At 45.9% G+C, this 57,671-nt stretch carries 45 protein-coding genes and 1 tRNA gene (1 of these 46 running past the window's edge); 23 read left to right on the top strand and 23 right to left on the bottom strand.

Annotated elements, in window-relative coordinates; translation table 11 throughout:
• On the bottom strand, positions 1 to 597 hold the 5' portion of the coding sequence (locus NG653_RS00225) for an exodeoxyribonuclease III (protein ID WP_252739642.1). It extends 168 nt beyond the left edge of the window; 597 of the gene's 765 nt are visible here — the first part of the coding sequence; the start codon lies at positions 595 to 597; the stop codon falls past the left edge of the window.
• Between the two features lie 54 nt (positions 598 to 651).
• Positions 652 to 1,113: a pyridoxamine 5'-phosphate oxidase family protein gene (locus tag NG653_RS00220; RefSeq protein WP_252739641.1), complete on the bottom strand. Its 462-nt coding sequence runs from the start codon at positions 1,111 to 1,113 to the stop codon at positions 652 to 654.
• A 149-nt stretch (positions 1,114 to 1,262) separates the two neighbouring features.
• Between NG653_RS00220 and NG653_RS00215 the strand changes: the two genes are divergently transcribed.
• The 3 genes from NG653_RS00215 to NG653_RS00205 all read left to right on the top strand — a co-directional run bounded on the left by NG653_RS00215 (position 1,263) and on the right by NG653_RS00205 (position 3,765).
• A complete protein-coding gene (locus tag NG653_RS00215; protein WP_252739640.1) occupies positions 1,263 to 2,366 on the top strand; it encodes a site-2 protease family protein in 1,104 nt (367 codons plus the stop codon).
• A 102-nt stretch (positions 2,367 to 2,468) separates the two neighbouring features.
• On the top strand, positions 2,469 to 3,134 hold the full coding sequence (locus tag NG653_RS00210) for a dienelactone hydrolase family protein (protein WP_252739639.1): 666 nt from the start codon (positions 2,469 to 2,471) through the stop codon (positions 3,132 to 3,134).
• Positions 3,127 to 3,765: a phosphoribosyltransferase gene (locus tag NG653_RS00205; protein ID WP_252739638.1), complete on the top strand. Its 639-nt coding sequence runs from the start codon at positions 3,127 to 3,129 to the stop codon at positions 3,763 to 3,765. The genes NG653_RS00210 and NG653_RS00205 overlap by 8 nt, the downstream gene beginning before the upstream one ends.
• 15 nt (positions 3,766 to 3,780) lie before the next feature.
• Here the strand turns inward: NG653_RS00205 and NG653_RS00200 are convergent, their stop codons facing one another.
• The 4 genes from NG653_RS00200 to NG653_RS00185 form a co-directional block, all read right to left on the bottom strand.
• Positions 3,781 to 4,428 carry a class I SAM-dependent methyltransferase gene (locus NG653_RS00200; protein ID WP_252739637.1) on the bottom strand — a complete coding sequence of 216 codons (648 nt, stop codon included), beginning with the start codon at positions 4,426 to 4,428 and terminating at the stop codon, positions 3,781 to 3,783.
• Positions 4,429 to 4,536: 108 nt separating this feature from the next.
• Positions 4,537 to 4,743 carry a dodecin family protein gene (locus tag NG653_RS00195; protein ID WP_252739636.1) on the bottom strand — a complete coding sequence of 69 codons (207 nt, stop codon included), beginning with the start codon at positions 4,741 to 4,743 and terminating at the stop codon, positions 4,537 to 4,539.
• A 207-nt stretch (positions 4,744 to 4,950) separates the two neighbouring features.
• A complete protein-coding gene (locus tag NG653_RS00190) occupies positions 4,951 to 7,593 on the bottom strand; it encodes a cation-translocating P-type ATPase (protein ID WP_252739635.1) in 2,643 nt (880 codons plus the stop codon).
• Positions 7,594 to 7,679: 86 nt separating this feature from the next.
• Positions 7,680 to 8,864, bottom strand: coding sequence for a baeRF3 domain-containing protein (locus tag NG653_RS00185; RefSeq protein WP_252739634.1), 1,185 nt, complete (start codon positions 8,862 to 8,864; stop codon positions 7,680 to 7,682).
• A gap of 334 nt (positions 8,865 to 9,198) precedes the next feature.
• Between NG653_RS00185 and NG653_RS00180 the strand changes: the two genes are divergently transcribed.
• From NG653_RS00180 to NG653_RS00165, 4 genes are all read left to right on the top strand, one after another.
• Positions 9,199 to 10,152, top strand: coding sequence for a hypothetical protein (locus NG653_RS00180; protein ID WP_252739633.1), 954 nt, complete (start codon positions 9,199 to 9,201; stop codon positions 10,150 to 10,152).
• A gap of 67 nt (positions 10,153 to 10,219) precedes the next feature.
• Positions 10,220 to 11,401 carry a histidine kinase gene (locus NG653_RS00175; protein WP_252739632.1) on the top strand — a complete coding sequence of 394 codons (1,182 nt, stop codon included), beginning with the start codon at positions 10,220 to 10,222 and terminating at the stop codon, positions 11,399 to 11,401.
• Positions 11,374 to 13,245, top strand: coding sequence for a sensor histidine kinase (locus NG653_RS00170; protein WP_252739631.1), 1,872 nt, complete (start codon positions 11,374 to 11,376; stop codon positions 13,243 to 13,245). The genes NG653_RS00175 and NG653_RS00170 overlap by 28 nt, the downstream gene beginning before the upstream one ends.
• Before the next feature lie 13 nt (positions 13,246 to 13,258).
• Complete coding sequence (locus NG653_RS00165) at positions 13,259 to 14,020, top strand: LytR/AlgR family response regulator transcription factor (protein ID WP_252739630.1); 762 nt, start codon at positions 13,259 to 13,261, stop codon at positions 14,018 to 14,020.
• Between the two features lie 128 nt (positions 14,021 to 14,148).
• Here NG653_RS00165 and aqpZ read toward each other — a convergent pair whose 3' ends face one another.
• A complete protein-coding gene (gene aqpZ, locus NG653_RS00160; protein WP_252739629.1) occupies positions 14,149 to 14,832 on the bottom strand; it encodes an aquaporin Z in 684 nt (227 codons plus the stop codon).
• 267 nt (positions 14,833 to 15,099) lie between these two features.
• On the opposite strand from aqpZ, the gene NG653_RS00155 reads away from it, so the two are divergent.
• The 5 genes from NG653_RS00155 to NG653_RS00135 all read left to right on the top strand — a co-directional run bounded on the left by NG653_RS00155 (position 15,100) and on the right by NG653_RS00135 (position 21,488).
• Positions 15,100 to 15,735 (top strand): DUF4136 domain-containing protein, encoded by a 636-nt coding sequence (locus NG653_RS00155; RefSeq protein WP_252739628.1) that lies wholly within the window; start codon positions 15,100 to 15,102, stop codon positions 15,733 to 15,735.
• Positions 15,736 to 15,753: 18 nt separating this feature from the next.
• A complete protein-coding gene (locus NG653_RS00150) occupies positions 15,754 to 16,341 on the top strand; it encodes an outer membrane beta-barrel protein (protein WP_252739627.1) in 588 nt (195 codons plus the stop codon).
• 417 nt (positions 16,342 to 16,758) lie between these two features.
• Positions 16,759 to 19,224: a glycoside hydrolase family 3 C-terminal domain-containing protein gene (locus tag NG653_RS00145; RefSeq protein WP_252739626.1), complete on the top strand. Its 2,466-nt coding sequence runs from the start codon at positions 16,759 to 16,761 to the stop codon at positions 19,222 to 19,224.
• Between the two features lie 159 nt (positions 19,225 to 19,383).
• Positions 19,384 to 20,508 (top strand): lactonase family protein, encoded by a 1,125-nt coding sequence (locus NG653_RS00140; RefSeq protein ID WP_252739625.1) that lies wholly within the window; start codon positions 19,384 to 19,386, stop codon positions 20,506 to 20,508.
• 176 nt (positions 20,509 to 20,684) lie between these two features.
• A complete protein-coding gene (locus tag NG653_RS00135; RefSeq protein WP_252739624.1) occupies positions 20,685 to 21,488 on the top strand; it encodes a sulfite exporter TauE/SafE family protein in 804 nt (267 codons plus the stop codon).
• Between the two features lie 89 nt (positions 21,489 to 21,577).
• On the opposite strand, the gene NG653_RS00130 is transcribed toward NG653_RS00135, so the two are convergent.
• Positions 21,578 to 23,629: a helix-turn-helix domain-containing protein gene (locus tag NG653_RS00130; protein ID WP_252739623.1), complete on the bottom strand. Its 2,052-nt coding sequence runs from the start codon at positions 23,627 to 23,629 to the stop codon at positions 21,578 to 21,580.
• A gap of 384 nt (positions 23,630 to 24,013) precedes the next feature.
• Between NG653_RS00130 and NG653_RS00125 the strand changes: the two genes are divergently transcribed.
• Both NG653_RS00125 and NG653_RS00120 read left to right on the top strand, forming a co-directional pair.
• Positions 24,014 to 24,460: an ankyrin repeat domain-containing protein gene (locus NG653_RS00125; RefSeq protein WP_252739622.1), complete on the top strand. Its 447-nt coding sequence runs from the start codon at positions 24,014 to 24,016 to the stop codon at positions 24,458 to 24,460.
• A 23-nt stretch (positions 24,461 to 24,483) separates the two neighbouring features.
• Positions 24,484 to 25,587: an acyltransferase family protein gene (locus NG653_RS00120; protein WP_252739621.1), complete on the top strand. Its 1,104-nt coding sequence runs from the start codon at positions 24,484 to 24,486 to the stop codon at positions 25,585 to 25,587.
• A 118-nt stretch (positions 25,588 to 25,705) separates the two neighbouring features.
• Here NG653_RS00120 and NG653_RS00115 read toward each other — a convergent pair whose 3' ends face one another.
• The 3 genes from NG653_RS00115 to NG653_RS00105 all read right to left on the bottom strand — a co-directional run bounded on the left by NG653_RS00115 (position 25,706) and on the right by NG653_RS00105 (position 30,743).
• Positions 25,706 to 26,797, bottom strand: a complete 1,092-nt coding sequence (locus NG653_RS00115) for a serine hydrolase domain-containing protein (RefSeq protein WP_252739620.1) — start codon at positions 26,795 to 26,797, stop codon at positions 25,706 to 25,708.
• Between the two features lie 609 nt (positions 26,798 to 27,406).
• Positions 27,407 to 29,764, bottom strand: coding sequence for an arylsulfatase (locus tag NG653_RS00110; RefSeq protein ID WP_252739619.1), 2,358 nt, complete (start codon positions 29,762 to 29,764; stop codon positions 27,407 to 27,409).
• A gap of 214 nt (positions 29,765 to 29,978) precedes the next feature.
• The gene (locus NG653_RS00105) at positions 29,979 to 30,743 is read right to left on the bottom strand and encodes a hypothetical protein (protein WP_252739618.1); all 765 of its coding nucleotides are present in this window, start codon (positions 30,741 to 30,743) and stop codon (positions 29,979 to 29,981) included.
• A 481-nt stretch (positions 30,744 to 31,224) separates the two neighbouring features.
• On the opposite strand from NG653_RS00105, the gene NG653_RS00100 reads away from it, so the two are divergent.
• The 8 genes from NG653_RS00100 (at position 31,225) to NG653_RS00065 (ending at position 38,523) form a co-directional block, all read left to right on the top strand.
• Positions 31,225 to 31,734 carry a YMGG-like glycine zipper-containing protein gene (locus tag NG653_RS00100; protein WP_252739617.1) on the top strand — a complete coding sequence of 170 codons (510 nt, stop codon included), beginning with the start codon at positions 31,225 to 31,227 and terminating at the stop codon, positions 31,732 to 31,734.
• 18 nt (positions 31,735 to 31,752) lie between these two features.
• A complete protein-coding gene (locus NG653_RS00095) occupies positions 31,753 to 32,526 on the top strand; it encodes a hypothetical protein (RefSeq protein ID WP_252739616.1) in 774 nt (257 codons plus the stop codon).
• 25 nt (positions 32,527 to 32,551) lie between these two features.
• On the top strand, positions 32,552 to 33,031 hold the full coding sequence (locus NG653_RS00090; RefSeq protein WP_252739615.1) for a hypothetical protein: 480 nt from the start codon (positions 32,552 to 32,554) through the stop codon (positions 33,029 to 33,031).
• 277 nt (positions 33,032 to 33,308) lie between these two features.
• A complete protein-coding gene (locus NG653_RS00085) occupies positions 33,309 to 34,730 on the top strand; it encodes a DUF1254 domain-containing protein (RefSeq protein ID WP_252739614.1) in 1,422 nt (473 codons plus the stop codon).
• 76 nt (positions 34,731 to 34,806) lie between these two features.
• Complete coding sequence (locus NG653_RS00080; RefSeq protein WP_252739613.1) at positions 34,807 to 35,310, top strand: hypothetical protein; 504 nt, start codon at positions 34,807 to 34,809, stop codon at positions 35,308 to 35,310.
• Positions 35,311 to 35,643: 333 nt separating this feature from the next.
• Positions 35,644 to 36,780 (top strand): DcaP family trimeric outer membrane transporter, encoded by a 1,137-nt coding sequence (locus tag NG653_RS00075; protein WP_252739612.1) that lies wholly within the window; start codon positions 35,644 to 35,646, stop codon positions 36,778 to 36,780.
• Between the two features lie 49 nt (positions 36,781 to 36,829).
• Positions 36,830 to 37,654, top strand: a complete 825-nt coding sequence (locus NG653_RS00070) for a carbonic anhydrase (protein WP_252739611.1) — start codon at positions 36,830 to 36,832, stop codon at positions 37,652 to 37,654.
• Between the two features lie 125 nt (positions 37,655 to 37,779).
• A complete protein-coding gene (locus NG653_RS00065; RefSeq protein ID WP_252739610.1) occupies positions 37,780 to 38,523 on the top strand; it encodes a LuxR C-terminal-related transcriptional regulator in 744 nt (247 codons plus the stop codon).
• Positions 38,524 to 38,645: 122 nt separating this feature from the next.
• On the opposite strand, the gene NG653_RS00060 is transcribed toward NG653_RS00065, so the two are convergent.
• The 5 genes from NG653_RS00060 to NG653_RS00045 all read right to left on the bottom strand — a co-directional run bounded on the left by NG653_RS00060 (position 38,646) and on the right by NG653_RS00045 (position 47,734).
• Positions 38,646 to 39,728, bottom strand: coding sequence for a Fic family protein (locus NG653_RS00060; protein WP_252739609.1), 1,083 nt, complete (start codon positions 39,726 to 39,728; stop codon positions 38,646 to 38,648).
• A 666-nt stretch (positions 39,729 to 40,394) separates the two neighbouring features.
• Entirely contained in the window at positions 40,395 to 40,520 is a 126-nt protein-coding gene (locus NG653_RS14720; RefSeq protein ID WP_256470371.1) for a hypothetical protein, read from the bottom strand.
• Positions 40,521 to 40,677: 157 nt separating this feature from the next.
• On the bottom strand, positions 40,678 to 43,419 hold the full coding sequence (locus NG653_RS00055; protein WP_252739608.1) for a TrlF family AAA-like ATPase: 2,742 nt from the start codon (positions 43,417 to 43,419) through the stop codon (positions 40,678 to 40,680).
• Positions 43,420 to 43,914: 495 nt separating this feature from the next.
• Positions 43,915 to 47,049: a DEAD/DEAH box helicase family protein gene (locus tag NG653_RS00050; RefSeq protein WP_252739607.1), complete on the bottom strand. Its 3,135-nt coding sequence runs from the start codon at positions 47,047 to 47,049 to the stop codon at positions 43,915 to 43,917.
• 91 nt (positions 47,050 to 47,140) lie between these two features.
• Positions 47,141 to 47,734: a recombinase family protein gene (locus NG653_RS00045; protein WP_252739606.1), complete on the bottom strand. Its 594-nt coding sequence runs from the start codon at positions 47,732 to 47,734 to the stop codon at positions 47,141 to 47,143.
• 198 nt (positions 47,735 to 47,932) lie between these two features.
• On the opposite strand from NG653_RS00045, the gene NG653_RS00040 reads away from it, so the two are divergent.
• The gene (locus NG653_RS00040) at positions 47,933 to 48,601 is read left to right on the top strand and encodes a hypothetical protein (protein WP_252739605.1); all 669 of its coding nucleotides are present in this window, start codon (positions 47,933 to 47,935) and stop codon (positions 48,599 to 48,601) included.
• Between the two features lie 154 nt (positions 48,602 to 48,755).
• On the opposite strand, the gene NG653_RS00035 is transcribed toward NG653_RS00040, so the two are convergent.
• The 7 genes from NG653_RS00035 to NG653_RS00005 form a co-directional block, all read right to left on the bottom strand.
• Positions 48,756 to 52,202, bottom strand: coding sequence for a DEAD/DEAH box helicase family protein (locus NG653_RS00035; protein WP_252739604.1), 3,447 nt, complete (start codon positions 52,200 to 52,202; stop codon positions 48,756 to 48,758).
• Between the two features lie 3 nt (positions 52,203 to 52,205).
• Entirely contained in the window at positions 52,206 to 53,345 is a 1,140-nt protein-coding gene (locus NG653_RS00030) for a restriction endonuclease subunit S (protein WP_252739603.1), read from the bottom strand.
• Positions 53,342 to 54,790: a type I restriction-modification system subunit M gene (locus tag NG653_RS00025; RefSeq protein ID WP_252739602.1), complete on the bottom strand. Its 1,449-nt coding sequence runs from the start codon at positions 54,788 to 54,790 to the stop codon at positions 53,342 to 53,344. Before NG653_RS00025 ends, NG653_RS00030 begins: the two co-directional genes overlap by 4 nt.
• Before the next feature lie 196 nt (positions 54,791 to 54,986).
• Entirely contained in the window at positions 54,987 to 55,424 is a 438-nt protein-coding gene (locus NG653_RS00020) for a hypothetical protein (protein ID WP_252739601.1), read from the bottom strand.
• A 95-nt stretch (positions 55,425 to 55,519) separates the two neighbouring features.
• On the bottom strand, positions 55,520 to 55,918 hold the full coding sequence (locus NG653_RS00015) for a hypothetical protein (RefSeq protein ID WP_252739600.1): 399 nt from the start codon (positions 55,916 to 55,918) through the stop codon (positions 55,520 to 55,522).
• 136 nt (positions 55,919 to 56,054) lie between these two features.
• Positions 56,055 to 57,269: a phage integrase SAM-like domain-containing protein gene (locus tag NG653_RS00010; RefSeq protein WP_252739599.1), complete on the bottom strand. Its 1,215-nt coding sequence runs from the start codon at positions 57,267 to 57,269 to the stop codon at positions 56,055 to 56,057.
• Positions 57,270 to 57,529: 260 nt separating this feature from the next.
• Positions 57,530 to 57,604: transfer RNA gene (locus NG653_RS00005), tRNA-Pro, on the bottom strand.
• Positions 57,605 to 57,671: the final 67 nt, after the last annotated feature.

The following is a 57,671-nucleotide window of genomic DNA, read 5'->3' as shown; positions in this document are numbered from 1 at the left end:
CGCTTCGCGGTCGGGGTTCAGTTCCCGGAAGGTATCGAGGAAACCCGCTTGCAGCAGCCGGTCCATGCCGTCGATCTCCACCTGGGTATACCCTGCGGTTTTGTTGTAATTGGCCTTGTCGTTCTTCAGGTCAATGGGTTTGTGGGCCACATTCAAGTCCCCGCAAAGGACTACGGGTTTTTGAGCCTGTAATTCCCTGAGGTACTTTAAAAAGGCCCAATCCCAGGCCTCCCTGTAGTCGAGGCGTTTTAGGCCCTGCCCGGAATTCGGTACGTAGGCATTTACAAGGAAAAATTCGCCGTAATCCGCACATTGAATGCGCCCTTCATCCAGGAAGGGTTTCCCCTGAGGTCCGGTATCCACACGGAGCGGCTCAGGCCGGCTGAGCAGGGCAGTTCCCGAGTAGCCCTTTTTTTCAGCAGGGTTCACATAACAGCGATATCCTTCCAGTTCGGAAAGGATCCCGGCTACCGTATCGGTATCGGCTTTGATTTCCTGAAGGCAGAGGATGTCGGGGTCCAGTTCGCGTATGGCATCCAGGAATCCCTTTTTGGCTATGGCCCGTATACCGTTGATGTTCCAGGAAATTAAATTCATAGGCTGACAGGGGTTAGGTGTTTTTATGAAAAGTACGGCCTTACCACTCCCCGTTCAGGGTAGCCCTTCCCGTTCTTTTCCGGACCATTCCGTAATCCGGATCCGGTAGACCAGGGGGATGCCCGTTGTTTCCGACTTGCTTGAAAAATCATCGATGGAGTCCACATCCGCCACCCCCTGCTTTTTCAAAAGCCTCTGGATCCCTTCTGAAAACTCCCTGAGGTGGTACTTGGCATCAATCTGGTGCAATTCCTCAAAGATTCCATGGACCATCACCGAACGCCACTTTTTGAGGGCATCCATTTCATATACCATCAGGGAAACCTCCGGGAATTCGCGCATGGCATTTATTTTATGCCCTTCCATGGCGTAACTGATAATGTGGTTGTTTTTCTCGTCGTAGAAATAAGTAATGGGCAGCACATAAGGGGCCCTTTGGGCAATATACCCGAGGCTCCCGATATAGTGGCCCCCGAGCAGCTGCCGGATCTGGGTGTCGTTCAAATCTTTGATCATGGTATTTCAGGCGTTAGGTTAAACCAGCCCGGGCAGCACCCGGTTTTCTCCTTTCTGTAAATATAAATAACTTAGGCGAAGGGGAAATGATCCGGGTCATTGGCCCGGGGCTTTTGCTGCTCGATCTTTAACAGGTAAACACAATAGCTATGAAAGGTTCTTTGGTACTGGGGAAGGTATGGGGCATCAGGATTATGGTGCACTGGACTTTTTCGCTCTTGTTGGTTTGGGTGCTGTTTTCCACCTTCCAACAGGGCGGAGGGGTTTCCCTTGCCCTTTTCAATACCGCCCTGGTCCTGGTCCTTTTCTCCTGCGTGGTATTGCATGAACTGGGGCATTCCGGGATGGCGCGCCGGTTCGGGATCGAAACCCGCAGCATAACCCTGCTGCCCATTGGGGGGGTGGCCTCCCTGGAAAAAATGCCGGAAAAGCCCAAAGAAGAACTCGCCGTGGCCCTGGCGGGCCCGGCCGTGAATGTCGTGATTGCCTTCCTCCTGTTGCTGATTGTACCCCTTGCAAAATATCAGGGGTTTTCCCCGGAACAATGGGAAGCTTTTTTTACTGCCCCCACCCTGGATACCTTCCTGGTTTACCTGCTGATGGCCAACATGATGCTGGTGTTGTTCAATATGATCCCTGCCTTCCCGATGGACGGAGGAAGGGTCCTCAGGGCGTTGCTCGGTTTTTCCATGAGCCGGGCCCGTGCCACCGAGATTGCCTCCCGCCTTGGACAGGCCGTTTCCTTTATTTTCCTGCTGCTCGGCTTGTTGTTCAATCCGTTCCTGGTCATTATAGCCGTTTTCATCTTCTTTGGCGCCTATGCCGAAAACAAAATGGTCCAGCAGGACGCCCAGCTCAGTGGCCACCGGGTGGGTGAAGCCCTGTTAACCGACCTGACCCTGTTGCATCCGGAGGATCCCCTGAAAAAAGCCATAGAAATCATCCTGAAGGGAAAGGAGAAAGAATTCCTGGTGTTTCGCGACGGGACGGTTGCCGGGATCCTGCCCTACAAGGTGATCCTGGAACACGCCGAACAGCCGACCCGCCGGGTGGGTGAGCTTATGCAACCCGATTTTGCCTCGGTGCATCCGGAAACCGGGTTACAGGAAGCCATCCAGCTAATGGCTTCCAGGGGCCAGAAATTCCTCCCGGTCCTCCGCGAGGGACAGCTGGTCGGGGCAATCGACAGTGAAAACATCAGTGAATTTATTTTGCTCAAAGCGGGGTTGGGGCAGCCTTTTTCAAACCATTGACCCAGATCATTTCCATGTTCCGCGGGTCGCCTTTCCTTTGTGGTAGTCTGAAATCGGGCCTGGGGGTCACCTCCCTTTTGGCCCCTTCTAAAACCAAAGACCATGGTACTTCCGCGTTCCGTCGATTCCGAACTGCATATCCCCCTTGAAAAAGTGACCCTGAAAGGGAGGTTCCGGCTCCCGGAAAACCCGAAAGGGATTATCCTGTTCTCCCACGGCAGTGGCAGCAGCCGGAAAAGCCCCAGGAATAATTATGTCGCTGAAATCCTTTACCAGCAAGGGCTGGGCTCCCTGCTTTTCGACCTCCTGACCGAAGAAGAGGACCAGGTGTATGAAAACCGGTTCAATATCGGGTTACTCACCCGCCGCCTGATCACGGTTACCGACTGGGTGCTTGTCTATGCCTACCGACCCAACCTGCCACTGGGCTATTTCGGGGCCAGTACCGGAGCTGCGTCTGCCCTGAGGGCAGCCGCCCATTTCCGGGAAAAGATTGCGGCCGTGGTTTGCCGGGGCGGGCGTCCGGACCTCGCCATGGCCGACCTGCCAAGGGTAACGGCCCCCACCCTCTTTTTGGTTGGCAGCCTCGATCACCCGGTCATAGAGCTCAACCGGCAGGCAGTCGCGCTGATGCGGTCTGATGCCGAACTGGAACTGGTGCCCGGGGCGACCCACTTGTTCGCAGAGCCCGGGAAACTAGATCTGGTGGCTGAAAAGACAGCGGCCTGGTTCCAAACCCATTTCGAAAAAAAGCGGGCCTATGTTTAAAAATCGCAGCGAAGCCGGCCAGTTACTGGCCCATGAACTCATGAAATACAAAGATGAACCGGTGGTGGTTATCGCCATCCCAAGGGGGGGGCTGCCGCTGGGTGCGGTTGTGGCCGATGCGCTCGGGGCCCCATTGGATGTGGCCCTTACCAAAAAAATAGGCCACCCTTTTAACAGGGAATACGCCATTGGGGCCGTCAGCCTGGACCAGGTGGTGATAAACCGCCCGGGAGATATCGACCCCTACTATATTGAAAAGGAAACTGCGCGCCTGAGAGACCTCCTCCAGGAACGCCATGAACTCTTCCACAGGCATAAACCGCCGGTAGATGTGAAGGGGAAAACTGTTATCATTATTGACGATGGCATTGCAACCGGCAATACCCTACGGGTAACCGTAGCTCTTGTAGCCGCTGGAAACCCAGGAAAAATCGTCGTAGCTATACCTGTGGCACCACCCTCCGCCGTGGAACGCCTGCGCGCCATGCCTGAGGTTGCTGCGGTCACCTGCCTGGAAACCCCCTGGGATTTTCAGGCCGTGGGCCAGTTTTATGAAGATTTCCGACCGGTTTCCGATGCTGAGGCCCTCCGGATATTCGAAGGGGGCACCGTTTCCGGCGCCCCCTTGTAAGTCTAAACCCAGGGGTCAGGCCTTTTGGGCACTGACTACCACAAAGGAGCCCTCGCCAAAACCGGGCCTGGGGAACTGCTCCTCTTTGATGGAGTCGGCTTCCCCAAAAAGGACCTGGTTGAATTCCAGAGACTTGAATCCGGTTTCTTCAAGGAGTTTTTCAATATGTCCGGGGGTGTAAAAAACAGCATCCCGGTAAAAGGTGCTGAAGCGGCGACGCTCCTGGTACGCCCTGGCAATCGGGCGGTCCGACGGCAAAAAGCCGATAATTATAAAGCCGTTTTTCTTCAGTACCCGGTTGGCTTCCAGGAAGGCGTGCTTAAGGCTTTGCAGGTGGCAGACCGTCACAAACAGCACAAAATCGAATTGCAGGTCGGCATACGGCAGGTTTTCTGCCATGGCATCCATGACTTCGATGCCCTGTTCCACGGCCTTTCGGGCCATTTCCGGGGAGGGTTCCACCCCCTCCCGGATACCCAGCGGACCAGCAAAACGGCCCGTTCCCAGGCCTATCTCGATACCCCTGAGGGATTCGGGAAGGCGGTTGAAGTGTTCCCGGATCGCTCCGAGTTCTGAAGCATAGATTCCCGGGTTGTCCTCATACCAGGCTTCATAGTCAGCCACGTTCCGGTCGAAAGCTTCGGTGTTATAGGTTGTTTTCATAGGTGGAAATTTTTTTTCGGGCCTTTGGGGTGCGGACCTTACGGTAAAGGCATACAGGCAGTCCCCCAAAACCAGGGGAACTGCCTTTGCCGCGCCACGGGCGGTGATTTACGAATTTCGGACCCCAAAGGTCACTTTGGCATTGACCCGGTACTGGGCAATTTTGTTGTCCTTCACCGTAACCTGCATGTCCTTGATATACACAGACTTGATGTCTTTGACGGTTTCCGCAGCCTCTTTGATGATATTTTGCACGGCATCCTCGAAACTCACGGTGGAGTTCCCCAGGAGTTCAATTACTTTCAAAACGCTCATGATGATAGATTTTTAGGGTTATTATTCTGTTTTCACGATTCCGGGAATGCAGGCCAGAGGCCCGCTGTCGTCCGAAAGGCAGGAAAATGCACCTTTACCGGAAGTCCCTGAACCAATCCCTAAAGTACCACCCTGATCCAAGGGGGACAATGACCTGCATCAGTGCCCTTTTGCAGCGATGCCATCTGTAAGGGCCTCCTGAAAGCCCTACCCGGAATGAACCCGGGCGGCCAGGGCCCGAAAGCAAAGGATCAGCACAACGGACCCCAGGGCAAACGCCAGCGGGAGCAACAGGGAACGGACATCGATACGCTCCAGCCTCAGGACCCCCGAAACCGCCGGGATGGCATAGGCCATGGCAATGAGACCCAGGGAAAGGAGGATGGCCCCCCAAACATACGGGTTCAAAACCACCTCGTTTTTGAAAAAAGACGCTTTAGGGGCCGTCATATTGAAGACATGGAACAACTGGGCCGCCATAAGCGTATAAAAAGCCAGGTTGTTGATTTGGGAAGCGGGCAGCCCGAGGACAAACTCCCCGTACAGGACCACGGCCAGCACCGCGATACTGATTCCAAGCCCATAGGCGATAATGTCGGTCCATTGCCTTTTGTCCAGGATGGGGGCCCGGGGGTTTTCCGGGGGGCGCTCCATGATATCCGAGGGCCCGGCGCCCAATCCAAGGGCCAGGGCAGGGAACACATCGGTCACCAGGTTTAAGAACAGGATCTGCATGGGCAGCAAGGGGGCCGGGAGGTTGCCTATGGCGGCCACGGCCACGGCAAGGACCTCGGCAAGGTTGCAGGAAAGCAGGTAGACGGTGAACTGCCGGATGTTATAAAAAACCACCCGGCCCTGGCGAATGGCCAGCTCAATGGCATTGAAGGATTCGTTTTTCAGGATCACATCGGCGGCTTCCCGTGCCGCCTCGGTCCCCCGAACCCCCATTGCGATGCCGATATCGGCCATTTTCAGTGCCGGGACATCATTGATGCCGTCGCCGATCATCCCCACAATGTGGCCTTCGCTTTGAAACCCGGATACAAGGTCCATTTTCCCTTCAGGAAGTACCCTGGCAAAGACCAGCGTTTTGGCCCGGGAACCTGCCGGCGGGGGTACCATGCCGGAAACAACCACCCCGGACCCGTGATCTTCCCGGATCAGGCCTGTGTCCCGGGCTATCCTGCGGGCGGTTTCGGGATGGTCGCCGGTGGCCATGACCACGCGGATTCCCGCTTTCCTGTAAATTTCAAAAACCGGTTTGACATCGTTTCTCGGGGGGTCCATGAACCCGATGACCCCGAGGAAAACCAGGTCTTCCAGCCATGCTTCCCCTTCAGGGAGGGCGGAGCGTGGGGCATAGGCGAAGGCAAGCGTCCGCAGGCCCCTGGCCGCCATGCCCGAGATGAGCTCCTTCCAGGCTTCCTTTTCCTTAAAGGGAACAGGGCCCTCAGGGCCAAGGATGCGGGCGGTATGCTCACAAAGGGCTTCAAAGGCCCCCTTGGCGTAAACGAGGTATCCCTCCGCGGCCCTGTGGGCCGTTGCCATAAGTTTCCTCCGGGCATCAAAAGGTAATTCTGCAAGCTCCGGGAAGGCTTCCCGGGTCTGTTCCACATCCAACCCTGCTGCCCGGGCAAAATCCAACAAGGCCGATTCCAGGGAATCGCCCTGCACCAGCCCGCTGCCCCCGGCATTGTTGCATAATACCGCGGTGTGCAGGAGTTCGCGCAAAACCGGGTCTGATCCGGTTGCGATGCCCGGAAGTTCAGCAGTATCGGCTTGCAGCACTTGCTGCCCGGAGCCATAACACAACTGGCTCACCCTGAGGCTATCTTCGGTGAGCGTACCGGTCTTGTCGGTAAGGATGATGTCAGTAGCCCCAAGGGTTTGGATAGCTTCCAGGTTTTTCACGATAACCTGGCGCCGGGAAAGCCGCGACATCCCCCTGGCCAGGGCAATGGTGGCTACAATTGGGAGGCCTTCCGGGATGGTGGCTACCGCCAGGGCAACCGCTGTTTCGACCATTTGCACAATTCCCACCCCCCTGAAAAAACCGATAGCGGCAATCAGGGCCGAAATAACAAGGGTGGCCCAGATCAGGTGGATGGAAAGTGCCCTGAGCTTTTTTTCCAACGGGGTTTTGGGTTCGGATGCCCCGAGGGCCATCTGCTGGATTTTGCCCAGCTCTGTGGCGGGTCCGGTGGCCACCACAAGGCCTGTACCGCTCCCGGTAACCACTACCGTACCCTTGTATAGCATGTTGGACCGGCTGGTGAGGGGGGTGTCCGCACCCAGTACCCCGGCCTGTTTCCAGGAGGGCACACTTTCCCCGGTAAGGGCGGATTCCTTAAGGCTCAGTTGTTCTGCCGTAAGGATCCGCAGGTCGGCCGGAACCACGTCCCCCGGGCTCAATACCACCAGGTCCCCAGGCACCAGGGCAACACTGTACACCTGTTTCAGCGTTCCCGAGCGGATCACCCTGGAATGGGACTGGCCCAATTTTCGAAGGGCCTCCAGGGTCTTGTTGGCCTGGCTCTCCATAAGGTATCCGATAACAACGGATATTCCGATGACCACCGCTATCGCAGTACCTTCCCAGGCATCTTTGAAAAGGTAGGCCAATGCAGCTGCCACCCCCAGGATATAGATCACGGGATCGGCGAATTGATCCAGGAATATCCTGATCCGACTTCTCGGCTTCCTGCCGGCAATTTCATTTTTTCCAAAACGCTCCAGCCGGCTATGGGCTTCCCCAGTGTCCAGGCCCGTTTCCGGGTCGCTGGCCAGTGCCCGCGCCACTTCCCTGGCGGTGAGGCTATGGGGTTCCGGGATGGGGGTATCTAAAGCCATTACATGGGGCCGCTTTACGTGAAAAACCGGACCCCTCCTGAAGGTGGGTCCGGTATGCATTTAAATGGTCGGGGCCTGTATTTGTTTCAATAACGAAACAGGGCCATTGCCGCGCCGGCGCCCTTCGGGAGCCCTGCTTCAGGGGCTACATAAACCCTGCCCCCCTGGTTGAGGGTGAGAACTACCGCCTTGTTCAGAAGGGATGGAGAAAAGGCATCCGGGTGCTCTTCCCGCGTCAGGGTAGCAGTCTCTTCTTCATAGGTTCCCCAGGCCTCGGCTTCGGGAGCGATAAATAAGGTATCCACTTTTCCTTCAACGGCAGCCCTTAGGACGCGGTCCATCTGTGCGGAGGCCCTTCCGGTGCCAAGGAATTCCTCAAAACGCGCCCATTTTTCTTTGCCCTCCTGTTCAAAAACAGGCTCGAGGGCAGCCAGTGCCCTTTCCCAAAGTTCACTGTCGGACACCTCTGAAAGGTTGGTGATTACCGGTTCTTCCATCACCTGGTCGAAGGAAGTTACTTCCCTGTAAAGGCTTGCCAGGTATTCCTGGGATGCAAGGAGCATTGGGGCGGGGTCGGCGTCAAGGATGGGGCGCAGGCCTTTGTCAACACTCCGGAAATACCGCTCGATTTCATTTTTGCGATCGCGGTCGGCCTCTGCATGGCCGTGGTACCCTGCCCCTTCATGGGCCTGGTGGCCACTTCGAAACTGCAGGCCTTTTTGTTCATAGTCATAGCCTACCCGATCCTCCATCTGCTGCGGGACCTTTCCTTTCAGATCCACTTCTGCCAGGCCCATCCGGGACCCGCGGAAGAGCCGGATCCGTTCCAGTTCCAGGGAAAGGAGGTAAAATTCATCTTCCCCGTTAAGTTCAGGCACCAGGGGTACAATATAAAAGGAGTCGGAAATCCGATGGGAAGGTGTAAAGGCCAGCGGAAGCCTGAAGGTCTTCACCTGCGATGGGGAGGCAAAAATGGCCAGGCCCTCGGACTGTTCCCTCCAGAAGGCCCCGTCGCGCTGCAAAGCTTCCAGCGGGCTAAGGCGGCTATCTATTTCCTTAGTCGATAACCCGGCGCGCTCCAGGGCCTTTCTGATTTTGCGGAGTTCCACATCCAGGGCCTGTGCATCCAGGCCCTGAAGAACTTCTTCCCCGGTGGCGTGGGTGGGCAGGTAAATGGATATGCAATGTGTTTCACGGGTTTCGGTCAGGTAGCGGAGGTCTTTCCTGCTAATCCGGTCCCTGTTGGTCGTAGTATTCGGTGTAGTCATCATGGCGCCGGTTTTTACGGGTTTTGAAATCAGTTCATTTAAGGACCAAAAAGTAAAGAGAATCCGGGAAGGCTGAAATGACCTGAATCAGGTGGTATCCTAAATCCAGACCCACAGCCTATCAGGGGATATAGTGCGCTACCCTGCCAACGATACTCCTGAAAGATTTCTCAGGGAATTCAACAGTTTTTAAAGCTCTGGGCTGATATTCGGATAAAATCCGTTAAAATCAGCCAAAGGTCAACCGGGCCGGCCCATCCGTCAATCGGGAGGGGCCCCGTCATTTTCCATCCCCTAGTTTTGCCCCGTAAATTTCAAATCTTAAAACCTGATTCTTATGAAAACAATTAAGCTTATTTACGTATTTATGGCATTGGCCCTGGTGGGCTGCAGCAAGGACGATGATGGCACCGCAACTCCGAAAGAACCCGTGGCCCAGGCCATCCCCCCCACCATCGCGCTCAAATCCGGATCCACCGACCTCTTCCCGGGGGTGATCGGGGCACCCCAGAAAGGGAGCCTGCAGCATACGGTGGAGGCAGAAGCAAAAGATGGCTTCAAATCCCTGGAGATCCAGAAAGTGGTCGATGGCAGTGCCACTTCCTACCAGGTCATTGACGAGAATTCGGCAGAGTATGCCGGGGGAAACGTGGTGGCCTACACCCTGAACTATATTTTTAAGGAAGAGGACCTGGGAAAAGACCTGTCATTCAGGGCAATTGTTACCGACCAGAATGACGCCAAGGTTACCCTGGATTTTGCACAGGCCGAAGTAAAGCGGCCAATGATCACTGCCAATGTGATGATGAAGGCGGCGGTGCCCCTGAATCCGCTGGCGATCAACATCCCGCATTACCTGATGTTGAGAGATGATGAGTGCCTGGGGATCAGCCTGGAAGATATCGATGAGAAGCAGCTCTATGACCAGATTATCGGGGTATTCAGCCTTAACGATGGATCCGGGTTCTACCTGGCTTCCCCGAACACCCTGCTGGAAGCAGAACTGCTCAACTTGTTCCCGGAGGAGAAAGCCACTACCAAGTTCAAGGAACTGGAGCTTACCGCCGATGAATTCGAGGCCTTTACCATCTATGAAACCTTTGAGGTGGAGGATTTGTTCGCCGGTGCGGCATTCAATGCAGATCCCGAAAAGCTCGAACTGGTTAGTGAGGTAGATAAGGTTTTTACCTTCCGGACCGATGAAGGACGGATTGGACTGGGGCGAATCACCGGGTTTGATATTGTCAATGGGGAGGCAATCCTCGACCTGGAAATAATCGTTACCCAATAACGTCCTTGCACTAACCTTGGAACATCGGCAGCCTATCCTGCCGATGTTCTTTTTTAAACGCGAAACCATGGCCTTACAACTACTTGAAACGGAACCTTATGAAGACCTGCTCCTGTATTTTTCACGGGTCATCCTCCAGGCCGATACGGAGGATGAACTGCTTTGGAGGGTAGCCCGGGAGTGTATTGGGAAGCTGGGTTTTGCAGACTGCGTCCTCTATGAACTCTCGGAAGGGTATTTGATCCAAAAAGCCGCCGTGGGCCCGAAGGCATCCGGCCAGTATACGATACAGAACCCCGTTCGCATCCCCCTTGGTCAGGGGATTACCGGCGCCGTAGCTGCCAGCGGGAAGCCTGAAATCGTTGGGGACACCGCTGCAGATCCCCGGTATATCGTGGACGATATGCCCCGCCTGTCTGAAATTTGCGTCCCCATTTGTATGGACTCCGCAGTCTATGGGGTGATCGACTGCGAATTTCCCGAAAAGGATTATTTCAATGGGCAACACCTGAGGATCCTCACGGCCATTGCCAATTTTTGCGCCGTCAAAATCAAGAATATCCGTACCCAGCAGGAGCTGATGCAGGAACAAAGTCGGTTAGTGCAACTCCGCCAGGAAATGGTCGAGCTCAAATTGCGTTCCATAAGCACCCAACTGAACCCTCATTTCGTGTTCAATGCCCTGAACGCCATACAATATTTCATCACTACAGGGAATAAGAAATTGTCGATGGAATACCTGTCGCTATTTAGCCGGCTGATCCGTTTTTACCTCAAACACCTCGATCGGGAAACCGTGGAACTCGCCGAAGAAATCCAGATGCTCCACTGCTACCTCCGCCTGCAAAAGCTGCGTTACGACAACCGGTTCGATTACGAAATCCATATGAACGGGTCAACGGCCTGCAAGGGTGCGGTGATCCCCGTTTTTATCCTTCAGACCCTCTTTGAAAATACTATTGAAACCTCCCTGCCCCAACAAAAGGAGCCGTACCGCCTGCATATCCAATTCACTACCTCGGGAAAATGGGTAACCGTGGAAGTTACCTATTGTTGTAACTTTAACCTGGGGCACCACCTGAAATACCGGCCGGAGTACCGGGAGCGCCTGATGCGCTGGCAGGACCAGGTGCGCCTGTTGAACCGGGTGAAAAACTACGGCATTAAAAAGTCAATTAAGGCTGCAATGCCTTCAGATCGAAAAACCAATTTTAGTACCATTTGCCTGCAATTGCCCAACCTAAGCTGATCGCCACGGTACTCCCGTGGCTCCTTCTGATGCTGTTTCAGGGGATGGCCCGGGATGCGGAACCGAAAATCCCCGGAAAACCGGTGGATGCCTCCTTCCTGGTCATTGAAGGATCCGCAGATACCCTGGAATATATTCCCTTTATTGCAGGCTCAGAAAGTCTTCCCTTCAAAAAGCTACGCGGCCGGGTTGCTACCCGACCCGAAGAAACCTACTGGGTGAGGCTTGATTTTCAGGGATGGGAAAAGGAACTGTCTTCCCGGCCCCTGTGGATTTTACAGACCGGGGTGTTCAATGAAGCCGAAGCGTACCTGCAGCATTTAGAATTTTTTTACAGCAAGGCCTTCGGGAGTTTCCAGCAACCGCGCAGCCCGGGAAGTCACATGTTTACAGACCGCATTGAATTTGACCCATCGCACCTTATCGGCGGGCGTTACCTGATCCTCAGGCTCAGGAAACTCACCGGGCGCGGTTACATAGATCCGGGGGCCTTTAGGGTTTACGACCAGCAGGCCAACCAACTTGCCATGGCCAGGGAGGCCCTCGAACGACAACAAAAAGCCGCCGGGACCTATCTTTTTCTCGGGCTTGCCATCCCCATGCTGCTGTTTACCCTGGTGGTATACCTGCAGAACCGGCAGAAGGACTTCCTGCTGTATGCCGGATACCTGCTTTTCCTGATCCTCTTTTTCGGGAGGACTAAAATTCCCGGATATCTGAACCTTGTCGGGAATGATTCCTTTGTATCCTTTTTCGGGAGTAATTTATTCGAAATCCTTTCCAGTATTTTCTATACGGGCTTTACCATAGAATACCTTAAAACCAGGACCCATTACCCCCTCTTCCATAAATTTCTCTGGGGAATCATTGGGTTCCTGGCGGTGTTGCTGCTCGCTGACAGCAGCCTGTTGCTTGCCAGGGGATTCCAATACCATGAGTTCCTGCTGAACCTCAGGGCACTGGTGCTGTCTGCCTTCGTCCTGCTGGCCATCGCCTACCTGTATACCCGGGGTAAAAGCCGGTTGGCCTACTTCATCGCCACGGGATCGGCCTGTTATTCCCTGGGGTCGATAGGCCTTTTCGCCACCGGGGACCCCAACTATTTACTGCTGGGGGTGATCCTGGAAATTATGGTATTCGGGTATGGCCTTGCCTATAAAATTTATCATGTGCAACGCGAAAAGCAACGCCTTGAAAAAGAAGCTTCTGACCAAAAAATGAGTGCCTTACGGGCGCAGATGAACCCGCATTTCATATTCAATTCCCTTACAGCTATCCAGCACCTGATCACCCGAAACGACCGGTTGGGGGCCTTGAAATACCTCAATAAATTTTCGGTGCTGATGCGCAGGACCCTGGAACACTCGGTAACGGCAAACATTTCGCTCGCCGAGGAAATCCGATTCCTGAACCATTACCTCGAAATTGAGCACCTGCGGTTCGAAGGGGCTTTCTCCTATGAGGTAACCGTAAGCGAAGACCTCGACCCTGAGGCCACAGAGGTGCCCCTGCTACTGGTGCAGCCTTTTGTGGAAAATGCCATTATCCACGGCCTGATGCCCAAGTTGTCGGGGGCGCGGGAATTGCAGGTTGCATTTTCCACGGACCAGGGCCTCCTTAAATGCGAGGTAACCGACAATGGCATCGGCCGGGAAGCCTCCCGGAATCGACAACGCGGATTTGGAAAGCGCCATGTTTCCAGGGGGATGGAAGTCACCCAACAGCGCCTTCAGATGCTTCCTGGCCCAACCGCTGCCCCGGGACAAATGGAAATCACCGATTTAAAGGACCCGGAAGGTACCCCCCGGGGTACGCGGGTAACCCTCTGGATACCTTTGCAATAACTTTTTGACCGCTATGAAACTCAATGCCCTTATTGTAGAAGACGAAAAACACAACCAGGAAATCCTGAAAGGCCTGCTGACGGAATTCTGTGAGGGAATAGACATCGTTGGAATCACCGCTAATGTGGAAGATGCCGTTCGCCTGATCAGGGAGCGCAGGCCAGACGTGGTCTTCCTCGACATAGAATTACAAACCGGATCGGGGTTTGACGTGCTGGAACAGGTGAAAGGAATTGCCCCTGAGGTCATTTTTACCACGGCCTTTGAGCACTACGCCATTAAAGCCATAAAAATGAGTTCCCTGGACTACCTCTTAAAGCCCATTGATCTTGAAGAACTGCAGGAAGCCGTGGAAAAGGCAAAAAGGGCAAAAAACAAACCGGGTTATGGGGAGCAACTGGAATCGCTGCTTCAAAACCTCAGGATCCCGCAAAGCGACCACGTTAAGCTCTGCCTGAATACCGCCGAGGGCATGGAGTTCGTCAACAGCAGGGACCTGCGTTACCTGAAAGCGGATGGTTCCTATACCCAGTTCCATCCCATTTCCGGAGTACCGATTTTGGTGAGCAAGCATTTGAAAGAATATGAACGCTTGCTTCCCCCTTCAGATTTTATGAGGGTCCATAACAGCTACCTGATTAACCTAAGGGAAGTGAAAAGGTACGTAAAGGCCGATGGCGGGTACATCCTTATGAAAAACGAAGCGCATATTCCGGTTTCGCGGTCGAAGAAAGAGGAATTTCTGATGCGGATGCAGGGGCTTCCTCCGCAGTAATACCCTCCAACTTCGCTACAGGGCAATCCTGAAAGAATAAAGGGTGCATACCGCAGTAACCTTCCTGCATGCACCCTTTTTGTTAGCCATTCCATAAGCAGCCCTCCGGTTAAGGGCAGGCGCCTGGTTTATTTTTCAGGCGAAAGGCTTTTGTACACCAACCCGGCAATGGCCGCCCCGACCACCGGGGCCACCCAGAAGAGCCAAAGCTGGCTCAGGGCCCAGTCCCCGACAAACAAGGCCTGGCTGGTACTCCTGGCAGGGTTTACCGAGGTGTTGGTTACCGGAATGCTGATCAGGTGGATCAGCGTAAGGCCCAGGCCAATGGCGACTCCGGCAAAGCCCCTTGGCGCCTTCGGATGGGTGGCCCCCAGGATGATGATCAAAAACATAAAGGTCATCACCACTTCGGTAACCAGGGCGGATACCATGTTGTACCCGTCCGGGGAATGGGCACCATAGCCATTGGCCGCGAACCCGCCAAGTTCGAACCCGCTTTTCCCGCTGGCAATCAGGTACAGGATTCCTGCCCCTGCAATGCCGCCCAACACCTGGGCCAGGATGTAAGGGGCCAGGTTTTTGGCCTCAAAGCGCCCCCCCATCCAAAGCCCGACCGAAACGGCCGGGTTCAGGTGGCACCCGGAAATATGGCCTATGGCATAGACCATGGTCAGGACTGTTAACCCAAAGGCAATGGAAACCCCGACAAAGCCGATCCCCAGTTCCGGATACCCGGCTGCCAGCACGGCACTACCACAGCCCCCCAGGACCAGCCATAGGGTGCCGATAAATTCTGCTACCAGTTTTTTCATAATTCATTTGTATTTGGTTGAATTGATAAGTTGTTCTTAAATGTAGCAAAATATCAAATTCAAAAAGCCGGAAAAACATGTGGTTTCCGCCGGGGCCTATCCTAAATTGGCCATCCCAAACAACCCTACCTTCAAAAGGGGCCCGGGGCCCATTGTTTTGTGACACTAGGCTTTCCGGGCTAGTTTATTTAGTTACCCTGGCCTTCCTTCGACTGATTTTTAATAGATTTGAGGGAACCGCCTATTTAACTCAATATGAATTGGGATATGGAACACGGAACAGGATTCAAAAGAATGGGGGATTGGCTGAAAATGGCCCCTGCCGCCCTGGCATTTCTATTGCCGGGGTGTTATCCGGATGAGCCGGAGTTTGTGGAGGAGTACGATGTGGTATATACCAATTACGCTCCCGAGTTCAATTTTGACAACGCGTACACCTATGCCCTGCCTGACGGGGTCCTGCTGATCGATGACGACCGGGGCCCGAACGGTCCCCCGGAGTTTATAGACGACCAGTTCGGGGATGCCATCCTTGACAACATACGCCAGAACCTCAATGCGGAGGGCTGGACCGAGGTGGATGAGGCGGACGGCCCTGACCTTATCGTGCTGGCCTCTGCCTTTGATACCGAGTTCCTCTATTTCTACGACCCCGGCTACTGGTGCTGGTATTACCCCTGCTGGGGCTGGTGGTACCCGGGCTACCTGCCGGGATATGTAACCGGTTACCGAACCGGGACCGTATTGATCCAGGTTACGGATCCCAATGGGGTCCTGAATGAGGAAGTACCGGTCGTCTGGACCGGGGCCATCAACGGGCTGCTTCAGGGAAGTGACGCAAACATCATCGGCCGGATCGATCGCAACCTTGACCAGGCCTTTACCCAACCTCCGTTTGATTAATTCCAATTCGAGACACTCATGAGACGTTTCCTGATAACTGCTTCCCTGCTGGCTTTGTTCACCACCCTCTCCTTTGGACAGACCAAATTCGCCCTTACCTACAGCGTGGGCTTCCCCTCCGGGGAGACCTCCGATTATTTGGAATCCACCAGTTGGCGCGGGGTGAATATCGACTACCAGTATTTCATCCGGGAAGGGTTTGCCCTCGGATTCAGCGCCGGATGGCAGGTGTTCAATGACGACCTCGGTTTTGTAACTGAAACCACCGGGACCGAGACGCTATCCGGGTTTCGCTACAATTACCTCAATAGTTTTCCGATCCTGGTCACAGGGAGCTTTTATTTAAACCCTTCCGGGGACCTGAACCCCTATGCCGGCCTGGGTATCGGGCTGGTGTACAGTATATTTGACCAGGACACGGGCCTCTTCCGGGATGAACGTACCGGATGGCCCTTCAGCCTGCGGCCTGAAATAGGCCTGGATTACGAGGTGGGCTATAATGTGGGCATCCGTGCCTCTTTCAGGTACAACTACGTCGCCTCGGGGGATGAACTCCCCAGCCTGCCGTATTATGCCTTCAATATCGGCCTGGTCTGGAGCAATTAGAACACCCCACCATTGGTAGCCCAAGGGTACTGATCTGCTCAAGGGAAGCTGTTCAGGCCGGCCATCACCCCCGGGGCAGTGCATGTGGGTAGACCACGGCGTCAGCATAAACCTTTGGGAATTGCGGAAATACACCCTGGCAGGCGGGGCTGTATCCTGCTGAAGGTCCCGTCCCCTTCCCGTATTGCCGGTCCAGGAACAGGGAATTCCTGGCCTGAATTCAAGGGCAACCCCCGCAGCAACAAAGCCCACCTGCCATAAGGGAGCGGACTCTGTCTTTTGGGTTGGGAAGGTGGTCCTGCACGGGCACCAGGAATCCCAGGGGGGACCCATGGGTAAGGAACACTTTTCCCGACAGGTCTGGAGGCTGTAAGTTGACCTGTGTTATCTTTGCAGGACCCCTAAACCCTGCATTCTATGAAAAAACCCGTTAAAATCACCCTCATCGTCCTGGCTTCCCTCCTGCTCCTGTTGCTCCTGTCAGGGCTTATTGGCTGGCTTTACCTGAAGTCCATCCTGCTTGATTTTGAAGAGGAATATTCCGAGAACGGGAATATTCCGGAACTGATCCTGGACGGGTATGCCTTCCCGGACCGGAATGGGAACGGCAAGCTCGATATTTATGAAGACGGCAGAAGGCCGGTTGCCGAACGGGCTGCCGACCTGCTGTCGCAGATGACCCTGGAAGAAAAAATTCACCTGCTCAAAGGCTCCGGGATCGGGTCTGCCGTCGGCCGGAATGAACCGGGGCAGGGCATCCCCGGGGCTGCCGGCACCATCGTGCCGACCCCCCGCCTGGGCATCCCCACGGTCTACCTGTCGGATGGCCCGGCTGGGCTCCGGATCGAACCTACCCGTGAAGGCGAAGACCGGACGTACTATGCCACCGCCTTCCCCATCGGTACCATGCTGGCCTCCACCTGGAACACGACCCTGGTGGAACAAATAGGAGCCGCCATGGGGAATGAGGCCCTGGAATACGGGGTGGACGTTATTTTGGGGCCGGGCGCCAACATCCAGAGGCACCCCTTCTGCGGCCGGAATTTCGAATACTACTCGGAAGACCCGGTCCTGACCGGCCTCATCGGGGCGGCCATGGTCAACGGGATCGAATCCCAGGGCGTGGGGACCTCCGTCAAGCACTTCGTGGCCAACAACCAGGAAACGGATCGCTTCGTCAACGATGCGCTGGTGTCTGAAAGGGCGCTGCGGGAAGTCTATCTGAAAGGGTTCGAGATCATTGTCAGGGAGTCCCAACCCTGGACCCTCATGTCTTCCTATAACAAGGTCAACGGCACGTACGTTGCAGAAAGCCGGGAACTCCTTACCGGTATCCTGCGGGGGGAATGGGGTTTTGAAGGCCTGGTTATGTCGGACTGGTTCGGGGGCAATGATCCCGCAGCCATGATCCGCGCCGGGAACGACCTGCTGGAACCCGGCACCAAAAAGCAGTGGGATGCCCTGCTGGAAGCCTACGAAAAAGGGGAATTGACCGAAGCAGCGATCGATATGGCCGTAAGGCGGATCCTGAAACTGGTACTCGGATCCCGGAAGATGCAGGGGTATGAAAACGGGAACAACCCGGACCTGGAAGCCCATGCGGCCATCACCCGCCAATCCGCTTCCGAGGGGATGGTGCTGCTGAAAAATGAAGGGGTACTCCCCCTGAAAGAGGCGCAGACCGTGGCCCTGATCGGGGTGACCTCCTATGACTTTATCGCCGGGGGCACGGGTTCCGGGGATGTGAATGAAGCGTATACGGTCTCCCTGGAGGAGGGCCTCACCCGTACGGAACCCCAGTCCGAAATCCGGAACATGGATCCCGAGGCGATGACCCCCCGGGTGGTCTTTGAAATCGCACAAACCCCGAAAGAGGCCTTTGAAGCCCACAGGACGGCCAACCGGGAGGCCTTTGTAAAGCCCGAGGGCTTCAACGCCATGCTGCAGCCCTACAGCCCCCCTGAATTCCTGCTGACCCCAGAGCAGCTGGAGCAAACCGCTGAAGAGGCCGACATGGCCATCATCACCATAGGCCGGAACAGCGGGGAAGGCGGTGATCGGGTGGAAAAGGACGACTTCCTGCTGAGCCAAACGGAGCAGGACATGATCTCCCTTACCTGCGCAGCCTTCCACGCCGCCGGGAAAAAGGTGCTCGTGGTTTTGAACATTGGGGGCGTGATCGAAACCGCCTCCTGGAATGACCAGCCCGATGCCATCCTGCTGGCCTGGCAGGGCGGGCAGGAAGGCGGCAATTCCGTGGCAGATGTACTCAGCGGGCGGGTCAACCCCAGCGGCAAGCTCCCCATGACCTTCCCCGTGCACCTGCACGACCATGCCTCCCACGCGAATTTCCCGCTGGACGGGGAACGGATGGGGGTCATGGATTTCATTGGGGACCGGGAGGAAAAACCCGATCCCGAAAAGGTCCGCAACAAGGACTACACGGCATATGAGGAGGGCATTTATGTGGGATACCGGCACTTTGACAAAGCCGACCTAGAGGTTTCCTATCCCTTTGGCTACGGGCTTTCCTATACCCGGTTTGAATACGGGACCATAGGGGGGCAACTCGAAAACGATACCCTGAAGGTGTCGCTTTCCGTAACCAATACGGGGGCCCGGGCAGGAAAAGAAGTGGTTCAGGTCTATGCTTCCAAACCCGATACGGGGGTCGATCGCCCGGTACGGGAGCTGAAGGCATTTGCCAAAACCCCGTTGCTGCAACCCGGTGAATCGGCGGAGCTCACTTTCCGCATCCCGGTGGCAGAATTGCGGTATTGGGATGAGTCGCGCCCGGGATGGGTCCTTGAGCCGGGGACCTATTTCCTGGAAGCCGGGGCTTCCTCACGGGACCTGCGCCAGCGCATGGAGGTCGGGCTTTGACCCTGGCCTGCAGGCTGCTTTATTTGTGCCGCCGGGGTTGCGCCAAAAAAGAACAGGTCCGGAGCATTCGGGGTATTCAGACACTCGCCCGGCCGGGTCTCGGATTTGTGCGCAAATTCCCGTACTATTGCATGAAACAACCTTTTCGAAGTCCTGAACATGTCGCGTACCCTCATCTTTTTTTCCATCGCCCTGTTGCCGGTCCTGGGATGTAGTGATCCCAAAAATACCCCCCAACCCCAGCAGGTGGCTTTTTACCTAGGGACCTACACCGGGGGAGAAAGCGAGGGCATCTACAAATTTGTTCTTGGCGATGACGGCTCCCTGAAAAAAGGGGGGCTAATGGCAAGGGCGGAAAACCCTTCCTTTTTGGCGCTTTCCGCCGATGGCAGGTACCTGCTGGCCGTCAATGAGGTCAGCGACGAAAACCAAATGGGGTATGTGAGCTCCTTTAAAATCGGGCAGGATACCCTTGTACTGGTCGACCGTGAAACCTCCGGCGGGGCCCATCCCTGCCACGTAGTCACCAACCCTGAAGGCTTTGTGGTGGTAGCCAACTACAGCGGGGGGAATATGGGCCTGTTGAAAATAGGGGCCGATGGATCCCTCCCGGGACTCCTGGACGTCCAACAGCACGAAGGCAGGGGGGAACACCCGCGGCAGGAAGCGCCCCATGCGCATTCCGGCTGGTTTGCCGATGACGGCAGCGTCATTTCGGTGGATCTGGGGACCAACCAGTTGTGGTTTTCGACGATAGACCCGGGTTCAGGCAGGTTCCTTCCGGGCACCCCCCCTACCCTGTCCATGGAACCCGGGGCGGGGCCGCGCCACCTGGCGTTCCATCCGGAGCACCCCTGGATGTACATCGTCAATGAACTCTCTTCCTCGGTTTCCCTGGTGAAAAAGAACCCCTTCGGAGAGGGGTATTCCGTTGCACAGACCCTAACCACCCTGCCCGAAGGCTTTACCGGGGAGAATACCTGCGCCGACATCCATGTTTCCCCGGATGGAAACTTCCTGTACGCCTCCAACCGCGGACACCACAGCATCGCCATTTTTTCTGTGAATCCGGAAAACGGGAACCTGACCACGCTGGGCCACGAGCCCACCCGGGGGGAAACCCCCAGGAATTTCAACCTGTCCCCGGATGGCCGGTTCCTGCTGGTTGCCAACCAGACCACCAATAGCCTGGTCTCTTTCAGCCGCAACCTGCAAACGGGCCTGCTGGCCTTTGTCGACCAGGTGGACGCCCCTTCCCCGGTCTGTATCCTGTTCGCCCCCTGAGGACAGGATCCTTTTCAGGGCCAGGCCCGCACTGCTACTCTAAATACCTCCCATTGTACAGAACGCGGCGGGCGTACCTCCCCTGCCTGCGGGAATCCCATACCGGAACGGACCTTGTGTAACCCAGGTAACTGCAAGGGTCAAAGGGGTTGGCGACCTTCGTCCCCAAAAAAGATATGGAACTTTTCGAAATTCTTGGCTTTGCCGGGGCCCTTTTAATCGGTGTTGTGCTGGGATTGATCGGGGGCGGCGGTTCAATCCTCACCGTTCCGGTTTTGGTATATCTCCTGCATATCAACCCCGTTACGGCAACCGCGTATTCCCTGTTTGTCGTTGGGGTATCTTCCCTGGTAGGGGCATTGAAAAACATCCAGAAAGGCCTGGTCGATTTTAAAACGGCCATCGTATTTTCCATTCCCGCCTTTATCGCGGTATACGGAACCCGGAAATACCTGCTGCCTGCCATACCGGAAACGCTATTCCAGGTGGGGGATTTCACGGTAACCAAAGATATTGGGATCATGGTCTTTTTCGCCATCATCATGCTACTGGCTTCGGTATCCATGATCCGGGGCCGGTGCAAGAACTGTGACGATGACACGGCCAAGGTGGAATACAATTTTCCCCTGATCATCCTGGAAGGCCTGGTCGTAGGGGTGCTGACCGGGATTGTGGGTGCCGGAGGGGGGTTTTTAATTATCCCGGCCCTGGTGATGCTGGCTAAATTACCCATGAAGAAAGCGGTGGCTACCTCCCTGCTGATCATCGCGATAAAATCGCTGATCGGATTTTTGGGGGATGTGCAAAACCTGGCCATTGACTGGGATATCCTGCTTTCTTTTACCGCCCTGTCTGTTGTCGGGATCTTTGTGGGGATTTGGCTGAGCAAGTTCATCAAGGGTTCCAACCTGAAAAAATCGTTCGGCTGGTTTGTAGTGGTTATGGGCCTCTACATCCTGTACAAGGAGTTGTTGGGTTAGTTTTCCCTTTCCTGACTATGAAGAAGGGGGCTGGCTGAAGCCCGTTCTGTGAACACGTATGGCCTGGGAACAGGTGTTTTTTCAGTGATTCACAGCAGGCCCTTTTCCTCCAGGGAATTCCTCAGGCGATCATGGTTTTCCCAAAACCGGTCTTTGATTTTTTGCACAATCGCGTCGAACTCCGGATGGGATTTAAGGGGTTTAATAATGGGATCCATTTCAAGGAACAACACAATCCAGTATTGGTAATTTTGCTGCGTGGAGAAATCCCTCAGTTGTTCTATCGCTTCCTCATACTTCCCTTCATGGGCAAACTTTCCGGCCATGCTGGCGCTCTTGTAAATGGACTGGTCCGCTTCGCAATAGTCCGCATAGGCCTCGAAAAACCGGCCTGCCTCCTGCTCCAATCCCATCTTTTGGTAAACTACCCCTATTTTGAGATCCTCCTGGGGGTATATTTCCAGGCCACTGCCTTCCCTGGCCCATACAAATTTCTCATAGTAATAAAAGGCGCTATCGTAAGCTTCAAGGAAATAATGGATTTTCCCCACTTCCTGCAAGATGTCCAATCGGGTGGTGTCCTTCTCCCATTCCCTGGTCAAAAGCTTTTTGGTCTTTTCAATATCCCTGTCCCGGGCATAAAGGATGTAGCACTTCAGGAAAGGGGCATACGCATTATGCGGATCATATGCCAGCGATTTGTCAATATATTCAAGGGACTCTTCCACAAAACCTGTCTGCACCAGGGCATTGCTCAGATGCAAAAAGGTATAGCTACGGGTGGTGGAGTCATTGGCGGCAATGTCGAGTTGCAGGCCTTTGAGGGCATATTCCAGGTACTTTCCGGTATTCGGTACAATTCGGGCATAATAATCGGACAACAGTTGCACTACCGCCGACGAATTGGGATTGTATTCCAGGGCCTTTTCCAAATGGGGCAAGGCGAGCCGGTACTCCCTGGTCTCAAGGTAGTAAAGCGCTTTGGCGATAAGGCTTTCGGCCGATTTTGAGTCGTACAGCAGGGCCTTGTCCGCGTAGATATTGACACGGTCTGCATACTGTTTCTCGGCCAGGTAAATGTCGAGGAAGAAATAGGCCATCGCGATATTGGCATAGGCCAGGGAGAACTCAGGATCCTGCTCAATCGCCTTTTCAAATAGAGGTATGGCGGTTTCCAGTCCTTCCTTGGTGTTGGCGTGGAATCCATCCAGCGCCTGGAGGTAATAATCATAGGCTTCCAGGCTCTTTGTAGGCCTTTTCGCTATCTGCTCGAGTTCCGCCGGGGTCACAAACACTTTGATGGCATCGGTAATTTTCCGGGCTATTTCATTCTGCAAAGCAAAGATGTCCCCTACTTGCCGGCTGTATTGCTCTGCCCATATCTGCCGGTCGGTGGCTGCCTCGATCAGCCGGATGTTCAGCAACACCCGGTCCCCTAACCGCTGGCCGCTCCCGGTTACGAAATAGCTCACTTTTAGTTCTTCCCCAATTTCCTGGATGGCCTTGTTTGAATGCCGGTATTTTTCCGTCGAATTCCGGCTGAGCACCCTCAGGTTTTCCACTTTCTGCAGGTTGTTCAGGGTAGATTCCATAAGGCCATTAATAAAATACACGTTGGTGGCATCATTGCTTTCGTTCTTGAACGGCAGCACTGCTATGGACTTCTCCAAATCCCCGGGGGTAGCAGTTGGAAGGTTTTTCCATACCAAAAAGCCCAGTGCCAATAATATCGGTAAGGCAACTCCTATGGTTTTCCAGGGGTTCCGTCCTGAAATCGGGCGGCTGGCGGGTTCATCCGACAAATCTTTTTTGGAGGCCTCGCCAGGGGGGTAGCCATAGTGTTCGCGGAAACATTTGATGAAATACGAAGTACTCCCAAAGCCTACCTGGTACGAAATTTCAGAAACGGTCAGTGAAGTTTCCCTAAGCAGTTCCATCCCCTTTTTCAGACGCTCCTGCCGGATAAATTGGCTTGCCGAAAGTTTGGTATATTTCCGGAACTTCCTAAGCAGGTTGGAGCGGCTCATGTTCAGGGCTTCTGACAGCTCTGCCACGCCAAAAGTCTCATCGGAAAGGTGCTCCCGGATAATGGCTTCGGCCCGGTTAATAAATTCTGATGCGGTTTTGGAGGTGCCCGACATGGTATTCTGTTACTCCCCCGAAAGTAATAAAGATTATGGTAACCCCACCGGTAATTGCTGTGGTACAGGAAACAGGGAAAGCACCTGTTGCATCATAATTTATACTCCTGCCACATAATTTATACCTCCTTCCCCAAATGTTATGGAATTGGCTGCGTCCCTTATTAGCCTTGCGCCATAGCCTCCCCGAACTTTGTATCAAACAAAAAGCAAAAGTAATAACCTAAATCAAAAGAACTTATGTACGCTTTGAAAATCAATTTCCTGAACAAACCTGTTTGCGGAATTCTTTTGGCTGCTCTTTTCGCGGGCACGGTTTCCTGCAAGGACGCAAAACCCCAAACGGCCGGGGACGCCCCCGGGGAAACAGTTGAAAAACCGGAAATGGACCTGCAATCAGCCGTAATCTATGGCAACCTCGATGCCGTGAAACAACACATCCGGATAGGATCGGATCTGGACATAAAAGACGCAATGAGCGGATCCACCGCCCTGATTACTGCGGTAACTTTCGATAAGGCCGATATCGCCAACGCCCTGATCGATGCCGGAGCCGACCTGTCCCTAAAAAACAACGACGGGGCCACAGCACTGCATGTCGCGGCGTTTTTCTGCAGGGTGGAACTCGTACAGAAACTACTGGATGCAGGCGCCGACAAAACCCTGAGGAACAACTTCGGGGCCACCCCCCGGGAAAGTGTCATGGGATCCTTTGAAGAGGTCAGGCCCGTCTATGAATTCATGCAAACCCAACTCGGTCCGATTGGCCTTGATCTCAAAATGGATGAACTGGAAAAAACGCGTCCGGTGATCGCCATGATGCTGCAATAACCACCGCCTAAAACCGATTTCAAATGTCATCAGAAAGAAGATACGATATTGACTGGCTTCGGGTCATTGCCATCGGCCTGTTGCTAATCTATCACATTGCCATTGTATTCCAGCCCTGGGCTATGTTTGTGGGGTTCATCCGGAGCGAGGAACCTTTGCAGGGCCTGTGGGTCCCAATGACCATGCTCAATGTCTGGCGGATACCCTTCCTCTTCTACGTTTCGGGTATGGGGGTCTTTTTTGCCCTCCGCAAACGAAACTGGCGGGAATTGCTGCTCGAGCGCGGCCGGCGCATCCTGCTGCCCCTGGCCTTCGGCTTCCTCGCCATCGCCCCGTTGCACTTTGTCATCTTCCAGGGGTTCTACAACATGCCTCTCAGCTATTATCCACATGTTGGACACCTGTGGTTCCTCGGAAATATTTTTGCTTATGTGGTGTTGCTTTCGCCTGTATTCTTCTACCTGAAAAATCGACAGGACGGCCGGTTTATGCAGGGGGTAAGGCTTGTCCTGGGCCATCCGCTGGGGCTTCTTTTGGCCTCCCTCCCTTTCATGATTGAAGTGACGGTGTTGAAGCCCCAGATTTTTGAACTGTATGCCGAGACCTGGCATGGTTTTTTAATCGGGATGCTGGCCTTCTTTTTGGGCTTCCTATTCGTCTCGGCCGGGAAAGCCTTCTGGCAAACCGTGCTGACATGGCGGTGGTTATACATCGGCTTTGCCCTGGTCCTTTACGCCATTCGGTTTGCTGTTTTCGATTTGAAATCGCCCGGCTATCTTATGGCACTTGAATCCAATTGCTGGATATTCGGGGTTTTCGGGTTTGGACACAAATACCTCAACCGGCCCGGGGCCCTTCTGCGCTACCTCAGCCAGGCAGCCTATCCAGTGTACATCATCCACATGTTTGTACTCTATGCCGGGGCGATGCTCATCCTGCCCCTGGAACTTCCGGTGATGTTGAAGTTCATCGCAATTGTCGCGTTCACGGCTGCTGTTTGCTTCGCCCTCTTTGAATTCGTCCTTAGGCGGGTCCGGTTCCTAAGGCCGCTGTTCGGCCTGAAAACAAACAAGCGCAAAGCGCGGGAATCCGGGGTGTTTACAACTCCCGACGGAATCGGGGAGTAGGCCCTGGAAATTGGGAAGTTACAGCCTCCCCCGGAACCTACAGTGTATCGGTGTGTGGATGCCCAATTGTTCCGCGGTCGGGCAGCGGGTTGTTGCTCCTTATTAGGAAGTTCATGCTCTAATCGATAACTGCATTAATTTTCTGCCAAAGCGCATTGTCAAATCCGGAAAGCGCAAAACTCGGGTTGCCCGGATCGGATGACCTCCCCATGCGCACCACGACCATGTTTTTGCCCGGAACCACGTAAATGCGCTGGTCTTCTGCCCCCATGGCGGCATACATGTCTGCAGGGGCATTGGGGATTAAACTCCCCGGAAAGACGGTTTGCCCACCGGGAACCATGAAGCTCGGCTTGCCGTTGAGCCACCAGAAATACCCGTACGAGGGATTTATGCTTTGGGACGGGGATATGCCAGCTTCAAAGAATGACTGGTCTATGATTTGCTCCGTATCCCATTTTCCCCTGTGCAGCGCGAGTAAGCCAAACCGCGCCATGCTGCGGGTATTGCTGTGGTAAATGCGGAAAATCAGCCCATTGTTCCAAAATCCGTCCATTCCGATTTTGTCCTTCAGGGTGGCATTGAAATAGGCTTCAAAGCTTTGATTTGCTGAAGCCGCGACGACATCCATTAATTTTTGAAATACATTGCTGTAGGACCACCGGCTTCCCGCGTCGGCCACATAGGTGAGTGCCGCCGGGGTCACCAGGTTGGCGTCTTCCAGCCCGGAGGTCATGCTGAGCAGGTGGAACAACGTAATCAGGGCTTCCTTTTCGGGAGGTGCCGAGGTCCAGCCATCACCGAGGTATTGGGCGACGTGGTCGTCAATGTTGAGCAAACCGTTTTGCTGGGCAATTCCGGTGGTGGCTGAGGTGAGCGTTTTCCCGGCACTGTTCCATTGCCAGGTGGCCTCCGGCGTGTGCCCGTCAAAATATTCTTCCATTACAATCCTCCCGTTGACCAGGATCAGGAACGATTTGGTGTTTTTTTCAAGCAGGAAATCCTTTAGGGGTTGCACCGCTTCCTCATTCCACCCAAGGCTGGAGAGCTCAGTGGTTTCCCAACCGGATCCCGAGATGGGCGGAAAATACACCCCATCCTCAGGGGCGGGCGGAGTACGGTCATCCTCGTTACTGCACCCCATCAGGATGGGCAATAAAAGGATCAAAAAGCACTTGGCATACTTCATACGGGGCACGGCTATTTCCACGGTCAGGCTTTTGCTATTTGAAATAGCAATAACCTGATTTTTGGCAACTTATTGCATGAATGCGCCTTAAAACGACCACTAGCGCCCTTTATGGGTGTTTACATCCTGCATGGGCCGTTTTCCAATACGGAAGAAGCTGGGGAGAGGAGGTTGGGGGTAACCGAAACAAACCATGACTTCTGCTGGCAGAAGTCATGGTTTGTTTCGTCGGGGCGGCAGGACTTAAAACATAATCTTATCACCTGTATAACAATTACTTAAACTGCTCCTCTGAATTCATTAACCGATTAACACTTGACTGGCCAAGTCGGAACATTTTCACGCAGATCAAAAAGTCATTCCCTTAATAAATGCATGAATAATGATCTAACGAATTCTAAATTTACCCGGATTCCAAACAGCCTTTCAACATTTAGTGTAAGAGTTGTAGCCAACTGCATAGCACGTACCTGTCAATTTACAAGAAAGTTGAACAGGGCGAAGCTCTTGAAAATACAATTATCCCTGTTTTCACTTTTTATTTAATGCTACTTGCCGGTTCTATGGTTAAGTAAATTCCTAATCCGATATATCTGATCTATGTCCGCTCCAGAATACTTATCGATTCAATTAATTCGTCAAATATTTCACATTCATGTTATGGATGGTTCCATTGAACGGAAAATGCCCTTTGCCAAAATAATCTGATGAAACCGGAGCGTGTTCATCCCTACCTACTTCAAGACCTTCAGTGCTTAGTGTTAAGTTGGCCAGGTGTGGTACCGTAGCTTCACCTATGTTTTTACCATTTACTTTTATTGATACTTTTCCCGGAACCACAATAGTTCCTTCGGTAGGCTCTAACAATATTTCTATTTTAGTAGCCCCAGCAGCCAGTTTATTGCCTGACTTAATTTTTGTTTTCTCAATAATAAAACCATTATATTCATAATTGAGATAGCCATCCATCATAAAACAAGTCACTCCGGCTCCAGATCCACCCAAAGCAAACAGTACGCCATTGGCATTTTCGGGCATATCCACATCCAATGTTATGAGATTGTGTTTACGCCCAATTTTTGCCGCTGAAAATTCGGGAATAGTGATTAATCCTGGTGTATAGTTATATTCTGTTGCTGGATTACCCAATGAATATTCTGGATGTAAAAGCACCCATAATCCACCGCCAATTGGCATATTATAGTTTTTAGCGGATTCTACAAGGAATAGATCTTTCATTTCCTGAAGCTTTTTAGGGTTTTCTTCAGCAAGATCATTTGCCTGTGACCAGTCTTCATTCAAGTTATATAGTTCCCAAACGTCTTTATCAGGTGTCCATGTGGCCATTCCGGGAGAAGCTGCCCAGGGTGTTCTTGGACCCATAGTAGAAGCGAACCAACCATCGTGATAAATACCCCGACTGCCCATTATATCAAAAAACTGTGTTTTCTTCTGCGTCTCAGCCTCGGCATTATCAAAAGTATACTGCATACTAACGCCATCAATTGGATCTTGATAATACCCATTAACAACATTTGGTGGTGTAATCTCCAGGATCTCATATAAGGTTGGCGCGATATCGCTAACGTGATGAAATTGCTTGCGTAGTTTAGAATCGTGTTTTATCTTTTTGGGCCAAGATACAGCCATGGCTTGACGTGTTCCTCCAAAGTATGAAGCGGTTAATTTTGTCCCTTTGTATGGCGTAGATCCGGCCCACGCCCAACCTGCATTGTAGTGATTATCGGTTACAGAAGTTCCTAAAACCTCAATGCCACCAATTTTTTCAAGCGTTTCTAATTGTTGTTCAAGCGTATTCGGTATTTGATTTTGAGTTAGTAATTCACTCACTGTACCATGGGCGCCTTCTGAACTACTGCCATTATCACCCATGATATAAAACACCAAAGTATTTTCTTTAATACCCAAGTTCTCCAGTTCAGCAATAACACGGCCTGCGTGATAATCTGTATGTTCTGTAAAGCCAGCCCAAAGTTCCATTAACCTGCTTTGAAATGGTCTTTGGCTTTCTGGAATATCAGCCCATCTATCCATACCAGCAGGAATGGGCGTCAGTTTTGTGTTTGGAGGTAGTAATCCCCGCTCCATCATTCTCTTGTAAGTTCTTTCGCGATAAGCTTCCCAACCATCATCGAATTTACCTTTGTATTTATCAGCCCATTCTTTCATGATATGGTGTGGACCATGTACAGCTCCTGTAGCCCAATACATAAAAAACGGCTTATCAGGTGCTAAAGCTTGATGGTTTTTCATCCAATCAATCGCATTGTCAGCTAAATCTTCAGTAAGATGGTAACCTTCTTCAGCAGATTTAGGTTGGTCTACATAGGTAGTGTTTTTTACCAGATAAGGTTCGTATTGTGAAGTTTCCCCACCTAAAAATCCATAGAAATAATCAAACCCGAAACCAGTTGGCCAATTATCAAAAGGCCCGGCAGCACTAGATTCAGTAGCAGGGGTCATATGCCATTTTCCAAAAGCAGCAGTACTGTATCCATATTGTTTTAATATTTCGGCCATTGTAGCGGAGGTTTTCGGAATTAACCCGGTAAACCCATCAAAGTCGTTTGATATTTCAGAGATTTGACCGTTTCCAACGCGCGTATGGTTTCTCCCGGTTAAAAGTGAGGCCCGTGTTGGTGAACACATGGCCGTTGAGTGAAAAGCGCCGTAACTAATGCCTTCATTTGCTACTTTGGACATTGTTGGTGTATTAATCTCACCCCCATATGTACTTGCTGTAGCTGGCCCGGCATCATCAATTAATATAATAACAATATTTGGTGCACCTTCAGGAAGATGACTTTTGGGTTGAGAAGGCGCATATATAGACTCCTCCATAGTAAGGCCGGCCTTTGTTCCCGATTTTTGCTTTTTAAATGGCAATACTTCTTGAGCCATAATGGCAATAGGCATAAATACCAGCGCCATAAAATACAATACAATTGAAATTTTGTTTTTCATCATTTTAGTACTAATTCTATTTGTTCAACGCTAATTGGATTAATTGACTACCTGCAAAGGTGAATTCTTCCATGAGTCATCCAATGCACTTTCCTTTGGCCAATACAGTCTTAGCACAACCATAAATTGATTTTCTTTCTAATTCGGCCGTAAGCGGTGGTAAGCTACTAAACAACTTAAGGATAATCTTTTACTATTATAGTGTAATTCGTGTTTTTCAAAAATTAAAACCGAGTTTGATCAGGGGTCCAGAGGTGTTTAGATCATATCTAAATCGGCTTGAGCCACTTCCCTGGTCATAATCCATCCCAATAATTCTGTAGCCCAGGGTAGTCTGAAAGAGCTTTGAAAAACGATAACCTGCCGAAGCTTGAAGTTGCCATGTGAAATCGGACCCTATGCCAAAACCACCCACGTCTCCGCGGAGTTTTAATTGCCAGGTATCATTAAGGCTTTTAGAAAATTGTGCAATAAGGACCGGGTCTATCCAAAATTCAGAATTTTCGGCACTTACCAATTGGGATGAACCGCCTCCAACTATATTTCTGTTAATATTTGCAGCCATTGATATATCGTTGAGGCGAAAACCTATTCCAGTTTCAAGAAAAGGCAACAATCTATAAAGCCCCGATAATTCCCAGATCATTTGCTTTAATTCGATCTCACCAGAATTTATAAGTGCTGAGGATTCTACATCCTGCGTTAACTTCGTATAGACAAAATCCGAACCCAGTGCCCAACGATCGGTGGTTGCTTCGAAGTTGACCATAATGCCAAAGTCCAAACTGTTAAAAATATCAGATGAATTGGCGTCGACATTTATAGGCGGAAGCTCTCTTATGCCAGATTCGCCATTCATGCTCGGAAACATAAGGTAAGGCTCGGCAAGAAAGTGCCATTTCGTATCAGCCGTTTCTTCTTGGGCTAATGCCCCGAACTGGGACATGGCGAATACTAAAACAAGTAATGCCTGATATTTCATTTTTGTGGAGTACCTGTTTATTCTTTTCATTTAAAATAAATTGTGTAGAAGACTTTTGAATATTCCTGGGCAACTCACATCGGGTTCACTTAAACAGTTTCGACAAATCTTACATGGATTGCGAACCTGAAAACTCAAACTTTTTCACCCAATGCATCAAAAGTAGAAAATGTAATGTCGCAAGTCATGCGGAAAGTGAAAAATACCTAACGCTAGGTATGATATATTGAATAATAGAGCATTAGCTTTGTTATACACTTAAAAAGTGTATAACAAAATACTAAAATTGATGGGAATATTTAGCGTGAGATAAGAGGTGTAAAAATACAAAAAAAAGTAAAAGGCTCATGCTCATTTAATTATTACGAATCGTAACATATCCGCAAAGGTCATGACCATACGGTCAAGTCTTCATCACACTATTTCAACATATCAATCCGATACCGGAAGGAGTAAACAATTTTAACATCAGATAAACATTATGAATAAGCATTTAATTAAAATCGGGCTACCCCTATTATGTATAGGCTTTTCTTTTACCTCCTTTGGCCAAACCACAGGGGATGCTATAACACAAAAGGTTGGACTATATGTTTTCCCTGCCAACGATCAAACGACCGAACAACAGGAGAAGGACAAGTCCGATTGTTACACATGGGCCGTACAACAATCTAATTATGATCCAATAAACCCCACAGTGGTTCAGGCCAATCAAGTGCCAACCGGTCCTGACGGCGCGGCGATTAGAGGCGCTGCGGGCGGCGCTGCCGTCGGGGCTGCCATTGGAGCCATATCGGGCGACACCGGTAAAGGAGCTGCTTTAGGTGCAGTTAGCGGCGCGGTTTTAGGTCGCCGAAGCGGAAATATGGCAAAAGCCTCTGCACAGGGAAAGGCCAATAATGAGGCTGCGCAAACCAATAAGAATCTTGAAGACGGTTTTAAAAAGGCGTTTACCGCCTGTCTGGAGGCCAAGGGCTACACCGTTAAATAATCAACCGAAACAGAAGACATGAAAACGAAATTTTTAATTACCGCAATACTTATTGGTTTAGGGGTAAATGTCGGCATTGCTCAAATCTCTGACAGTAGTTTAAACTATTTAATGGTAAGGGAAGACATGGTTAAACCTTCGAGGGCTGCAGACTACGAAGCTTCACTTACCGACCTGGCACTATTTCTTAGCGACCAAAAGGTAGAGAGCGTAAATTACATGACACAATTACAAGATAATTTTCACTATTCGCACGTCGTTAGATTAAATAGCCTGAACGATATTGACGGGGGCCTTAGGTCGTACGTTCAAGGAGAAAAGAAATCGGCAGAATTCGACCTGATCTGGTCCGATTTAAAAGAGACCATCAACGGTTACAGGTACTACGTGGTACAATACCAACCTGAACTCTCTTATGTTCCCGATGGAAAAATCTGGTTAGAAGAAGCGCCTTATCGCAGATGGAATTATTTGCACTTCGAGCCGGGAACAGAAAAAGAAGCCGAACAAATTCTATTGGCCTGGAAAAATCTCTACAAGGACAAAGGGGTAAAAAGCGGTTTTAGAGTCTTTAAAGGGGTTATTGGACTCGATCAACCCGTCTACATGTTTACTACCTGGTCTGCAACTCCATTAGATTATCAGATAGAACTACAGGAGAGTATTGAACTATTAGACGATGAAGGCACCATATTATGGATCGCTATGATGGAATTAGTTCGAAAGGCCGAAACGGTAGAAGGATGGTATTTACCCCAATATTCTTTTAACCCCGAAACTAAGAAAAAGTAACCGCTAACTATTTAAGCAAAATCAAATGAAAACGAATTTTTTAAAGAAATTAAGCATACTGTTTATAACAGTAACCATTGTTCAGACCACCTACGCCCAGACAAATAGTGAAGAAGTCGATCTGTTCCAATCCATCTTTGGGATGCAAAAAAAGGAGATCGTAGCAGAGTTCCTGAACGCTAATAGCGATGATGCCTTTTGGGGATTGTACGACGAATACGAAAACAAACGCAAGGCAATGGGCAAAGAACGGCTGTCTGTCCTTATCGACTATGTGGAAAATTACAATTCCCTTAATAACGACAAATACGATGAGGTAGTGGCCAATATGATTAGCCTGAGAAAGGGCACAGATAAGCTAATAGATCAGTACTACAAGAAAATAAAGAAAGCTTCTGGTTCTAAAAGGGCAGCGCAGTTCTTCCAGATTGAAAACTATTTTCTGAGTGCGATAAGAACCTCCATATTTGAAGGTATACCCTATATAGGGCAGTTTGATAATTAAATTGAGAATGGGTTGTAAAAAAGCCCTGGTGGATTAGTGCCGGGATTTTTTTGTCCATTTAGTGCAATTGAACGCATAGTGAATCAGTAGGTTAAGGAAGTCTGTTTACGAATTGATACTCCGTAACATTAGCAAGCCAATTTTGTGAGAAAAGAACATGTACAAAATCGCGCTGCGATTTTTACTCTTTAGTTTGTAGCGAATTGTATCTTCACTAACCTCACTACGCCCCATTTTTGGGGGTTGTATGATACCAAATCAAGATAAATAACTAATTATGAAAAAAGCATTTTCCCTACTATTAATTGTGTTAATCTCATTCTCGTGTACTGAGAACAAGGGTAAAAAAGAAACTATGGTATCTTCTGAGTTGCCATTAGATTCAATAACAGCCATAGCGAAAGAAGCATACATTTATGCTTATCCGCTGATGGATATGTATCGAATTGAGTATGCGTATTTTGTTAATACCAGCGACCCCGAGTATAAAGCACCCTGGAACCAAATAAAAAACATTCCAAAGGTTTTTACACCAGAGGATAAAGCTGTACAAACACCAAACTCCGACACGCCTTATTCAATGGCAGGCCTTGATTTGCGTTCAGAACCTATGGTTCTTACCATACCTAAAATAGAAAAAGACCGGTATTTCAGTGTTCAACTTGTAGATTCCTATTCCTTTAATTTCGATTACATAGGTAGCCGGACAACAGGTAATAATGGTGGTGTATTTATGGTAGCAGGACCTAACTGGCAGGGGGAAACACCAGATGGTATCACCAAAGTTTTCCGTTCCGAGACCGAATTGGTATTGGCAATTTACAGGACACAGCTTTTTGACCCCAGTGATATTGACAAGGTAATAGCTGTTCAAAACGGGTATAAAATAGAACCTTTATCTTCATTTTTGGGTACCCCTGCACCGGAAGCTGCGCCTGTTATTAATTTTATAAAACCACTAGCCCCTGTAGAACAGAAAGCATCCTTAGAAGCTTTTAACATTTTAAACTTCGTTTTACAATACTGCCCTACAGATCCATCTGAAAAAGAACTCATGGCCCGATTTGCTAAAATTGGTATAGGCGCTGGTAAGACAATCGATTTCACCAAACTTTCACCTGAAGTAAAAGCGGCAATGGAAGAAGGTATTAAAGAAGTTTGGACAGTTGATTTTGCAGCATTTCTAAAAAAAATTGAGGCAGGTGAAATAACCTCTGGACAGATATTCGGGACAAGGGAATTTTTAAAAAACAATTATCTCTATCGCATGGGTGCTGCTGTTCTTGGAATATTTGGTAATTCAGCAAATGAAGCCTTTTATCCCATTTATACTGCCGATGAAAGCGGAGAATTATTAGATGCCACTACAAACAAATATACCTTACATTTTGATAAAGGTGAGTTGCCTCCAGTAAACGCCTTTTGGTCATTAACAATGTACGAGCTACCTTCCAGTTTGCTTGTGGCTAATCCAATTAACAGATACCTTCTTAACTCTCCTATGCTACCAGATTTTAAATTTGATAAAGATGGCGGGTTAACTTTCTATGTTCAGAATGAATCTCCGGGAAAAGATAAAGAATCGAATTGGCTGCCTGCACCAAAAGGTCCCTTCAGAGCTGTTCTTCGTCTATATTGGCCCAAAGAAGCTGCGTTGGATGGTTCATGGAAAAATCCACCTATGCAGTTGGTTAAATAAAAATGCTGGCATTAGTGGAGTTTTCAATTTAAGAAGATAGGGAAGTGTTTGTTAAAACACTAAGAATAACAGTACTATGAGTACCAAAGACAGATTATTAGAAGAGCTAAAGGTGATTTTATTGGTCTCGATATATTTTCTTGTATGGTTTGGAACTCTTATGATATTAAAAGTGCTCTTGTTGAGTGAGTACAGCATAGAATTCTATGGTGCTTCAAAAGTTATTGTTGGAGCACTGATAGCAGCTAAGGCTGTACTTATTTTAGAGCATGTGCCCCTGGGAGTGAACAATAAACCCGCAATTGTAAATATTCTTTTGCGCACTTTTATGTATTTGACTGGCGTAGCGGTCATTTTAATTCTGGAACATGCCCTGGAAGCCCGTCATGAATATGGAGGGTTTTTAAATGCATTGAAAAACGTAACAAAAAGTGCAGATATATACCATATTCTGGTCAATGTGATTTGTGTGTTTGGGGCATTGTTTTTTTACAACCTTGGATCTGTTATAAGGGGTCGATTGGGAAAAGGAGGATTATGGGAAATGATGATTTCTCCTGTTCAAAAGCAAAAAAAATAATTTAAAATCAAAATACTTTTATACTGAACCTAATAACATTCGAAGCACTGTTAATGATTACAATAATTGGAGTAATCACTGCATGCCTTCAACCACAGTCGAAGCATGTACCAGTAGCTAACAATGCTGTTTCACTCACCGATGCTACATGACAAGGCGATGAATTAATTAAAATCTATTATATTGACATTCAATTGAATAAAAGTTTTATCACATAAGAATCCATTATACCACTGAATGCTCAATTGCATGTACAAAGGGCTATTGAAGTGTATCAATGAAAGCCTAGAGCATTTGAATTGATGGAATAACATCATTTAACTAATTAAAACAATGAATAAAGTAACAACATTTCTATTAAGTAGTATACTGTGTACTACCATTGTTTTTTCTCAAGAACAAGAATCTATAACAAAAACAGAATTACCATCAGGATGGTGGCAAATCCCAAACTCTCCTGTAATTTTCACCTTTGGTGGCTATGTAAAAACAGACATGATACATGATTTCGATGCCATTGGGTCACCAGATTTCTTTGATGTGTCTACAATTCCAACCGATGGTAGTAAAGGGGAGGCAACACGATTTAACGTTAAAGAAACCAGAATAAAGCTGGATGTAAAGTATCCTGAAAAAGGATTAAGAGCCTACTTTGAGGGCGATTTTTACGGCTCCGGCTCTTCATTGAGAATTCGTCATGCCTATGTTGAGTATAAAGGGTTTTTGGCCGGACAAACTTGGTCTAATTTTATGGATGAAAATATTATACCGTCTACATTAGATTTTGAAAAACCAGCCGCCTATGCATTTGCGAGACATGGAATGATACGTTATAGACATGCTATTAAAGACAACATGTATTTGGGTATCGCCTTAGAAGAGTCAAATGCCACTGGTCAGGCTCCTCAGGACCCAGGAAAATTTGAAAATCCACTTCCTGATTTAACGGCACGATTTAGGGTGACTGAAAAATGGGGTCATGTGCAATTATCTGCTTTTTTAGCCAGTATAAGATACAGGTTTGATGCAGGTAATAAAGAAGATGTGACGCTATATGGGGCCAATCTATCTGGTCAATTCAACTTATTAAAAAAAGATAAAATTATTTACCAGGCAGTCTATGGTCCGGGCATCGGACGGTATCGTGGTGGCCAGTCTGTGGCGTTAGACCAAAATGGTAATTTAGAGCCCCTTACCGATTTAGGACTAACATTTGGCTATGAGCATTATTGGAATGATAAGTTTTCATCTTTAGTTGTTTATAATTATGGATTGGTTGACAATACAGATGGCCAACCAGGCTCAGCTCTAGAATCTACAAACTATTTTGCAGCTAATGTAATTTATAATATTATGAAGGGGACCTTTGTTGGTGTAGAGTATCTAAGAGGTAATAGAGCAGATTTTAATGGTGCTGATGGCACGGCTAACCGTTTACAACTGAGCGTACGATATAGCTTCAATATGTAAAACTCTATAACCTATGAATAAGTGCTATAAATAATTAAATCAAATCATAATGAAAAAACTAGTAGTATTAATGTCTGTTTTTGCCTTAACAATAAGCTTATCTTGTAAGGAAAACGAAAAGAAAACAGAAGAGGCAACAGACCTACCGACTGAAAAGGCGGTTGAAGTAAAAAAAGAAACACCAAAACATTGGAGTTATGACGGTGAGACTAGTCCGGAACATTGGGCTGAAATAGAAAAAGAGTCCGCCTGTGGCGGTAACCATCAATCACCTATTGATATTGTAACGGCAAATGCCATAACCAAGCCTTCAGGGCTAAAAGCATCAGATGTTCATTACGACGCGTCAACAATAATTCATGATGTTACTAACAATGGCCATTCATTACAATATAATTTTGCAGATAATAACAACTATGTAAATTTTGAAGGCAAACGCTATAATCTTGCTCAATTTCACTTCCATGCCGCTTCAGAACATTCGGTTAACGGAATGCACTTTCCACTAGTAATACACATGGTACATGTTAGTGAAGACAAAAAATTTGTTGTCTTCGCTGTTATGGTTACTGAAGGAGATGAGAGCAATGCCTTTGACTTTTTGGAATCGTATTTACCGGTTAAGCCAGGTGAAACTAAAGTTGTTGGGAAGTCACACCATTTTGAAAATTATATTTTAAAGGATTTTGATCATTACTATTACCAAGGTTCGTTAACAACGCCACCTTGTACAGAAGCAGTGAATTGGTTTGTGTTTAAAGACGCCATTAAAGCCTCTCCTGTACAGGTTAAAACTATCGCCGATTTGATGCCAAGAAATAATTACAGACCAACCCAGCCATTAAATGGAAGAACCGTTTACTATAGCGAATAGGTTGATTTGTTGGTACCAGTACTAGTATTACTATTAATATAAAATTATAAACCCTTCTTGTAAATGATATGCATTAAGCCGGAACTACGGTAGGAATTTTTAAATTGTATTTTATTTGAAAACAAATGAATTACGATCTTCTTACCGGTTTTTTTGATGCGCATTTGAAGAAGGGTTTTGCAGACATCAGTCCTGCTGACCCACAGGTCGTATTGTTGGAGGATGAAATGGCCAAACACGGACAATTCATCATTATGGGCGATCTGATCCAGTTTAACGCCTTGTATGCCTCGAAAGGGTATTTTGACTTTTTCGGCGACGTTAAGGTGTTAGATTATCCCCTGACAGTATATCAAAATGGCCACCCGAACATTAAAGAGAGATATAACGCTGTTCGTGGCAAGTTTTTCTCCCTGGGTCAGGACCTCTATGATGGTCCAAACGAGAGGTGGTTTTTAAGCACAAATCTTACCATTAAAAATGTACATGGAATTTATATAGACCTGTTGTTCCAGTGTTATTTGGTACATAGCCAAATTCCCTATCGTTCAGTTTTTGTACTAATGGTACATACCGACCTCACAAATATCCCAAAATCCAGCCATGGGTTTCATTTCTACAGTGCCCCCGATGATTCGTGCTTTAGGTATCCAGATGAGAAGCTGCTTAAGACTGGAAATATATTTACTGATCGCGAGTTTGAAGTAATTCACTGTATCGCGAAAGGTTTAGACAGCGAACAAATAGCTAAAAAGTTGTTCATAAGTAAGCTTACCGTAAACACCCATCGACGTAATATCCTGAAGAAGACGGGTAATCGAAATACACAGGAGCTGGTAATTTACTTACAGCAAAAAGGGATGATCTAGATTAAGGTAGGTGTAATACTCCCTATTTCCTGTATCAAAAGTCCATTTTCTTAAACTAATGGCTATGTAATTTCCTCCTATTGGCAAATTCATCTACAGATGGAGTATTGATTACCACTTACTTAAGAGGAAAGTATCTTTAAAAGATCGAAGTTTAAATAAAGCTTCTCCTTTCCCACTTGCTCACTTTTTAAATATCCTGCATGCTCCAATTCCTGAAGGTAATTCCCAACTGTTTTGAGGGTGCCTAATCCGGCTTCTTCCAAAAATTGTCGTTTGGCATAAGGCAATCGGAAGAGGATTTCCAGTAAGTCTTTGGAATAGATCTTCGGTAGTTGCGCCTGGATCTCCTGCCCCATCCGTTGCATTAAGGCTTCAATTTCAAGGATGCGTTTTCGGTCCTGTTTGGCGGATTGCTCTATCATGTCCAACATGTACAGAATCCAGCCCTGCCAGTCCTTCTTCTCGGTTACCCCCCGGAGTTTGGTATAATAAGTTCCCTTATTTTCTATGATATACCGGCTCAGGAACAAGGCGGGTAAATCCAACAATCCTGTGAGTTTGAGATAGAGCAATAGAAGAATCCGGCCTGCCCGGCCATTTCCGTCAAAAAAGGGGTGGATGGCTTCAAACTGATAGTGGATAATGGCCATTTTGACCAGGGGGTCCGTTCCGTCTTCCGCATGAATATAATCTTCAAGGTTCTTCAGCTTTTCGCGGATAACGGCTTCCCCTTCTGGAGGGGTGTAAATAACCTGGCCGGTGGAGGGATTTTTTAGTTGTGTCCCGGGTACATTGCGAATCCCTGCCTGATTCCCCTTTATGGTCTGTACCAGTCGAATAAACAGGTTCGTGTTGAGAATCGGCCGTTTTTTCAGGGCTTCCAGGCCCAACCAGAGCGCTTCTTTGTAGTGGAACACTTCCTTTACTGCCGGATTCTCAATTTTCCTGTCAGCTACCGAGGCCCTGAACAGTTCATCGTGCGTGGTTACGATGTTCTCAATAGCGGAACTGGCCTGGGCTTCTTGCAATTGAATGGTGTCCAGGAAGAGGGTCGGATTTGGCAGATTTGTAATGGCTCCCTTAAGTTCAGACAGGGCCCGGCTGGCTGAAATAGTCTTCTTTAGGATCGCCTTATTTTCGATCTCTTCCCGAGGGGGCAGTAAAGGAAGCTCATTATACGCAACTTGAGGATTATAGCCCATAAATTGACCATTTTGAACGAGGGCGTTATGTACACTCGAAATTCAAACGAGAGTAAAAATAGTAAATATTTACCCTCGTTTTATTAACGAGGGTAATTTTTACCTGTGAAAATCTCCAAAGAGACTTAACGTTGGGGGGGTGACTGAAGCAAACCCGGACCGAACGATTAAAACAGGTCCGGTGGACCTGTTTTAGTGTGGGGCCAGATGGTGCGCGGGCATTTGTTACCCCAATGTAAATTAAATGTCTGAAGTGAGGATTACGCTCCCGATAGCTATCGGGACGGCGTGATCCTGAGTTGGGGGGTGACTGAAGCAAACCCGGACCGAACGACCAAAACAGGTCCGGTGGACCTGTTTTAGTGAGGGGCCAGATGGTGCGCGGGCATTGGTTACCCCAATGTAAGTTAAATGCCTGAAATGAGGATTACGCTCGTTCCTCGCGTGATCCTGAGTTGGGGGGTGACTGAATCAAACCCGGACCGAACGACCAAAACAGGTCCGGTGGACCTGTTTTAGTGAGGGGCCAGATGGTGCGTGGGCATTGGTTACCCCAATGTAAGTTAAATGCCTGAAATGAGGATTACGCTCGTTCCTCGCGTGATCCTGAGTTGGGGGGTGACTGAAGCAAACCCTGACTTCTGCCAGCAGGCAGAAGTCGGTTTTTCATTCCTTCCGGAATTTGGAAGCAAGCTTCCATTCCTCCAGGAATGAAAAAACCCCAACGGCAATGCCGTCGGGGTTTGTTTCGTCGGGGTGGCAGGATTCGAACCTGCGGCCTCCTGCTCCCAAAGCAGTAAATTATATGCTTTATTTATTGATAATTTTCATTTATATCGCACAATATGACTTTAATATGACTATTTCTTTTTTAGAATCGAAAAGTAATTCACATGAATATGTAAAAATGTATTCGATTAGAGACTGAATATGAGAGTAATAAATAGTTTCATATTCCATACTTATTCTCTCTGTTCAAAAATGCCTCCCTACCACCTTCTAATTTTAATAGCTTTTCACGGTTTTGAATATTTTCTATTGTAGTTGAAGTCTTTTGTGTGTATATACTGTTATTTGGTATTTCAAGTATATGAATTAAGGCTGAATCACCATTAATAACAAAATTCGAGTTATGACTTGCAAATATTACTTGCCTATCAAACTGCTTTTCTTTTACCAAACCAACCAAGTAATCTGCCACAAGTTTATTATCTAAATGGGCTTCTGGCTCATCAATTATTAACGGCTTAACACCAGTCATTAAAAGGGTAACAATAACAGCTGTGCAACGCTGTCCGAAGGAACAAGATTCAAGTTCTCTACTACCATAGAAACCATTGATTTTTAAATATTTAGATAAATTGTATCTATGCTTCCTTATAAGATTTAAATAAATCAGGTAATTCCCCTTATTGCTAAATACTTCGGTAACTATCTTTACATAGTTATTATCTCTCCGATAATTGTTTTCTGTTAAGAGATTGTCAAGGCGTTGACTAAAACTTGAATATGTAGTGTCTAAGAGTTCTAAACTTGGTTCAATAAGAAACAATACTTCTTTAACTCTAGAATCCGATGTGCCAGAAATATGGTAAGAACTGAATAGATTGTAGAATTCTCTAAATAGATTGCTTTTATAATCATCTTCATCAAAACCATAAGTGAAATTGATATCTAAAACATTCTCATCATTTATTTTAAGCTTATTGTTTATTTCTGAAAGGTTAGTGCTTATTAAAGCGTTATTCCTATCGTAAAGGCTTGAAAGACCATTTATTATCTCCTCATTTTCTTTATAGGCGCTTTTAAGGCGAGCGTCTTGGGTTGCAATGTTTTGTAAGTCAGATGTAATTCTTGATAAAGTGTCAGAAGCTTTTTGAGAATCTTTAATAGTATCTTCATTAGTGCCTTTTTCTTGAAAGAAAGCACGAAGATTTTGAGCCTCTGTAACTAATGCTCCGTTTATTTCTTCAACTCTTGAATTCACAGCATCGAATTCCTTTAAAGCATAAGAAATTTGGTCATCAACGCTAGTCAATTCATCTAATCCGATAAGAGTTGAAATTATTTCTTGTATCCTTTCGTCTATTGCATTCTTTGTATCGGATTCTTTATAATTTTGAGTGATAGTGCGTAATTCTGTTAGAAGTGCATTATAGTTCCTTTTGCTATTTTCTATAGAAGTCAGTTCTTGTTTTAGAGTTTTTATTCTTCCTGTAATTGCGATATATCTCTCATCATTAATTGAATCGATAACTTTTTGAATTGTCTCCTTTTCTTTCGTTTTTTCTCTTTTAGTTTTTGAATTTGAAATTAGATTAAACAGAATCCTAATGTTCTCATCGATTTTAGAATTTATATGCTCGTACTCGGATTCAATTTGAAGAAATTCACTTTCCAATTCTTTAATTCTCTCTTCAAATATTAGCCTTGTCAACTCATTAGCTTCTGCCAATTTTTCAATTTTACCTTGACTTACAAATTCAATTTCATTAGTTCCTACAATTTCAATGTAACTGGATGGGTCATTTTCAATGACATAGTCTGAGCCATTTATTTTAAGGTTAGAACGGTCAAAAAAGACAGTTTTTTCATTTAATTTTTCTGCTAAAATGTTGATTATCGTGCTTTTTCCTGTTCCCCGCCCCCCAATAATACACGTGAAATAATCGCTAAAGTGAATAGGTTGTTTCAGGTTTTTTAAACAAAAATCTTGTTGTTCACTAGAGTTCTTTCTTTGAATAAATGTGTTTGAAGGGAAGTTAAACTTTATACTCTCTACTCTTCTGACTGGTTTTCTGGGTTCATTTTCTGATATTGATACTCTGTGAAGTGGCTCATATTTTATTTGTTTTAAACCTTCAAAAGTCAAATCGGCTTTTATCCATGTGACATCTTTGTAGATTTCAACTTTTCCTCCCGAGCTTTCTCTAGTGACGTATTTACCTAAATGATTATCAATGTCATCAAATGAATGTGCATCGCATCCGCAAATAACTGGTCTTGGTTTGGCAATTTCATCTGTTTCGTATCTATCTGTATCCAGATAGTATTCAACATTCTGTCTTCCACCAAAGAAACCATCACATATTTTATCTATCTCATCTGTAATAGCTAGCTTTCGAGGAGACTTAGTTAATGGTCTCAAACCTGAATTATTGGCAGCCGCAATTATTAAGTATGGTTTTTCTTTACCAAAATTCTCGTAAAGGCAAGTTAATAGTTGATTATGATTAATTGTGGCACTTACAAATTGGTCTTGTTCGAGATTTTTACAAGATATTTTTGCTCCGCTTGTATTTGTAAGATTCGTTTTTAAACCAGATAAAAAATCATCTATTTGATTCTTAGTTAATTGGTTTGAGAAAATGATATGAACGTTAACTTCCTCTGCATGTTGATTAACCGAAATATCTAATCTGAATTCGATATTGGGAAAAAACACCTTATTAGAGTCAGGGTAATGTTTCCCAAACTCTTCTAGAAAGGTAAAGTAGTTTTCGCAAGAAAAATAATCAGTTATCCCAAATGCAGAAACATCAGAATTTTCTATTTTGTCAGAATAAGTTTTCCAAATTTCTTCCTCTCCAACTTGACGAAAATTATCGTTTAGTTTTGTGTTTGGTGTATGAATATGTAAATCCCATTTTCTCCAAATAGAACCTTTATCAGATGTTATTTTTTTGTTCATTCCCTAATTGCTGTTTCGGGTTTATAATGTCTAAAGCTTTTATTTTGTTCAATTTATAACTATAACCCTAAATTTAGCCTTATACAGGTTAAATTGATTGATTTTTCCTACTAAATTCTAGGGAGTCCGTAATAAGTTTAAGTCACGGTCAAATCTTGATACCACACAAGGAGATAACAGAGCGATAAAGAGGGCTATTCAGCTGTATTATTTGAACCCACTCTTTTTCAAGACGTCTTTGGGGTATGTAAATCGATTTTAAGTGTCTGGTATGGGAATGTATAAATCAATAAATCATGGAAAACCCCATATATGTTAAGTATAGACAGTTTATTGATGCAGTGAAATAGGCAGTAAATGTTAACCCTATTAAGTTTCTGTTATGGGGTAACGTGCTTTACGTAGCAATCAACCTCTTTTTTTGTGTTGAAACATCACTTGAACCTCCGATATTGTTGACTTCTTGGGGGGAAAGTACTTTTAGTTGTCCTATTACTAATCAGATGTAGATTCCCCCTCAAACATAGATAATTGAACTTCATTGTGTGGCAACAGTTTGTACCATGCTTTGAAATGCCTTCTCCATATTTCAGGGTACTCCGATTTTATTCGATATATGCTCTTTTTATTATCATAGAACCATTTAGTATTAAGAGCAATAAAATGATTTAAGATATAGTCTTTGGGGTTTTCCAAACCAACATGCTTTTTCCAAAGTCTATAAACCCTGACCTTTTCGATATCATCCAGATTGTTTAGTTCTTCTAAGAAATTGTTATACCTCGATTTCAACTTCTCGTCTGTAGGAGTTTTAGGGCGGGTAAGTGCAAGTTGCATTCTGAGGAGTTCAATTTTTGATACGACTTTCTGAGGGCTTTCAATTTTCCCATCGGGCATGATTATCTTGTGGTAGTCATAATCGAGTTCCTTGATTGCCAAAATCCATTTTAATATGGTTTCAAACCTTTGGAGGTTAGCTTTGATAAACGCTTCATTCTCTCCCCTAAAACCACTATTTAGTTGAGATTTCAACCCTTTGTCTAAAGTGTACACATGAACAACAGATTCAACTTCATCTAAATGATTAAGAATTAGGTCTGAAATAATCTCTTCCCTATCATCTTTGGATTTCGAAACTTCAATTTCAGAACTTTGGTAATCCCAGTCAACATCAACTGTTAAGTTGTAATTCAGTTCCAAGTATTGATTGAACTCTTCCCTACCGAAAGATTTAAAATACCTTTCCGAAACGTGATAAGCTAAATAGAACTCATTAACAGAACCATCCGTATTTATAAAATTATCATCACTCCCTATTGCCCCATAAGTGGATTTGGATTTTTCACTTGACAACCTCTTTCTATCTGATTGAAATGTATTCTTAAATCCTTTCGGGTCATCTTCTTTAGAAATCTTCATATAATGGAAACATTTTCTTCCCTCATCCTGATTTCTAAATCTGTTCATGAATTGTTTTAACGGCTGTGGGTTTGGTCTAAATTCATTTTCAATGAAAACCACATCGGTAAAATCTTCGTCATATACACTAAGTCCCTCATCTAATAGAGCGGTTGTAAGGACAACCTTTACCTCATCACCAAATTTCTGATTCAACACTAATCCTTTGTAATTCTTTCCCAACTTGGTCTCCAATGAACTTTCAAATACAGCAATTTCTTTAGGGTCGTACCCGAATTTGACCAACTCTTCCACAACGGTTTCAATAGCCTGTTTTGAATTGACCCGATAAATAGCCCGTCCCTTAACTGTTTTTTGATGCTGCAAGATTATTTTCTCAGGCTTTCTGTTGTCTTTTCGTTGAATAAGTAAGTTTGGTTTCCTTTCTGAAATCACTTTCAAGAGTTTAAAACCCAAATCAGAAAGAATTTGAACGGGAGTACCCGTCAAACCAATTAATGTCTTTTCCTTAATCATGGAAGCGAGTTCTGAAATCACCCCATCCTTATAGCTGTTTGCAGAAATCATGCTATGCACTTCATCAATCACCACATAGTCAAATTCGCTATGCTCTAGATGTTTAATTGCTTGTTCCTGAGTAGCTATCACTACATTTGATTCTAGTGCCTTCTTATGCTCCTTTTCGGAACTATTTCCAGTTAAACACGGATACCCTGATTCTCTGAATTGGTCTACGATTACAGTCAATGGGGCTACGAAAAGAAGTCTTTTCTCAGGTCTTAGACTTTCAAATTCTTTGATGATAGCAGTGCTTTTGCCCGTACCTGTTTCTGCGCATACAACAATTCTGCCTTCTTTATCTGCATAATCAAAAATATCAGTAGAAATCTCCGAAACATGGCGTTCAATCTTTAATGAACTGTCATATTCAATGGATAGCTTTTTTATAAATAAGTAGTTAATGAAGTGTTGTCGTACTTCTTCATTGACTTTAAGGCTGATTACCCATTTTCTTCTTTCTGGCTCTGAAAGTAGCTTTACTTTTTGGGCAATTCGCCAAATCGACTTTTCATCCCTAACAGATTCTGCTTGCCTCTTTAGTTCTTCTAAGTCTATGCCTTTTTGTTCGAAACCTTTTGATTTTAAATATTCCTCAAATTCCTTTATGGACATATCCGCACAGAATGCAGCTAAACCAAAAGAATCAAATACTTGGTACTTATTAGAAAAGGATTGTGAGTGATTGAAAAAAATTTCTCCTAAAACAACCCCTGTTGAACTACTTGTTGTCTTATGGTGCTTATACCGATTGTCACCTACCAATTTAAATCCACTTTTGACCAATACTTCATCTATGCGGTTGTTTTGGTTAAATTGTTGGCGGATTGACCCTTCTTCGGGTCTATAGTATTTATATTCAAATCCCTTCGAGCCATTATACCTCACCTCTTTTTCAGAAACTTGAAAATGAAAGGCTGTAGGAGTGGGATTAAGTTTTACTTTTTCCCTCTGGTTTGCCAAGTATCGAATTTGCCTAAACCTGTTTTGTGCTGTATCGAACTTGACCTTAATTCCATTCTCTGTGATGATAAGTTCTTCCAAGTAGGACGTAATCGCATTTCCGATTGCGAGATGCTTTTGGGTGTCCTTCACACCTGCTAATCTCGGTACATATAAAACTCCTGCTATCCCTTTCCCACTTGCTGAGCGCCAAACTAAAACAGCATGTTCTTTCAGAAACAACACTAGTTTGGCTAATGCAACCTTATTGTTTGCTAAATCTGGATTATTTAATTCATCCCTATCCTTCTTAACATCTATATCAAAAAAAAGATAGTTAGCACCTTGCTTGCAATGTCTCCCGCTTGTCCCCCCTGAGTAGTTTCCTTTTAAAACAGCTGTACTATGATGTTTTTGTTTCTCCTTTTCTTTATTGATTTTTTCACATAGCCCATCAATATCGAATTGCTCTCTTACACCCCATACCTCTGAAATTTCATCATCCTCAACGTTTACCTTTTTAATAGGGTCTTTTCCTTTTTCCTCCTTGTAATATGCATCTATACTGGTAAACGTACTGTTGTAACAGACAGATGATTCCTTAGAGGTTGTGATTTCAATATCATAGTGAATCTTAGGGATGATTTCATCATCATAAATTGGCTTGCCATCCCCATCAAACTCAACATCCCTGAATGCTGTTATTTTCATATTATTCAACTTTCTAGTAATAAAACTAAACCCCAGTAAGAATATTTTATGCTTCGGGGTATTAGCTTAATCTGATTGGTGAATTGACTAATTAAAGAACAGATAAATGTTTTTTCACCTTCAAGGCAGTTGCGTTCGATACCCCTGATAGTTTTGCTGCCCGTCTTACACTCTCCCCATTTTTAAGATGCTTGGCACATAATGCATTTTTGGACTTACTGAGGAATTGTTCAGGGTTCAGCTTTTTGCTTCCCCCGTTTGATGAATAAACACCTCTCTGCTTTGCTCTTTCAATGCCCTCTCGCTGTCTTTCCCTTATCTGTTCAAGTTCGAATTCCGATAGTGTTGCCATGATTGAAATGATGAGGTTGGCAACAGGGTTGACTTTGCCATCAATGATTGTAGTTAGCCCCTCCTTTTGAGAAACAACCGCAATATTTTTATCTGTCAATTCCCTGATTGTGGTCAGAATGTCAAGAGTATTTCTGCCTAATCGGTCAATACTCTTCACTTGCACTTCATTGATTTGACCTTTGTCTATAGCTGTCAATAGCCTTTTTGCCGATGGTCTTTCCTTAAATGGGATTGAACCACTACACTTGTCAATGAACTGATTGACACCTTTCTCTTCTTGTCTATGGGTGTTTTGCTCGGTTGTGCTTACCCTTATATATTTTGCTTTCATGATATGAACATCTGTACTATTCTCAACATGTACTATTTTATTCGTTGAATTGCACAGTTTGTTGTTCGTATTGCCGTACTAGTATACGGTATACCTTGATATTGATACTTAATTATACCTTTCTATTTTGTTGATTCCTTAGCGATATCAATCAAAAGTGTAAATTGTATAGTGAAGGTTTAACTTATAATTTCTAAAATGGTTAGGACAGATATAGAAGATTTGGTAAATAGAATAAAAAGTCAATCTCAACCTCATGACCGTTATACCTCATTTGATTATTGCTACAACTATTTTAAGAATACAAACAATCCCAATAATGATATTGAAAAAAGTTGTTTAACTCTTGGATTCTATTTAGCAAGTTGGGGCATGCTAAGAGGTTCAAGTTTTTTACTTCAAAAAAGTGCGAAATACTTTGAATCCACAATTCATTTTATTGCTTCACTCGATAAGTCAGTATGGGAAATTGATGTTGATTGCTATAGCCGAAGTAATATCTTAATAATTCAAGAAGTATATCAAGAAATCAAAAGCCGCATTATTATGAATGATAATGCAGACCTTACTCTGATTACCAAAATTCTTCTAGGTGTTTTTGGTTTTATCCCTGCCTTTGACAATTATTTCTGTGAGTTTTTTAGAACCATTAGCGATGGAAAGTGCGGTTTTAGAAGAGTAAATGAAAAATCTTTGCTACTTATTCAAAAGTTTTATGAATCTAATCAAGCTACAATAGATAGATTATCATCGCAAACGTATACAACAGATTTTATAACTGGACAGAAGACTTCAATTAAATATCCCAAAGCAAAAATTATAGATATGTATGGTTTCATTGCAGGACAAAAACCTACTTTAAAATAATGAAGGTGAAAATAGTGATGTCTTTAATTAAATTGTTGCTGTACCCTAAAGCGGAGGTGGGGGTACTTCGGAAATCCGTTTTCCTAAAGAAGGGACATGCGTCCAAATAGTATTGTAACCTTATCCCTCTACTAAACTCACTTTTTGAAAGGCTCTAAGCTATTTCTGCATTACTGTCAATTCCCTCCAATATCTTGAAGATACTTCGTATTTGAACCTCATCTTTGAAAACACCTGAAACTCCATCCTGACTCTGGTCAGTAAAGGGAGATTCAAACAGCATTTTCTTATCGATTCGTCCATTGACCGTAAGGAAGGATATGATTTTCTTAATAAAAGTCATCTGGTCGGCTGTTAGGTTGCCAGAGGTAAGGAAGTCAGCAAAGGCATCATTGGCAGCTTGGGCATCCAAGCCGATAATACTTCTAATAAACACACCCAGAGGCATCTTCCCGTACTCTTGTTCGAATTTCTCCTTTGATTCAGCACCTTCCTCCGTGAACAGAATGCGTTCCAGTTCCTTTAATTCGGCTGACGTTATCGGTATGTTCTTGTTGAGTTTATCTATGGTTATATGGTGCTTATTTCGCCTGATATAACTCTCAACTCTGTCCTTGTAAGATTGTAAACGAACATAGTTCTGTGTCGGTTCTCGGCTGACAGCATTATCCAAGTCAAGATAGTCTTGGAAATTGGTGTATACGGGGTTTTGGGTTTGACTATCCAAGTACTTGATGAGTTCCCTAAGGGCTGTACGCACCTTCTCCAATTTCTTAACATCAACAGCCTTCCAGTAGGACTCCGTTTGCAATTCCTTTATTAATGGTAGTTGTAGTTTAATCTGCGGGATGTTATCCTTTCTTTGAAGCCCTGATGCAATTTGGTAAATCTTAGTGGTGAACTTGGAAGTATCTCTTCCTTCCAGTAGTAAGGCGATTTGGTAATTCAGAATAAGGACATCAAATCTGCGGGCTAACTCGTCATCTTCCTTTGCTACCGTCTGCAAATGAGACAAGTGCTGACGAATCTCCTGCATATCAGACTTTGAAAGGTTCAACCACTTATTCTTATCCGAATATTGGTTCACGTACCTCAACTCCTTACGAACGACGAATCGCTCCTTGTCGAGATTTGCAATAGTTTTATGTAAATCATTTAGATATTTCTCCCGAATCTCTCGTTCTGCTTCGGTTTTCTCTTCCAATTCAGAAATGAGGTGCGCAACTTGTAGTTTTCCTTCAAAGACCTGCTGTTGAAGGGACTTTGGATTGCTAGGGGTGACCCCATCTGGATATTCATCAAAGAACTCGAAATTCTCACAGTAATCGAATATCAGGAAGTGGGTCTTGTCCTCGCTTGGAGCAAACAATTCTGGACACAGCCTTGTACCTCGTCCTATCATCTGCCAGAACTTGGTGACGCTGCGTACAATCTTAAAGAATACTAGGTTGACCACTCTCGGAGCGTCAACCCCAGTATCCATCATATCAACCGAAACAGCTATCTGTGGGTTCTGTTCCTGATATGGGTCAACAAACTTCTCCAACAAATCTTGCGCCTTTGTCTCATAGTTGTCAATCACCTCCAAGAACTTGCCTCCATACTCTGGGTAATTCTTATTAAAGCGGTCTCGAATAAAAACAGCATGAGCATGATTCTTGGCAAAGATGATGGTCTTACCCAGTTTATCGCCCCCATCAACCTTTATCCCATCCGTCATCACATGTTCCAAAACTCTATCAACGGTATCGGTGTTGAACAGCCATTTATTCACAGCCGACCCGCTTATTTGGTCAGGAACTTCCTCTGTGGTCGGGTCACCAAACTTCTCTTCGTATTCCTCTTTTTCAGCTTCCGATAACTCCGAATACTTGATACCCTCCCTTTGGAATTTTAGAGGTACACTTATTGATTTTGGCGGGACTAGAAAGCCATCTTCCACAGCCGTATCCAATTCATAAGCAAAGGTGGGAACATCGTCCTCGATGCCGAATAAGCTATATGTGTTTCGGTCTATATCCTTTTTTGGAGTGGCAGTCAACCCAATAAGAAGGGCATCAAAATACTCAAAGATAGCTCGGTACTTCTGATAGACCGACCTATGGGCTTCATCAATGATTATCAGGTCGAAATGACCTACTCCGTAGAAGCGTTTATCGCCACTTTTAACCCCATCAATCTTATTCATGATGGTGGGGTATGTGGAGAATACCAAACGAGTAGTGTCGTCCTCCTTTTCTTTGGTCAGGTCTATGGATGAGAGTTCTGGCAAATGCTCCTTAAAGGCATTTTTTGCTTGTGTGACAAGCGCATTTCGGTCTGCCAAGAAAAGTACCCGTTTGACCCAATTACTTTTACTTAGCATGTCCACAATGGCTGCTGCGGTTCGAGTCTTTCCGCTTCCCGTTGCCATGACCAAAAGGCTAGCCCTTCCTGCTCCCCGAAATGTTCCATCCGCACCCGTAACAGCAATGTTTTCAGCTACACGCTGAATTGCTTCAATCTGATAGGCTCTTCCCGCAATTTCCTTGTTAACCTGAAAGTGTCTAGGGTCTTTACGGGTAGTCCTGCGGTCAATTAACAGCTGTAGTTCATCTTGGGTATAAAATCCTGCAATCTCTCTATCCACATAGAACTGGTCATCCCAGATATAGGTTTCGAAGCCGTTAGTATAAAAGATAATTGGGCGTTGCCCGTGCATTTGTTCTATGCAATCCGCATACAACGAGGCTTGATGTCTTCCCTTTCGGGCATCCGCCATCGTCTTTTTTGCTTCTACAACAGCTAAGGGCTGACCATCTTTACCCCAAAGCACATAATCCACATATCCGATTCCAGAAGGATTGGCACTGGTTGGCATTCCCTGTACCTCGTATTCTAAATCCTTTCCTTCCTGCAAATTATCCCAACCCGCATCCTTTAAAAGGGCATCAATGTAAAGCCTTCGGGTCTCTGCTTCCGAAACCAACACGGGAATCACAGCGTCCACCTCTGCCACTTTCTCCCGCTCTTCACGTTGCTTAGTAGTCTTTTCTTGCTTTTGTTTGAGTTGCTTTTTTAGGTCTTCTATCAAAGCAGCCTGCTCCAACAGCTTTCTATGCGAGGACTTGTCTTGGTCGACTTTGGCTTCTAGCTGTTCTTGCAGAATTTGTAGCTGTCTCTGGGTTCGCTTTTCTTCACTCCCATCTGGGATAAACGAACTATTGAAATTGGGGATTACAATGTCTTTTGAACTGTAATACTTCCCTACAAATCCCAGAAATCGAAAAAGGTTCTTCAAAGACGCAAGTGAATGGTCTTGACCTATGGATTTGCCATGTGCAGCATTATTGCCATTTAATCGGATTAGGTTAATTTCCCTAAACATACTGGGCTTAATCACCTCTCTGAAATGCCTATTGTGGATTAAGCTATTTAGCGTGGTGTCATAGGGATACTCCAAGTCTGCGTCATTCTGGTACAACCAATTCACTCCCATTTCAAGGGCTGAACGAGAAAGAATAGCACTTGCTTTTGGAGATATCAACGCCAGTTTCTCGGCTTCTACAGCTTCCTTGTAGATACCTAAGAATTCTTCTTTAAGAAACTGGAAGTTGCTCATTTTTTAGTTGGTTAATTCCCCTTTAAATACTTTTTGTAAAAGGCTATCATATAGATTTTTTGATTTAGAAATTGATTGCAATAAAGCATTCTTCTGTTTTTGAATCAAATGAACCTTATTGTTAAACTCTTCTTGAATTGATTTCGGGGGAATTATGATTTTGAATTTCTTCAAATCTGTGTTCTTAATTGCAGGATAATTCGCACCAGAAGTAATCTTGACGAATGACTCCGTCATAGAATCGCATTTTAGCATTTCGAACAGAAACCGATTGTTCAGTTTTTCGCCTGTTCTAAAAACAAAAAAACCTGTAGAACCTATTGCTCCATCAAGGTTATTGATAGCAATATTTTTAAGATTTGGTCTTACAGTAGAAAATAGTATATCCCCTGCCTTTAATATTTGTTGTGCTCTACTAGGTCTTTCATCTAGCCTATATTCGGTAGTACCAGTAACTATGTTCCTCTGATTGTCGATAGAAGATATATCTATGTACTCTATTGAGTGTTTGTCAAAGTCTTTGGTGATTTTGCTTATTTTTTTAATCGCTGATTCTATAGAGCCTGTTTCCCAACTTTTGGGATTGCTAATTGGGTCTCCAAACATATCTAAAAAGATACTCTGTGTAAGTTGGTCGTATTTGTCTAAAAGGGATTGGGTTTTTTGGCTGTAAGCATCAGCCGTGTCAAGGATTTCGACTATCTTTTTTTGTTGGTCTAATGGGGGAAGAGGAAGTTTTAACTTGGAAACCGTTTTAAAGTTAATTGCAGACATCGATGTGCTTTGAGAAGCATTGAGTATTTGCTTTTGAACCGAATCACTCCAAAGTACCCTGTATAGAAAACGTCCATCAACATTTTCCTTATCATAATTAACCTTGAACATGTTGTTTGCAAGAACACCTTCAAGCCCTCTCCCCACGAATCCTACTGCGCCATACCTTACCATTATAATATCATCGACATTGACGTGATACTTTTTATTTTGCTTAGGGATATATCTAAAGTCTTGCGAGTTTTGAGTATAATTAACTATTCTCAAAAAAGTATCACAGTCATCAAATCGTTCTGTTTTCTGGTCAGGTATAGAAACTTGTTGACCTTGACTAAAGCTTGCTATTTCCCCAAGTTTCACCATTTTCATTTTAACATCTCCTTTAGAGCAAGTAAAGCTTCATGTCGTTGAATGTCCAAAGTTTCGATATCCTTTATGATTTTGGATGGTGGGTCGTATTCTATTTCCTCATATTCAATCTCCTTATAACGATTAATTGACAAGTCCCAATTATTCTCCTCAATCTCACCAAAGGGTACAAGGAAACTTTTATCTGTACGCTTTCGTCCGACCTCTGCCTTCAAATTATGCCACCGTTCAATTAAGTCTGGGATATCGTTCTCCTTAACCTCATTTCTTTTGTCGTCTAAACTATACCCATCTGCTTCCATATCATAAAACCAGACATTATCAGTACCCCCCGTTCCTGTTTTGGTGAAGTACAGAACAGCCGTACTCACCCCCGCATAGGGTTTGAAAACACCGCTAGGCATGGAAATCACAGCGTCCAGTTTATGATTCTCAATGATTTCTTGTCGAATTTGTGTATGTGCCTTAGAACTGCCAAACAATACCCCGTCAGGAACGATTACAGCGCATCTCCCGCCTTTTTTAAGCATACGTAAGAACAAACCCAAAAAGAGTAATTCGGTCTTCTTAGACTTCACGATTTTAAGGACGCTGTTTTCAACGGAATCATAGTCCAAACTGCCCTTAAATGGAGGGTTGGCGAGTATTAAGGAATACTCTTCTCTTATATCTCCGAGACTTTCACTTAATGAATCCCCTTTGATTAGCTGTGGGTTTTCAATGCCATGTAATTGGAGGTTCATCGCCCCAATACGAACCATTGTATCGTCTATTTCAATGCCATGAAACATTTCATTGTTGAAGTGGTTACGAAACTCTTCTTTAAGAAACCAATCTTCGTGGTTCTCCCGTAGATATTCTCCCGCTGTTACTAGAAACCCAGAAGTGCCTGCTGCAGGGTCGCAGATAATGTCATCCTTCTTTGGTTGTGCCATATCTACCATCATTCGGATAAGGTGTCTTGGGGTTCTGAATTGACCGTTACGCCCCGCTGTGGCAATTTTGGATAACATATATTCATAAAGGTCTCCCTTCGTGTCTCGGTCGTCCATATCAATCTTATCAATCAACTGAACTACTTGGTCGAGCAATCTAGGGGTAGCAATAATGAGCGTAGCATTGCTCATATACCTAGTAAAAACCCCTCCTTTAGCCCCCACTTGTTTCATGTGGTCGAAGACACTCATTGCATCTACCATTGGCTTGGTGAACAAGTCATACATGGTTTGTGGGTCTTTGTTCTTAAAAGAATTCCAACGAAGTTCCTTTTGCTGCGGTGTGAAGATGACGTTTTCGAGTTCCCCTCCGATGAGGTTGACTTTCTTTTCTTCCGCCAGTTGGCGTTCGTCTAAACGTCGAATAAAAAGAAGATAGGTAAATTGTTCTATTACGGTAAGTGGGTTGGAGATTCCTCCTGTCCAAAAAGATTCCCAGATTTTGTCCACTTGGGATTTAAGCGTTCCTCTTATCATTAATTAGTGTAAGTGTTTCTTTTACTGTTTGTTTAAAATCACGTAAGTGCATTCTTGCAAACCATAAATTTAGCAATCTTAATTGGTTAAACCTTATACTTCTATAGGTTCATTGTTATAACAAAAAAAGGCAGCCAATAGCTGCCTTTCATTAGAAACGTTGTTCAGTTTACTGCCTAGTCCAGACTGTGTAGGTTTGAGTTTCACCTTCGCAAGGGTTTTCAATTCCAAACCTCATTGTATTTCCGTTATCCACGAATTCCAATTCCCAAACTTGAGTTACTCTGTCATCATTATAATAAAAGCTATAGCTTCCGTCACCTAAACTCTCCCATGTTCCTGTCCAATCAGGATTCCCATTTTCGAATTCTTGCCATGTGCCATCTTCATTATAAACATAAATTCTATTGGATTCTGCTAACCTTTCAGTTGCAACCTCATTTGTGCCACAGAAATAATCATTTTCTGAAACGAACAACCATTCTCCAACGATTAAATCTACTCCCTCTTCATTTATTGAATCATCTCCTGAATCATCTGAACATGATGTTAGTATTAAAGTAAAAAGAATAACAAATTGGTAACTGCTAAGTTTGAAGAATTTCATTTTATTATGATTTGGATTCTGAATTATAACTAAAGTATATTACTATTTTAGAGAGCATGAAGGGTATTTGATTACTAATCTGATGTAGATTAAATCTAAATTTTCAAGTACTTCTTTCTACTTGAAAAATACATGATAAAGTCACCAAATGATGAATTACAAATTCTCGTAGTCGTTGTACTATTTCCTTCAAGACTGGTAAATTCCATTACCAATAATTGACAGTCATATTGTTCGCTATAGCCATCAGGAAATTTAACTTTATAGTTCTGAATATTACCATTACCATAAACTACAGTTCCGTCCCATTTAAAAGTTCGCGTATCGCTTTCATCCGTTTCGGATACCCATGTCCCAATTAAAGCACTTGCGGCATTAGGATGTGGATTATTAGCATCATAAACTATTTCTTCTGAATTGTCTTTTGAGCAGGATAGCAGGAAAAATGAAAATGAATAGGCTAAAAATAAAAGTTTGAATTTGAAGATTTTCATTTGTAAGATTTGGATTATAAATTCATCTAGTAGGACAACGAGGTAAGGAGTGATATATTGCCGTTGAACTCTAATGAGTAAAAATCGAGTGCCTATCTTATAATAAATCTTACATAAGATAATGCCAAATGATTTTTCAACTTAGGTATATCAAATCAGGGTTTCTATCAGGGAAGTCTATTTCCATTTCTTCCAAAGTTTGCAACACCTTATTTCCTGCTTTACGAGTTGGTTTCTGAACCTTAGTAATGAAAAGATTATCAATAATTTCTCGATGTGCTTTGTCTTGTGCTTCTCTTGATAAGTTCTGTTGATATCTTTGAGAAACAGTAGAAGGTTTATGCCCCATCATTTGGTTTAGTAGAATCTCATTTATGCCAAGCTGTCCCCCAATACTCCTGAATATCCTTCTTGGGTCTTTTGTTTTTAGCTTTCGTATGTCCATCGTATCACATATTCTCCCCAACGTCTTGCGCTGATTGGCATTATGCTGCCTATAGGACTCGGTATCTGGGTTTGCTAACCATCCAAATATTCTTTCCTCATCGGGAGTTCCATATTTGTCAATAATCTCTTGTGCCTTCGGTGTTATAGCATTATCTACCCAAACACTATTGTTTCGACTGCGTAATTTGAATCGTTGAAACCTTATTCTTCTTATACCATCAACTTCATGGATGTCTGACCATTTGAGATTGGCAACATCTGCCATGTCATGTCCACCGATATAGATTTGTAGCATAAATAAGTCTCTTGCTCGCATCATGTTATCTAGGTTCTTCTTTGTAGTGCTTTTTTTAGGCTTGAAATCTCTAAATGCTGCTAGGTCATCTTTTGTAATCGCCTTATCGTCATTGGGTTTTTGCTTTACTGCAATCTTTAATCCCTCAAACGGGTCAACGTTTAGATTATGGATTAACCCCCTTCTTTTAGCTTCATTAAAAACCGTTCTTAAAGTTCTGATTGTTTTGTGGATAATAGCACCATTGGTAATGCTGTTTTGACGTTTAAAATGTTCATACTCCCTCAATTTACGATAGCTTATATCATTGATGTCAAGCGAATCACCTTGCCAATTCTCCATCTCCTTTACTAGTTCCTCAAAGTGTCTAACAGAAAGTCCCTTTGTTTCCTTTTCATGAATCATTTCTTTGATGAAATCAATCAACAGCTTAGGTTCTTTCTTTTCAAGTTCCGCTAACTTTTGCTTATGATATTCAATTTGCTTTTGATTATTGGCATATCCATTATCAATAACCTCCATCGCTTGGTCATATCCCAGATTCATTCTGTTTGCATAATCAACACGGTCTTGGAGTTCACCTAATAATCTGGTAAGTTCTGGGGTCATCTTTATACTCATCCTATTCTGATAGTATCCTGAACTCCTCCTTCTTTGGTTCTTGGTGCTAGTACAATAGGTCTCTATCTGTACCGTATAACCCTTTTTCCTCTTGGCATTAGTATCCAAGTAAAACTTAACTGTGTACATTTCTGACTAAAATCTGACTAAAAATATACGCAAAACAGGGGATTTAACGGCTATATGGAAAGAAAAAAGTCAGCCTGACACAATGGTCAAACTGACTTAAATAACTGATATTCAGTTAGTCGGGGTGGCAGGATTCGAACCTGCGACCTCCTGCTCCCAAAGCAGGCGCGATAACCGGGCTACGCTACACCCCGAAAGGCAGGTAAGAATCCTGCCCAATCCAATATTTTATTCGGCCCTGCGGCCTTCCCGCCAAGGGCG

The sequence above is a fragment of the Robiginitalea marina genome (genome assembly GCF_024006985.1).
Classification (GTDB): Bacteria; Bacteroidota; Bacteroidia; order Flavobacteriales; family Flavobacteriaceae; genus Robiginitalea; species Robiginitalea marina.
This window is presented reverse-complemented; position numbering and strand designations above follow the sequence as displayed.

Coding starts and splice junctions, on each gene's coding strand:
- NG653_RS00220 (WP_252739641.1), bottom strand. CDS start 1,113: ATGATCAAAGATTTGAACGACACCCAGATCCGGCAGCTGCTCGGGGGC.
- NG653_RS00215 (WP_252739640.1), top strand. CDS start 1,263: ATGAAAGGTTCTTTGGTACTGGGGAAGGTATGGGGCATCAGGATTATG.
- NG653_RS00210 (WP_252739639.1), top strand. CDS start 2,469: ATGGTACTTCCGCGTTCCGTCGATTCCGAACTGCATATCCCCCTTGAA.
- NG653_RS00205 (WP_252739638.1), top strand. CDS start 3,127: ATGTTTAAAAATCGCAGCGAAGCCGGCCAGTTACTGGCCCATGAACTC.
- NG653_RS00200 (WP_252739637.1), bottom strand. CDS start 4,428: ATGAAAACAACCTATAACACCGAAGCTTTCGACCGGAACGTGGCTGAC.
- NG653_RS00195 (WP_252739636.1), bottom strand. CDS start 4,743: ATGAGCGTTTTGAAAGTAATTGAACTCCTGGGGAACTCCACCGTGAGT.
- NG653_RS00190 (WP_252739635.1), bottom strand. CDS start 7,593: ATGGCTTTAGATACCCCCATCCCGGAACCCCATAGCCTCACCGCCAGG.
- NG653_RS00185 (WP_252739634.1), bottom strand. CDS start 8,864: ATGATGACTACACCGAATACTACGACCAACAGGGACCGGATTAGCAGG.
- NG653_RS00180 (WP_252739633.1), top strand. CDS start 9,199: ATGAAAACAATTAAGCTTATTTACGTATTTATGGCATTGGCCCTGGTG.
- NG653_RS00175 (WP_252739632.1), top strand. CDS start 10,220: ATGGCCTTACAACTACTTGAAACGGAACCTTATGAAGACCTGCTCCTG.
- NG653_RS00165 (WP_252739630.1), top strand. CDS start 13,259: ATGAAACTCAATGCCCTTATTGTAGAAGACGAAAAACACAACCAGGAA.
- aqpZ (WP_252739629.1), bottom strand. CDS start 14,832: ATGAAAAAACTGGTAGCAGAATTTATCGGCACCCTATGGCTGGTCCTG.
- NG653_RS00155 (WP_252739628.1), top strand. CDS start 15,100: ATGGAACACGGAACAGGATTCAAAAGAATGGGGGATTGGCTGAAAATG.
- NG653_RS00150 (WP_252739627.1), top strand. CDS start 15,754: ATGAGACGTTTCCTGATAACTGCTTCCCTGCTGGCTTTGTTCACCACC.
- NG653_RS00145 (WP_252739626.1), top strand. CDS start 16,759: ATGAAAAAACCCGTTAAAATCACCCTCATCGTCCTGGCTTCCCTCCTG.
- NG653_RS00140 (WP_252739625.1), top strand. CDS start 19,384: ATGTCGCGTACCCTCATCTTTTTTTCCATCGCCCTGTTGCCGGTCCTG.
- NG653_RS00135 (WP_252739624.1), top strand. CDS start 20,685: ATGGAACTTTTCGAAATTCTTGGCTTTGCCGGGGCCCTTTTAATCGGT.
- NG653_RS00130 (WP_252739623.1), bottom strand. CDS start 23,629: ATGTCGGGCACCTCCAAAACCGCATCAGAATTTATTAACCGGGCCGAA.
- NG653_RS00125 (WP_252739622.1), top strand. CDS start 24,014: ATGGACCTGCAATCAGCCGTAATCTATGGCAACCTCGATGCCGTGAAA.
- NG653_RS00120 (WP_252739621.1), top strand. CDS start 24,484: ATGTCATCAGAAAGAAGATACGATATTGACTGGCTTCGGGTCATTGCC.
- NG653_RS00110 (WP_252739619.1), bottom strand. CDS start 29,764: ATGATGAAAAACAAAATTTCAATTGTATTGTATTTTATGGCGCTGGTA.
- NG653_RS00105 (WP_252739618.1), bottom strand. CDS start 30,743: ATGAAATATCAGGCATTACTTGTTTTAGTATTCGCCATGTCCCAGTTC.
- NG653_RS00100 (WP_252739617.1), top strand. CDS start 31,225: ATGAATAAGCATTTAATTAAAATCGGGCTACCCCTATTATGTATAGGC.
- NG653_RS00095 (WP_252739616.1), top strand. CDS start 31,753: ATGAAAACGAAATTTTTAATTACCGCAATACTTATTGGTTTAGGGGTA.
- NG653_RS00090 (WP_252739615.1), top strand. CDS start 32,552: ATGAAAACGAATTTTTTAAAGAAATTAAGCATACTGTTTATAACAGTA.
- NG653_RS00085 (WP_252739614.1), top strand. CDS start 33,309: ATGAAAAAAGCATTTTCCCTACTATTAATTGTGTTAATCTCATTCTCG.
- NG653_RS00080 (WP_252739613.1), top strand. CDS start 34,807: ATGAGTACCAAAGACAGATTATTAGAAGAGCTAAAGGTGATTTTATTG.
- NG653_RS00075 (WP_252739612.1), top strand. CDS start 35,644: ATGAATAAAGTAACAACATTTCTATTAAGTAGTATACTGTGTACTACC.
- NG653_RS00070 (WP_252739611.1), top strand. CDS start 36,830: ATGAAAAAACTAGTAGTATTAATGTCTGTTTTTGCCTTAACAATAAGC.
- NG653_RS00065 (WP_252739610.1), top strand. CDS start 37,780: ATGAATTACGATCTTCTTACCGGTTTTTTTGATGCGCATTTGAAGAAG.
- NG653_RS00060 (WP_252739609.1), bottom strand. CDS start 39,728: ATGGGCTATAATCCTCAAGTTGCGTATAATGAGCTTCCTTTACTGCCC.
- NG653_RS00055 (WP_252739608.1), bottom strand. CDS start 43,419: ATGAACAAAAAAATAACATCTGATAAAGGTTCTATTTGGAGAAAATGG.
- NG653_RS00050 (WP_252739607.1), bottom strand. CDS start 47,049: ATGAAAATAACAGCATTCAGGGATGTTGAGTTTGATGGGGATGGCAAG.
- NG653_RS00045 (WP_252739606.1), bottom strand. CDS start 47,734: ATGAAAGCAAAATATATAAGGGTAAGCACAACCGAGCAAAACACCCAT.
- NG653_RS00040 (WP_252739605.1), top strand. CDS start 47,933: ATGGTTAGGACAGATATAGAAGATTTGGTAAATAGAATAAAAAGTCAA.
- NG653_RS00035 (WP_252739604.1), bottom strand. CDS start 52,202: ATGAGCAACTTCCAGTTTCTTAAAGAAGAATTCTTAGGTATCTACAAG.
- NG653_RS00030 (WP_252739603.1), bottom strand. CDS start 53,345: ATGAAAATGGTGAAACTTGGGGAAATAGCAAGCTTTAGTCAAGGTCAA.
- NG653_RS00020 (WP_252739601.1), bottom strand. CDS start 55,424: ATGAAATTCTTCAAACTTAGCAGTTACCAATTTGTTATTCTTTTTACT.
- NG653_RS00015 (WP_252739600.1), bottom strand. CDS start 55,918: ATGAAAATCTTCAAATTCAAACTTTTATTTTTAGCCTATTCATTTTCA.
- NG653_RS00010 (WP_252739599.1), bottom strand. CDS start 57,269: ATGACCCCAGAACTTACCAGATTATTAGGTGAACTCCAAGACCGTGTT.